The organism is Vibrio sp. S17_S38 (assembly GCF_014694375.1).
GTDB lineage: Bacteria > Pseudomonadota > Gammaproteobacteria > Enterobacterales > Vibrionaceae > Vibrio.
In genome coordinates this window covers 1-57,671 of record NZ_JAAUWW010000002.1, presented here as the reverse complement: position 1 = coordinate 57,671, position 57,671 = coordinate 1, and the positions used below count along the sequence as shown (strand labels likewise).

The 57,671-nt window shown below is 39.8% G+C and carries 50 protein-coding genes and 1 pseudogene; 24 read left to right on the top strand and 27 right to left on the bottom strand.

The genetic code is table 11. The annotated features are described in order from the left end of the window. Positions 1–115: 115 nt before the first annotated feature. Positions 116–661: a GNAT family N-acetyltransferase gene (locus HC725_RS01795; RefSeq protein WP_190330058.1), complete on the bottom strand. Its 546-nt coding sequence runs from the start codon at positions 659–661 to the stop codon at positions 116–118. A 343-nt stretch (positions 662–1,004) separates the two neighbouring features. Between HC725_RS01795 and HC725_RS01790 the strand changes: the two genes are divergently transcribed. Then, entirely contained in the window at positions 1,005–1,340 is a 336-nt protein-coding gene (locus HC725_RS01790; RefSeq protein ID WP_190330288.1) for a PBPRA1643 family SWIM/SEC-C metal-binding motif protein, read from the top strand. A gap of 6 nt (positions 1,341–1,346) precedes the next feature. On the opposite strand, the gene HC725_RS01785 is transcribed toward HC725_RS01790, so the two are convergent. Further along, positions 1,347–2,273 carry an AraC family transcriptional regulator gene (locus tag HC725_RS01785; protein WP_190330057.1) on the bottom strand — a complete coding sequence of 309 codons (927 nt, stop codon included), beginning with the start codon at positions 2,271–2,273 and terminating at the stop codon, positions 1,347–1,349. A gap of 56 nt (positions 2,274–2,329) precedes the next feature. Between HC725_RS01785 and HC725_RS01780 the strand changes: the two genes are divergently transcribed. Beyond that, on the top strand, positions 2,330–3,724 hold the full coding sequence (locus tag HC725_RS01780) for an MATE family efflux transporter (protein WP_190330056.1): 1,395 nt from the start codon (positions 2,330–2,332) through the stop codon (positions 3,722–3,724). Between the two features lie 102 nt (positions 3,725–3,826). Here the strand turns inward: HC725_RS01780 and HC725_RS01775 are convergent, their stop codons facing one another. The 8 genes from HC725_RS01775 to HC725_RS01740 all read right to left on the bottom strand — a co-directional run bounded on the left by HC725_RS01775 (position 3,827) and on the right by HC725_RS01740 (position 13,704). Continuing rightward, positions 3,827–6,133 carry a tetratricopeptide repeat protein gene (locus HC725_RS01775; RefSeq protein ID WP_342365911.1) on the bottom strand — a complete coding sequence of 769 codons (2,307 nt, stop codon included), beginning with the start codon at positions 6,131–6,133 and terminating at the stop codon, positions 3,827–3,829. A 90-nt stretch (positions 6,134–6,223) separates the two neighbouring features. Further along, positions 6,224–7,186, bottom strand: a complete 963-nt coding sequence (locus tag HC725_RS01770) for a LysR family transcriptional regulator (protein ID WP_190330055.1) — start codon at positions 7,184–7,186, stop codon at positions 6,224–6,226. Between the two features lie 82 nt (positions 7,187–7,268). Continuing rightward, positions 7,269–8,543 (bottom strand): BatD family protein, encoded by a 1,275-nt coding sequence (locus HC725_RS01765; protein ID WP_190330054.1) that lies wholly within the window; start codon positions 8,541–8,543, stop codon positions 7,269–7,271. Then, positions 8,540–10,228 (bottom strand): VWA domain-containing protein, encoded by a 1,689-nt coding sequence (locus tag HC725_RS01760; protein WP_190330053.1) that lies wholly within the window; start codon positions 10,226–10,228, stop codon positions 8,540–8,542. The genes HC725_RS01765 and HC725_RS01760 overlap by 4 nt, the downstream gene beginning before the upstream one ends. After that, positions 10,221–11,267, bottom strand: coding sequence for a vWA domain-containing protein (locus HC725_RS01755; protein WP_190330052.1), 1,047 nt, complete (start codon positions 11,265–11,267; stop codon positions 10,221–10,223). Before HC725_RS01755 ends, HC725_RS01760 begins: the two co-directional genes overlap by 8 nt. Further along, positions 11,264–11,767, bottom strand: coding sequence for a DUF4381 domain-containing protein (locus tag HC725_RS01750; protein ID WP_190330051.1), 504 nt, complete (start codon positions 11,765–11,767; stop codon positions 11,264–11,266). The genes HC725_RS01755 and HC725_RS01750 overlap by 4 nt, the downstream gene beginning before the upstream one ends. A gap of 1 nt (position 11,768) precedes the next feature. Then, positions 11,769–12,707, bottom strand: coding sequence for a DUF58 domain-containing protein (locus tag HC725_RS01745; RefSeq protein ID WP_190330050.1), 939 nt, complete (start codon positions 12,705–12,707; stop codon positions 11,769–11,771). 10 nt (positions 12,708–12,717) lie between these two features. Continuing rightward, positions 12,718–13,704 (bottom strand): AAA family ATPase, encoded by a 987-nt coding sequence (locus tag HC725_RS01740; protein ID WP_190330049.1) that lies wholly within the window; start codon positions 13,702–13,704, stop codon positions 12,718–12,720. A gap of 302 nt (positions 13,705–14,006) precedes the next feature. Here HC725_RS01740 and HC725_RS01735 point away from each other — a divergent pair, with 302 nt between their 5' ends. Together HC725_RS01735 and HC725_RS01730 are read left to right on the top strand one after the other, a co-directional pair. Beyond that, complete coding sequence (locus tag HC725_RS01735; protein ID WP_190330048.1) at positions 14,007–15,554, top strand: arylsulfatase; 1,548 nt, start codon at positions 14,007–14,009, stop codon at positions 15,552–15,554. Positions 15,555–15,668: 114 nt separating this feature from the next. Beyond that, a complete protein-coding gene (locus HC725_RS01730; protein ID WP_190330047.1) occupies positions 15,669–16,655 on the top strand; it encodes an HAD family hydrolase in 987 nt (328 codons plus the stop codon). Between the two features lie 309 nt (positions 16,656–16,964). On the opposite strand, the gene HC725_RS01725 is transcribed toward HC725_RS01730, so the two are convergent. The 4 genes from HC725_RS01725 to HC725_RS01710 form a co-directional block, all read right to left on the bottom strand. After that, positions 16,965–17,687: a YebC/PmpR family DNA-binding transcriptional regulator gene (locus tag HC725_RS01725; protein WP_190330046.1), complete on the bottom strand. Its 723-nt coding sequence runs from the start codon at positions 17,685–17,687 to the stop codon at positions 16,965–16,967. Positions 17,688–17,784: 97 nt separating this feature from the next. Beyond that, positions 17,785–17,994, bottom strand: a complete 210-nt coding sequence (locus tag HC725_RS01720) for a DUF3283 family protein (protein ID WP_190330045.1) — start codon at positions 17,992–17,994, stop codon at positions 17,785–17,787. Positions 17,995–18,146: 152 nt separating this feature from the next. Continuing rightward, positions 18,147–18,344, bottom strand: coding sequence for a PA3496 family putative envelope integrity protein (locus tag HC725_RS01715; RefSeq protein WP_190330044.1), 198 nt, complete (start codon positions 18,342–18,344; stop codon positions 18,147–18,149). 496 nt (positions 18,345–18,840) lie between these two features. Beyond that, positions 18,841–20,817: a replication initiator protein RctB domain-containing protein gene (locus HC725_RS01710; RefSeq protein WP_190330043.1), complete on the bottom strand. Its 1,977-nt coding sequence runs from the start codon at positions 20,815–20,817 to the stop codon at positions 18,841–18,843. Positions 20,818–22,131: 1,314 nt separating this feature from the next. On the opposite strand from HC725_RS01710, the gene HC725_RS01705 reads away from it, so the two are divergent. The 11 genes from HC725_RS01705 (at position 22,132) to HC725_RS01655 (ending at position 35,916) form a co-directional block, all read left to right on the top strand. After that, positions 22,132–23,355 carry an AAA family ATPase gene (locus HC725_RS01705; protein WP_190330042.1) on the top strand — a complete coding sequence of 408 codons (1,224 nt, stop codon included), beginning with the start codon at positions 22,132–22,134 and terminating at the stop codon, positions 23,353–23,355. Next, positions 23,355–24,329: a ParB/RepB/Spo0J family partition protein gene (locus tag HC725_RS01700; RefSeq protein ID WP_190330041.1), complete on the top strand. Its 975-nt coding sequence runs from the start codon at positions 23,355–23,357 to the stop codon at positions 24,327–24,329. Before HC725_RS01705 ends, HC725_RS01700 begins: the two co-directional genes overlap by 1 nt. A gap of 97 nt (positions 24,330–24,426) precedes the next feature. Continuing rightward, positions 24,427–26,505, top strand: coding sequence for a GNAT family N-acetyltransferase (locus HC725_RS01695; protein ID WP_190330040.1), 2,079 nt, complete (start codon positions 24,427–24,429; stop codon positions 26,503–26,505). Positions 26,506–26,790: 285 nt separating this feature from the next. Then, entirely contained in the window at positions 26,791–27,435 is a 645-nt protein-coding gene (gene pdxH, locus HC725_RS01690) for a pyridoxamine 5'-phosphate oxidase (protein WP_190330039.1), read from the top strand. Between the two features lie 193 nt (positions 27,436–27,628). Then, on the top strand, positions 27,629–28,492 hold the full coding sequence (locus HC725_RS01685; RefSeq protein WP_190330038.1) for an AraC family transcriptional regulator: 864 nt from the start codon (positions 27,629–27,631) through the stop codon (positions 28,490–28,492). Between the two features lie 140 nt (positions 28,493–28,632). After that, complete coding sequence (gene putA / locus HC725_RS01680) at positions 28,633–31,839, top strand: bifunctional proline dehydrogenase/L-glutamate gamma-semialdehyde dehydrogenase PutA (protein WP_190330037.1); 3,207 nt, start codon at positions 28,633–28,635, stop codon at positions 31,837–31,839. A gap of 7 nt (positions 31,840–31,846) precedes the next feature. Then, the gene (locus tag HC725_RS01675; protein WP_190330286.1) at positions 31,847–32,560 is read left to right on the top strand and encodes a 1-pyrroline-5-carboxylate dehydrogenase; all 714 of its coding nucleotides are present in this window, start codon (positions 31,847–31,849) and stop codon (positions 32,558–32,560) included. A 93-nt stretch (positions 32,561–32,653) separates the two neighbouring features. After that, a complete protein-coding gene (gene putP, locus HC725_RS01670; RefSeq protein WP_190330036.1) occupies positions 32,654–34,147 on the top strand; it encodes a sodium/proline symporter PutP in 1,494 nt (497 codons plus the stop codon). Between the two features lie 347 nt (positions 34,148–34,494). After that, complete coding sequence (gene cspE, locus HC725_RS01665; protein WP_190330035.1) at positions 34,495–34,704, top strand: transcription antiterminator/RNA stability regulator CspE; 210 nt, start codon at positions 34,495–34,497, stop codon at positions 34,702–34,704. 109 nt (positions 34,705–34,813) lie between these two features. Then, positions 34,814–35,488: a Qnr family pentapeptide repeat protein gene (locus HC725_RS01660; RefSeq protein ID WP_190330034.1), complete on the top strand. Its 675-nt coding sequence runs from the start codon at positions 34,814–34,816 to the stop codon at positions 35,486–35,488. Positions 35,489–35,571: 83 nt separating this feature from the next. Continuing rightward, the gene (locus HC725_RS01655; protein WP_190330033.1) at positions 35,572–35,916 is read left to right on the top strand and encodes a YajD family HNH nuclease; all 345 of its coding nucleotides are present in this window, start codon (positions 35,572–35,574) and stop codon (positions 35,914–35,916) included. Positions 35,917–36,018: 102 nt separating this feature from the next. Here the strand turns inward: HC725_RS01655 and hpf are convergent, their stop codons facing one another. From hpf to HC725_RS01630, 5 genes are all read right to left on the bottom strand, one after another. Continuing rightward, the gene (hpf, locus tag HC725_RS01650) at positions 36,019–36,378 is read right to left on the bottom strand and encodes a ribosome hibernation-promoting factor, HPF/YfiA family (RefSeq protein ID WP_190330032.1); all 360 of its coding nucleotides are present in this window, start codon (positions 36,376–36,378) and stop codon (positions 36,019–36,021) included. A 252-nt stretch (positions 36,379–36,630) separates the two neighbouring features. After that, on the bottom strand, positions 36,631–37,473 hold the full coding sequence (locus HC725_RS01645; RefSeq protein WP_190330031.1) for an ABC transporter permease subunit: 843 nt from the start codon (positions 37,471–37,473) through the stop codon (positions 36,631–36,633). A 25-nt stretch (positions 37,474–37,498) separates the two neighbouring features. Next, the gene (locus HC725_RS01640) at positions 37,499–38,404 is read right to left on the bottom strand and encodes an ABC transporter permease subunit (RefSeq protein WP_194687843.1); all 906 of its coding nucleotides are present in this window, start codon (positions 38,402–38,404) and stop codon (positions 37,499–37,501) included. Beyond that, a complete protein-coding gene (gene potA, locus HC725_RS01635; protein WP_190330030.1) occupies positions 38,401–39,549 on the bottom strand; it encodes a polyamine ABC transporter ATP-binding protein in 1,149 nt (382 codons plus the stop codon). The genes HC725_RS01640 and potA overlap by 4 nt, the downstream gene beginning before the upstream one ends. Positions 39,550–39,662: 113 nt before the next feature. After that, on the bottom strand, positions 39,663–40,787 hold the full coding sequence (locus tag HC725_RS01630) for a polyamine ABC transporter substrate-binding protein (RefSeq protein WP_190330029.1): 1,125 nt from the start codon (positions 40,785–40,787) through the stop codon (positions 39,663–39,665). Between the two features lie 548 nt (positions 40,788–41,335). On the opposite strand from HC725_RS01630, the pseudogene HC725_RS16690 reads away from it, so the two are divergent. The 5 genes and pseudogenes from HC725_RS16690 to HC725_RS01600 all read left to right on the top strand — a co-directional run bounded on the left by HC725_RS16690 (position 41,336) and on the right by HC725_RS01600 (position 45,966). Further along, a pseudogene (locus HC725_RS16690) lies at positions 41,336–42,966 on the top strand (diacylglycerol kinase family protein). Between the two features lie 167 nt (positions 42,967–43,133). Then, positions 43,134–44,009, top strand: coding sequence for a DMT family transporter (locus tag HC725_RS01615; RefSeq protein WP_190330026.1), 876 nt, complete (start codon positions 43,134–43,136; stop codon positions 44,007–44,009). Between the two features lie 189 nt (positions 44,010–44,198). Continuing rightward, positions 44,199–44,675: a DUF1097 domain-containing protein gene (locus HC725_RS01610; protein WP_190330025.1), complete on the top strand. Its 477-nt coding sequence runs from the start codon at positions 44,199–44,201 to the stop codon at positions 44,673–44,675. 171 nt (positions 44,676–44,846) lie between these two features. Beyond that, on the top strand, positions 44,847–45,203 hold the full coding sequence (locus HC725_RS01605; RefSeq protein ID WP_190330024.1) for a helix-turn-helix domain-containing protein: 357 nt from the start codon (positions 44,847–44,849) through the stop codon (positions 45,201–45,203). 115 nt (positions 45,204–45,318) lie between these two features. Further along, entirely contained in the window at positions 45,319–45,966 is a 648-nt protein-coding gene (locus tag HC725_RS01600) for a DUF3157 family protein (protein ID WP_190330023.1), read from the top strand. Positions 45,967–46,117: 151 nt separating this feature from the next. Here HC725_RS01600 and HC725_RS01595 read toward each other — a convergent pair whose 3' ends face one another. After that, a complete protein-coding gene (locus HC725_RS01595) occupies positions 46,118–48,112 on the bottom strand; it encodes a ligand-gated channel protein (RefSeq protein ID WP_190330022.1) in 1,995 nt (664 codons plus the stop codon). 100 nt (positions 48,113–48,212) lie between these two features. Here HC725_RS01595 and HC725_RS01590 point away from each other — a divergent pair, with 100 nt between their 5' ends. Continuing rightward, positions 48,213–49,199, top strand: a complete 987-nt coding sequence (locus tag HC725_RS01590) for a LysR family transcriptional regulator (protein ID WP_190330021.1) — start codon at positions 48,213–48,215, stop codon at positions 49,197–49,199. A 47-nt stretch (positions 49,200–49,246) separates the two neighbouring features. Here HC725_RS01590 and vctC read toward each other — a convergent pair whose 3' ends face one another. Genes vctC through HC725_RS01570 form a run of 4 tightly spaced genes read right to left on the bottom strand, consistent with a single transcriptional unit; the run spans position 49,247 to position 53,076 of the window. Beyond that, positions 49,247–50,005 (bottom strand): iron chelate ABC transporter ATP-binding protein VctC, encoded by a 759-nt coding sequence (gene vctC / locus HC725_RS01585; protein WP_190330020.1) that lies wholly within the window; start codon positions 50,003–50,005, stop codon positions 49,247–49,249. 13 nt (positions 50,006–50,018) lie between these two features. Further along, entirely contained in the window at positions 50,019–50,969 is a 951-nt protein-coding gene (locus HC725_RS01580) for an iron chelate uptake ABC transporter family permease subunit (protein WP_190330019.1), read from the bottom strand. Next, on the bottom strand, positions 50,959–52,056 hold the full coding sequence (locus HC725_RS01575) for an ABC transporter permease (protein ID WP_238928401.1): 1,098 nt from the start codon (positions 52,054–52,056) through the stop codon (positions 50,959–50,961). Before HC725_RS01575 ends, HC725_RS01580 begins: the two co-directional genes overlap by 11 nt. A gap of 51 nt (positions 52,057–52,107) precedes the next feature. Further along, positions 52,108–53,076 (bottom strand): siderophore ABC transporter substrate-binding protein, encoded by a 969-nt coding sequence (locus HC725_RS01570; protein WP_274601373.1) that lies wholly within the window; start codon positions 53,074–53,076, stop codon positions 52,108–52,110. A gap of 406 nt (positions 53,077–53,482) precedes the next feature. Here HC725_RS01570 and HC725_RS16790 point away from each other — a divergent pair, with 406 nt between their 5' ends. Next, on the top strand, positions 53,483–53,911 hold the full coding sequence (locus HC725_RS16790) for a prepilin-type N-terminal cleavage/methylation domain-containing protein (RefSeq protein WP_190330018.1): 429 nt from the start codon (positions 53,483–53,485) through the stop codon (positions 53,909–53,911). Between the two features lie 214 nt (positions 53,912–54,125). Here HC725_RS16790 and HC725_RS01560 read toward each other — a convergent pair whose 3' ends face one another. Further along, positions 54,126–55,118, bottom strand: coding sequence for an LLM class flavin-dependent oxidoreductase (locus HC725_RS01560; RefSeq protein ID WP_190330017.1), 993 nt, complete (start codon positions 55,116–55,118; stop codon positions 54,126–54,128). A 238-nt stretch (positions 55,119–55,356) separates the two neighbouring features. On the opposite strand from HC725_RS01560, the gene HC725_RS01555 reads away from it, so the two are divergent. Next, positions 55,357–55,800 (top strand): YtoQ family protein, encoded by a 444-nt coding sequence (locus HC725_RS01555; protein WP_190330016.1) that lies wholly within the window; start codon positions 55,357–55,359, stop codon positions 55,798–55,800. A gap of 54 nt (positions 55,801–55,854) precedes the next feature. Here HC725_RS01555 and HC725_RS01550 read toward each other — a convergent pair whose 3' ends face one another. Continuing rightward, positions 55,855–56,259, bottom strand: coding sequence for a VOC family protein (locus tag HC725_RS01550; RefSeq protein ID WP_190330015.1), 405 nt, complete (start codon positions 56,257–56,259; stop codon positions 55,855–55,857). Between the two features lie 135 nt (positions 56,260–56,394). Between HC725_RS01550 and HC725_RS01545 the strand changes: the two genes are divergently transcribed. Next, on the top strand, positions 56,395–56,688 hold the full coding sequence (locus tag HC725_RS01545) for a putative quinol monooxygenase (protein ID WP_190330014.1): 294 nt from the start codon (positions 56,395–56,397) through the stop codon (positions 56,686–56,688). Positions 56,689–56,793: 105 nt separating this feature from the next. On the opposite strand, the gene HC725_RS01540 is transcribed toward HC725_RS01545, so the two are convergent. Beyond that, positions 56,794–57,540: an EAL domain-containing protein gene (locus HC725_RS01540; protein WP_238928400.1), complete on the bottom strand. Its 747-nt coding sequence runs from the start codon at positions 57,538–57,540 to the stop codon at positions 56,794–56,796. Positions 57,541–57,671: the final 131 nt, after the last annotated feature.

The window sequence follows — 57,671 nt, the reverse complement described above, 5'->3', positions numbered from 1 at the left end:
ACGCCCGCTTAAGGGGCAGCCAACGCTACTGCCAAGCTTCCGCATAACACCGTAATCACAAAAACCAACGCATAGTAAAAATGCCGCGCGTTGGCTGTCCCTCTTGAAGCGTTTGTTATGTTTTGGGCCAATGGGTACGATTTAGACCATAAACAGCATGATCTACAACTCGGCCATTCAAATTTTCTGCGCAACTGATTATGCCCTCAAGCGAGAAACCTAAACGTTCACATACATTACGACTTGGAATATTTTCGCTCGCTGCTGATATCTGAACCTTTTCCATATCAAATTCAGTAAAAGCCAAGTCGGTCAGTTTTAAAACTGACTTACTCACGATACCTTTACCTTGGTATTCAGAGCTTAACCAGTAGCCAATCTCTACTTTTTTCAGTTGACGGTTAATACTGTTAAAACTGATATTTCCAACCAACTTATCTTGGTAAATCATCCCACAAACTAAGGATTTTCCATCAGCATAATCATGCAATGAACTTTTGATAAAGCTAAGAAAAAACTCTTCATTGCTTGCATGAGGAGGCCAAGCTAACCATTGACTCAAGTACTCCCTCTCTCGACTGACAATTCCAAGATAGGCCGAAGCAAACTTGGGAGTAACCAAAGCCAGTTTCAGATCGGTATCAACATCCAATGTAAACATGATTTCCTCTTAAAAACATAACGCTTAATAGACGGAATGCTTCTGTCTATCCCATATATCTATATTTACTAGCTTCCTTATATTTGGCAACCGTTTCGTTTTAAAAACAAGATCTTGCTACTCTCTTAATATCTTTACCAAGAAATAGACGGAAAATTTCTGTTCTACACTCTGGCATTAACTCTAAATAGGAAACCGAACGGTTAATACATAAAACCTAATAAGGCATTTCAGGCGTGATTTTTCACCATGTAAGCGAGTAATGTCGAAACTTGAGCAAGTAAATTTAAAAGTGCGTATACTCGCCGCCAAGCAAATTGCTCAACTCTATTTGGAAACGATCATGTCAAAACTATTCTTTAAAGGCCGTATCGATACGCGTCAAAACCATGTTAAATCGGGCTATAACGTAAACCGTGAGATCAAACTTGGTAGTGAAGAAGCGCCATTGTCTATTGTGGTAAATAGCCAAGATCGCCAAACTGAAATTGAAGCGATCCTGGCTCAACATCAATTGATTGCAAATATCACGCTTGATGCTGAACAAGAAGAAAATATGATTGAATTAGAGACCATTTTAAACAAACCAAAACCAACGACTTTTGAAAAAACACCAAACCGCAACGATGCTTGCCTTTGTGGTAGTGGCAAAAAATACAAAAAATGTTGTGGTCAATAATTTAGCTTAGTGACTCTCGTTAAGATCCTGAATGGTTGCCAAGTTTTTTCGAAAATTTCTTGGTGATCGACCATAGAATTTTCGGAATCTATGGGTAAAATTGAAAGGATCAGGGTAACCAAGTCGATGGGCGATCATGGCGATCGTCCAATCTCGGTGATGCAGAAGATCGGCGGCTTTCTCCATTCTTAAACGGATCAACTGCTGACTCGGTGAATGCTGGTACAGCAGCTTTGAAATTCGATTCAATTGCTCTTCACTCAAATAACTGCGCTTTGCGATCTCTTTCACTGTCCATGGTAAATGCAGTTGAGCTTCCACTTGATTAAACACGCTTTGCACTCGAAGTGATGCATTAGAAGGCTGGCTGTCAGTCGAACCTAATAAAATACGAGTCAATTCACTCAATAATAATTGCCTAAAAGTGGAACGACCATGCGCGTCTCTATCGACACCATCTTGATGAAGTAAATTCAGTAAAGACCACACAGATTCACACAAATGGGTTGGCTCAACTCGTTGCAGGCTATTCTCAATTTGCTGCCACTTGACTGTTGGTGGCAATAAAATCCAAGCCATTTTCCAACTTGGACTATCCGACAACTCAAAACGAAACGGGATATTTTCAGGTAAAACGGTAACGGTGTTTGGCGTAATGGCATAAATACCTTGCTCAGTGAGCAGTCGCCCTCCCCCTTCTTGAGTAAACAGGAGAGTATGAATTTCTGGGTGTTTACGCTCAACAATGTATCCATCAGATAACTCAGCTAATCCTGCCATGGTGATGCCTTCAGTTCCAAGCTCTGACAGCTCAGATTGGACAATAAACCGTTCCTTGCAACTATCAGCAAGATAAATCTTATCTTGCCAGTCACGCTGAGTAAGGTTTTGTTCAATGACGGATCCACACAGGTTTTCTCTGAATTCAAACATGTTGATTTACCCAAAGCTCTTCTATATTTGCAGCCTCATGATGAGGAAAACTGCCAATGTCCATTCAACCACAATCTTACGATCAAACCAACGTTTCACATGCACACTTACCGCCTCATCTTTTTTCAAGAATGGCGAAGTTAGCGCTGCCTGTTGCATTGCAAAGTGCGCTGGTTGCTATATTAGCACTAGCAGATGTATTGATGGTGAGCGACTTTGGTCAAAGCGCTACGGCTGCAGTAGGTATCGCCTCTCGCTGGCATTTTGTTGCCATCATGATCATGGCAGCATTGGCGACTGCTACCGGCAGTTTAGTTTCTCAATATTGGGGGAAAAATGATAAGACGACCGCTAAAACCGTCACCTTAATGTCTTTGAAGTTTGGCTCGATCATTATGGTTCCTGTCACTATTTTATTAGTCAGTTTTTCGTCTCAAATCATGCGAGTACAAACCAACGATATACAAGTGATTACCCAAGGTGCAGATTATCTTTTGTACAGCTTGCCATTGCTCATGCTCACCCATTGGGTCATCACAGCAGAAGCTAGCTTACGTTCAAGTGGTAATGCTGTTCTACCGCTAATCCTTGCAGCCATTACGATAGCGTTAAATATTGGGTTAAATTTATGGCTGATCCACGGCGGTTTTGGCGTTCCAGCTTTAGGCGTTGCGGGAGCGGCGTTATCCACTACCATTGCACGAGCCGTTCAAGTTTTACTGATCTTAGCCGTATTAAAATGGCAAAACCATTGGCTGATAAGCAGTGATTATGAAAAGAAAAATGATCGCTTATGGATGTCATACAAACGCTTAGCGATCCCAAATGCGGCTAATGCTGTGCTATGGGCTTTTGGAACCTTAACCTACCAAACCATTTTTGGGCATATGGGAACGACTGAACTGGCTGTATACAGTATGGTTGGCCCTTTTGAAGGTTTGTGTTATGCCATTTTTATGGGTATTTCAGTGGCTTGCTCGGTATTACTGGGTCAGTCTCTTGGGCGAGATGAATATTTGCAAGCACAAGCGATGGCGAGATTCTTTATTCGATTTATTTTTATCATGGGGATCATGGTTTGTGGGGTGTTGTTTTTTAATCGAGGGAGTGTGATTGGATTTTTAGATCTGGATTCTCCCGACTTATTTGAATTGGCAGAGCCTACTTTTGTGATCATGAGTTTTGCCATTATTATTCGCATGCTCAATATGCTGATCATCAATGGTATTTTACGCGCAGGTGGTGAAAATCATTTTTGTTTGCGTATGGATTTTATCGCCATGTGGCTGATTGGGATCCCACTCACGGCTTACGGTGCATTTATTGCCGATCTAAGCTTCTATTGGGTATATTTGCTTATGCTAGGAGAGGAAGTCGTTAAACTCAGTTTATGCTTCACCCGTTATTTAAAACGTAAATGGCTGAATAACCTAACTATTCAAACCATCTAACCATGAGTACTAGTTACTTAACGTTAGATGGTACAAAGGATATAAAAGTCCGAATGCCGTAGTAATTTGCATTCGGACTTCCTCCATTATCCGAATCTGAGTCTATTGATTTGCTAATGCCTTAAGTTGCTGAATAAAGGCATCAACTTGAGGATTATTCGGCGCTAACACTTTCAATTTTTGTGCATATTGTAATGCAGAAAAATACTCACCAATCTCAGCATATCCTTGAGCTAAAGCATACGTTAGATCCGGCCTAGATGGTGATAGCTGATACGCGCGAGTTAAGGCTTCGATTGCTTTTTTCGGTTGGCCTTGGTCTTTTAATAATATCGAATAAGTATAGTGATATTGAACATTATCCGGCGCTTTTAAGGTTGCTTGTTCTAACTCTGTTAACGCTTTAGATTTACTTTGGCTACGAACATAACTCATGGCTAAAGAATAATATAAAGAGGCGTTATCTGGCGCTATCTCCAAACCTTTTAATAAAACTTTTTGCGCTTCTATTTCATTGTTCTGACGACGATACACATCGGCTAAATTCACATAGGCGGGTACAAAGTTCGGTTCGACTTCTATCGCTTGATTAAAATTATTTTTCGCTTTATCCAAACGATTTAAGTTAATCGCCAAATTGCCTAGCGCGACATAAGAAAAACCACGATCGCTTTGGTAAGCCTGAACTTTACGGTACTCATCAAGCACTTCATTCAACTTATCTCGTTCTTCAGCCGACAATGTTGCAGACTGAGCAAGATCAGGCACGATAGGCGCCAGAACACGCGCCGCTTCCGTCCTAATAGATAAAGCAGAGTCAGATAATAATGGGCTTAATAAACGCCAGCGCTGTGCAATTGGAAGCCCTTCTGCAGCGTCAATCGCTCCTTGTTTTTTCAATACTTCATCACTTTTTACAGCTCGAGCAATCGCAACCATTGCATTCGCATCAGGCAAGGTCGCCATTCGAGTCAATGCGGAAGCTCTCACTATATCTGTGTAATTCGCATCTTGAGAGATTTTAGACAGCTCAGTACTCACCGTCAGCGCACCGGTGTCGGCTTGATAGAAAATATTGCCATAATGGGAACGGCCTTGATACTGACTATTCGGGTACCATGTTTTAAGAGATTGTTCAGCCCAACAATTATCTTTATCGGTATGACATTGGGTACACGCATTCGGAGAGCCTGTCGAAATACTTAAATCGGGTCTTGGCACTTTAAAGCTATGATCGCGCCTTGGATCCACTTGCATATAGGTTGTGGCAGGCATGTGACAATCAACACACTGATTGCCTTGCTTAAACTTAGCGTGCTTATGATGAGAATCCGTATCATATTCCGTCTTAGTGTGGCATTGAGTACAAGTATCATTGCCTTGCAGTTTTAGCTTACCAGAATGCGGATTATGACAATTGGTACAAGTCACGCCTTTCTCATGCATTTTACTTTGCATAAAAGAGCCCCAAACATACACCTCATCCGCAATTTGACCATCAGGATAATATAGATCGGAAGACAATAACGAAGGAGTAAACGCATTCACAATATCTTGGGGAGAGCTACGGTCTTGTAATTGAGCTCTGCGAGCATGGCAACTGGCACACGTCTCCACTTGCTGGCTATTCACCAGAGGTTGAACAGAAACCATTTTCCCATTTTCATTTTTATGGAACATAGGGGTGCGCATTTTGATATTGACGTCATACCCTTTGTTCGCAATATTCTTATCACCATTTGCCCATTTTATATGTTTCGCATCATCACCATGACAAGCATTGCAACTGACATTAATCGCTGAAAATTCAGGTTTATAGGTTTTGGTCGCGGTATCATAATTCTTTTTATAATCAGTTACATGACAATCTGCACACATCTGATTCCAATTTTGTCCCTTTTGAGTCCAATGGAACGTATCATTGGGCGTTTCATCAGGGTGAAGCACAAACCAACGTTGCCCACCTTTTTGCTGAGATCGAGAATCCCAAGCAAAAGGAATAAACTGCCATTTCCCCTTATCCGCATCGAATAAATACTGTTGTAACGGTTTATAACCAAAGGTATAGATAATATTTAAATGATGCTGTTCGCCTTGTTCATCAAAAAAATCCACCCATAGCTTGCCATCATCATCTTGAGAAAACGTCGCTGGCTTACCTAAATATTGAATACTGCGGCCATCAAATTGTCCTAAACTGTTTTTTTGTGTCGCTTTTTCCATGGCATGAAAGTGATCAGACCTTTTCCAATCTTCGACTTGCTGCTGGTGACAACTGCCACAAGACTCTGAGGCTTGATTAGGATTAATATCGTTAGTGGCATTAGCGAGGCTAAGTGCATTCGCCACGTTAAAAAGGCTGATCCAGCCCAAACCAATCATGAAACACAAACTCGTTATAAATTTCACACAAACCTCATTGATGAGTTTCTTCAAATAACGACGATAACCTTATCTTGATATCATCGCCTTGCTGTTCAAACTAAGTCGTTACGAGCATTAAAGTAAAGTACAGATAGTATGATTCTCTACTTTTCCAGCCCGATATTTTATGTTCTTCTTTTTGTATTCCAGTGCCTTATGAAGTTGCTCTCGTAACCATTTATGCCCTGCATCTTGTGTTCGGCTTGGGTGCCAGATAACGCTAACCCCCATTTCTGCACTTTCAAAAGGAAGTGGCAATAATTTCACCGGATATAAAGCTTGAAACGATTCAACTGTCGAGAGAGGTAATATACCGATAAAGTCGGTGGTTGATATCAGCGATAACATTTCCGCAGCACCTGGTATACGGTGGCGTATTTTTCTCATTTCAATACACTTCATGTGCTGATCACTCAATATGCTTCCCCTCACCTGCCACTGAGAAAAAGCCACATGTTCTTCAGCAAAAAAGGCCTCGTACGTTAATGTGTCACCCATTAATCTTGGATGTTCTTTTCGACAGATCACATAGCCCTTTTCAGTAAAGAGCACTTCATGTTTAAGGTTGGAATGAAACGATGGCGTAATATCAATAATAAGATCATACCGCTGTAGTCGAAGATCCGTTTCATAATCTTTAGTAAAGAGTGGATGGATTTCAAAATCTATATTGGGGGCGCTCTTTTGTACTAATTGAATTAAGCGATTAAACCACTCAAGTTCAACGGCTGAAACACACGCAATTGAGAAGGTTTTCTTTGAAACTTTAGGGTCAAATTCACTAGAAGCCAGTAAAGTGGCGTTGAAATTATTTAACGCTGCAAGCAAAGCAGGATAAACATCCAGCGCAAATGAGGTTGGTTCCACCCCTTTGCTTGAACGATGAAATAATGGGTCATCATAAACATCACGTAAACGCTTCAAGGCTTTACTTACCGCAGGTTGGCTAATTCCAAGACGTTTAGCGGCTTTCGACAAGCTTAACTCTTCATAGATAACAATAAATATTGGAATAAGGTTTAAATCTGCTGACTTCATACTATACCAACTAAAACAAGTGAGATTTCATCGTATAACGAACACAATAAGTTAACAGAATAACAACCAAACGTTTAACAAATCAGTGGGTTTTATTCATCGTTTTCTCTAACGCACTTTTCAATTTAAGTGGTTGAAGCCAATGATTTAAAGGCGCTTTATTGGCCCTAATCTTCTTCCAGTAACCTTTCATCTTTTTACTATCACGACTATGTTGAACTATTCCTTCCGTTAAATCTTGTAAGTCATCGACTTGAAAAAAAGCATTTTTATTACGTGCTTTTTTTAGTTTGATATACAACAACAAGCGAGCGGTTTTAAGCTCTTTTTTCATCACAGATTGATAAAATTGAATAACCAGTGGTAAAGGGTGATGACGATAATAGCGAACGGCCAAATACAACAATATTGTGATCGCTATGACCGTCATGATTAATGATGCCAACCAAACCCAATAGGTTTGAATAAAAGAATGCAAAGTATGTGTAATTTGAAAAGACTGACCTTCAATGTGAATGGTTTCAACGGTGTGATTTGTTGTGTTCCACCATGTCACATTAAACGCAGGGAAACTCACTTCCCCCCCTTGTTGCATCACATAAACCACTTTGTCTTCACGGGTCGATTGATAATCTCCGCGAACACTTTTATCCACTAATTTAGCGGGATCAGAATAAGCCTGATAATGAGGAGTGCTTTGTCCTTCTAACCATTGTGGTAATAAAATGGAAAGTGAATCATCCGCGGTGATTGTGAGAATGCGGGTAATAGTATCTCCCACTTTTAATTGATCATGACTGCTTTGCCAGTTTTGTGTAACGCTGACCTTACTTGCGGCAAACCACTGCTTCTTATCGGTCAATTGAGCATCTGGTAAGGCGGCTTTAAAACTGAACTCATGTGTCGTGACCGTACCTTGTGTTTTTTTACCGCTTTCTCCGGCAATCGTTGCTGTCACGGGGATTTGAGGAATCGTAAAAGTCCCTGAAGATTGAGGATACAATGTAATTTCCCAACGTTGATGAGACCATGTAACCCCTCCTTTACGGTCGGTATAATTCGTCGCAAGCTGGTTTCTTTGCTTAACGATCAAATTAGGGATATCAATTTTACCAATCGTCGTAGGCCCCAAGAACCAGCGTGGTGTACTAACATCAATCGTCAGTACAATTTGCTCATTCACTGCGTAAACTTTTTCTGAGTCTCTTGCTTGTGTTGTATGTTCAGGGCCAATCCAGGTTTTCACAGAAACAGAATATGGGCTTGAAGAAGGCGACACTTCATCAGCTTGCGCAATAGGAACAATACCTAGCCAAACTAACCACCAAAAAGTCAGCATTAAGCTTAATCGCTTCATTCTGGCACCTCTTCGTTTTCTGACGACACACTAGGTTGTTGCAGTTGCAGCATAAACTTACGAGCTAAGAAACTTTTAGGATCGGCATCGACTTTTTTGAGCCATTTATCTGCTAATTCATCGCTCCCCAAAATTTGTTCTGCGTTCAACGTTTCTTTTTCCATGACTTGGGCAGAAACTTGCTCTTCCGCCCCTTCGCCAGTTTGAGGTTGATCGCCAAGCTCTTTACTGGCTTCCGGCCCTTCTGCTGATCCCGCTTGGCTTTGGCTCATGCGATTCACATCTTCAACAATATTGTCGATCACTTGTAAGTTATTCTGAATATCTTTTAGCAAGCGAGGAGCAATATCTTCTTTTGCTGCAAGCTGTCGAAGTAAATTACGAGCTGCCACATATTCTCTTTGATGAGCGAGAGCACTTGCCGCGTAATATAAGCTCACATCGGAGTTAGCTTCAATAAACTCAGTCTGTGCCAGTTTAAATTCACTCGCATAATAATAAGCAATGCCTTTACGCATAGGATCGTTAAAATGTTTCGCCGCTTCAAGGTACTTCAAATCATTAAAAAGCCATTGACCTTGCTGGTCTGGGGTGAGCCATAGGTCCACCCACCATTGTGAAACCCGTTGCCAAGTTGTGATCTTTTGGGTCGCTGCCGGCTTTTGCGCTTGTAAGTAAACGGAAGCTTGAGCAGGTAATGGTAAAAATGACAACGATAATGCACCAATTAGGCACCATTGCACCAACCAGCCTTTTCTAAACCACAATAACGTCAGGATAGTTAACACAATAATAAGAAAGTGACTCATGTCTTTCCAAGGCATGGCTGATTCACCATTTATTTGCATATTGCGTTTAATTGCATTATTTAGCGTTTTTAGATCACTGTCGTCCACTGAAGCCATGACTAATCGACCATTCGTTTCACTTGCTAAGGCTTTAAGCGAATTCATATCAATAGGGTTATTGACCACAAGATCAGGGTTACCGGCGGCTAAAATTAATAACTGATAAGGTTTATCTTGAAAAAATTGTGTATAAGCATCAATAGCTTGAGGAGTTACACCATCGGTAACGAGCAAGACAGTTCCACCTAATTTGCCTTTTAATAGTTGGTCAATAATCGGTAGCGCCTTATCTGCGAACTTTCCCGCTTCCGGCATAATATTGGGACTAATAGCGGTTAAAAATGGTGTGAATACCGCGCTATCTTGAGTCAGTGGCATTGCGGTGTGAGCTGAACCCGCATAGACCACTAAACCGGTTTTTCCACCAGCACGTAAGGCTAATAGATCACGTATTTTTTGTTTAGCGCGTTCAAGTCGGCTTGGAGGTAGATCGGTTTCTAACATTGACTCAGAGTTATCTAGAACCACTACCATTTCAGCTTTGTCTTCTCCAAATGGCGAAGCCTCTCTTTGCCAAGTAGGACCAGCACAAATCAATAACCCAATAGTGATGCATAACGCTAAGACCTTTAACGGTAATTGTTTTTTCCAGCCATGCTCACCAATAGTTAACACTTTGTGTAAATGCTCAGGTAGCACATCAGCCCATTGTGGATGATCTTCAACGCGCCACCGTAAAAACCATAAAGCGCCTAAAGGGATAAAGCCCACTAGCCACCAAGGACGAATAAAATGAAATTGAGTCAACATTTGTTGCCACATGAGAGAATCAAACATGCTTGCTCTCCTGTGTGTTTATATCATTGGTAGGCTGAGAGGAACTTACTGAACGCCTCCTCCTAACTGTCGCGATAAGAAATAGACTTGAATATAAAACAATCACCACCATCACAAAGTAATGCTGCAAAGAAACTTTAGGGCGATAAGTCGTGCTTTCATACAGCTGAGGCTCTAAATCATTAATACTGGCATAAGCTTGCTTTAATCCATCACTGTCTTTTGCTTGATAAGCCTTTCCACCTGTCGTGCTAGCAATATGATTGATGATATCCATATCCATGGCTTGTTCACCAACGGTGCTTGGATCTCCCATGGCAATCACATGAATACGAACGCCTTTGGCGGCAGCAACTTTCGCTGCATCAATAGGTTCAACAAAACTGCCAGTATCATTACCGTCGGTGAGCACTATTGTCACTTTTTGGCGTTCTGAGCCTGGTGTGGTTTGCTCAAAAGTTTTAATTGCTAAACCAATCGCATCACCAAGGTGAGTACTCTCTCCCGCCATCGACACATCGGTTTGCTCTAACAGGGTTAACCAAGCATTATGATCCGCCGTAAAAGGAGTTTGAATAAAAGCGGCATCACCAAACAAAATCAGCCCTAGACGATCGCCCTTACGCTCTGCCACAAAATCTTGCAATACGGCTTTTGCTGCATCCAAACGATTAACTTTGTTACCTTGTTGGTCGGTAAAGTCTTGTTCAGACATCGAGCCGGATAAATCCACAGCTACCATGACATCTCGCCCCATACTTTCACGAGTTTGAGGCTCCCCCAATATCTTGGGCTGAGCTAAAGCAACCACTAAGCATCCCCAGGAGAGAACCAGCGCAATACGTTGCCACCAACTAGCCTTAAGCTGTGTGGCACCTTCAGAGGGCTCCTCCCCTATTGCTTCTATCAGTAAGTTGAAGAAGGGTACTTTGGTTGCAGTTTGTTTCGTTCGATAAGCTGGCAGTAAGAAATAAACCAATATCGGCAAAGGCAAAATCCAAAACCAATGAGGGCTAGCAAATTCAAGCGATGACATCATGATACTCTAGCTCCTTGTGGTTGATGTTCTCTTATCCAAAATAAGCAATGCTGATGAATTCGCTGTTTATCTTCCATATTCAGCGCTTCTTTACGGCTGTTAAGTGACAGCATCCACCGTCTAAGCAGTTCGGCTTCAATCTTAGAGCTATCACTAGGAATATACGCATTCAAAGCTGTCTGAAATTCTTCACCATACAAAGCTTGATCTGCAGGGTTAAGATAACCCATCACACGCTTGATGATCACAAAAGCTTGATACTCAAATTGAGAATTATTGATATCTAGTGTGTTAATGACCTCGATAGCCTCACGTCGATAGCGATCTCCCCACCAACGTTGTCCTCGCCGGTAAAGCCAGAGGATAAGTAATACTAAGCCTACTCCGGCTAGTATTTTCCATCCCATGGTTTGTGGCCACCAACTCACAGGTTCAGGCAAGCCAACTTCCTGTAACCCTTTCAGAATGTAACTCGAAGGCGGGGTGGGGTTCGTACTCATATCAACCTCCAACCGAACGTTTGTATTGCTTGATATGGTCACCACGAGTATCTAAATCAATGAAAGGTAAATTGTTGATCGCCATAATTTTGGCTAATTGATCTCGTTTTATATGACTCGTGGCGCGGAGAGTTTCATTGGCAGTGTCAAGCTTTGATGCTGTATCCAAACTAAGCTGATAGTGACCATCCCCAATCACCCAACGGCTATTTATTACCTGATCAGGTAGCCACTGCTCCATAGGATCTGAGATCATTAGACTCAAAATGTCATTATGTTGCTGTAGGTGTTGAAGCCTTTTAATATCCAGCTCAGTCGTATCACTCCAATCACTAATCATCACAATGGTTGCCCCTTTTAGTTTTAACTGGGCAATACTTTTAACCCAATCACTAAAGTGCACATGGTTGGCATTCTTAGATTCAATATTTAATGCTTGGTTATGCCGAGCCATTTCATTGAGATCTCGTAATAAACCATTTTGAGAACGCTGGGCTTTATGATGAATAATGCGTTGTGGAGTGATAAAGCTAAAGCCGACTCGATCATTATCCTTGAGGACTCTCCAGGCGGTTAACGCGGCAATTTCGACTGCGACTACAGATTTCATCGTATCTTGCGAGGAAAAAAACATCCCACTACGCTGATCAACGGCAATTAATACATGCCGATCTTTCTCTTCGGTGTAGGTTCTCACATGAGGTTTTCCGGTACGGATCGTTACCTTCCAATCTAAATTACGAATATCATCACCTAGTTGGTAATGGCGAAGCTCTTCAAAATTAAGTCCTCTTCCTCGAAAGCGAGAATTATGTCGCCCCGCCAAAGCCGTTCCTGCATTCATTTGCGGTAAAAAACTAAAAGCGTGAGATTGTGATTGAAGACGAACTAAACGAGAAAACCCGCAATACACTCTAGGGTCAAGGTTTTGAGTTGCCATAATGCCTCTCCTAACCGATTGCTACACAACTCAATAACTCATCAATCACTCGCTGGTGGGTCACTCCATCGGCAAGTGCATCATAGGAAAGAATAAAGCGATGGCCCATCACCATCGGCACCATGGCTCTTATATCGTCAGGTGTTACATGATCTCGGCCATTGAGCCAAGCATGAGCACGGGAGCATTTATCCAGAGCAATCGAAGCACGAGGGCTTGAACCAACTTGAATCCACTGATGTAACGATGAATCAGGGTAATCACTTGGTGTACGAGTCGCCATCACTAGGTTAACGATGTAATCTTCAGCCATATCAGAAACTTCAATCGCTGCGATTTCTTTGCGCGCATCAAAAACCGTTTGAATATCAAATTGAAAAGTAGATTCATCGGTGGCCCGAGATTGTAAGCTACCTTGTTCTTCACTACGCACTAAACGGATAATATCTTTCTCTGCATTGCGCTGCGGATAATCGACATTCACTTTCAATAAAAAGCGATCCATTTGCGCTTCGGGTAAAGGATAAGTCCCTTCCTGTTCTATCGGGTTTTGAGTCGCCAATACCATAAATAATTCTGGTAATTGATGTGTTTTATCTCCAACGGTAATCGTTCCTTCTGCCATGGCTTCAAGTAGTGCAGCTTGAACTTTTGCTGGCGCACGGTTGATTTCATCAGCTAACACTAGGTTATTGAAAATAGGTCCAGCTTGAAAATGTAACTGGTGGTGACCGTCAACTTCTTGATATAGCTCTGCTCCTGTCACATCAGAAGGTAATAAGTCAGGAGTAAATTGGATGCGACCAAATTGAGTGTGCAAAGCATTAGCTAACGCCTTTACTGAACGAGTTTTCGCCGTACCCGGTAAACCCTCCAATAAAATGTGTCCGCCAGTTAATAAACCTATAACTAAAGCATTAACCACATGAGATTGCCCAATCACGGACTGTTCAACATGTTCGACTAAATATTTAATAGAATCACGATTGATTGTCATGTTCACCTCATATAATCACACAAAAAAGATCCTTTATTGCAGTATATACGTATAAAAAATAACTTCCGGTTATAATACTTATAATTAACAATTAAACCAATACCAACGGGGGATTGCTCCAAGAAAACAACTTCATTAACAATCACTTCACATATATCCCCTGACTTTTCAAGAAAATGGTTTAAACTTGTAAAACGTTAGATATTTCATCATCAGATTGGCGATAAAATATCAGCAAGTGACGCAAACGAAGGGAGTGGTACATACCGACCTTTTCATGGACTATCGCGCTGGAGGATTTCATGCGTAATTTTTTTAAAACGGCAATAGTGATAAGTGGGGCATTAGCTTCATTTAGTAGCTTTGCCGCATCGGATAAACCAAATGTTTTAGTCATCATGGGTGATGATATCGGTCAAACCAATATTTCCGCCTATTCAATGGGTCTTGTTGGCTACCACACCCCTAATATTGATAAAATTGCTAACGATGGTGTTATTTTCACTGATTATTATGCAGAACAAAGCTGTACCGCAGGTCGATCTACCTTCATTACAGGACAATCAACGCTGCGTACTGGTTTGGCCAAAGTAGGCTTACCTGGAGCTGATGTTGGTTTACAAGCTCGTGATGTCACTATTGCTCAACTCTTAAAACCACTTGGTTATGCAACTGGCCAATTTGGTAAAAACCATTTAGGTGACCGCGATGAGTTCCTACCTACCCAACATGGTTTTGATGAGTTTTTTGGTAACCTTTACCATTTAAATGCCGAAGAAGAACCGGAACAACGTAACTACCCGACTGACCCTGAATTTAGAAAGAAATTTGGTCCACGTGGTGTTATTCACTCTTATTCTGACGGAAAAATTGAAGATACAGGTCCACTGACTCGTAAACGTATGGAAACCATTGATGAAGAAACCTCATCTGCGGCAATGGATTTCATGGAAAAACAAGTTAAAGCGGATAAGCCATTCTTTGTTTGGTGGAACGCAACTCGTATGCACTTCCGTACCCATGTGAAAGAAGAGCATCGTGATAAGCCTGGTCTTAACTCACGCACTGAATATGCTGATGGTATGATTGAGCATGATAATCAAGTCGGCGCTATTCTTAAAAAACTTGATGATCTAGGTGTAGCGGATAATACCATTGTGTTATATACCACCGATAATGGCCCACATAAAAACACATGGCCAGATGCAGGTAATAGTCCATTCCGTAGTGAAAAAGTCACCAACTGGGAAGGTGCTTACCGTGTTCCTGCTATGATCCGTTGGCCTGGCCACATCAAACCAGGCAGCATTGCCAATGGTATTGTCAGTGGTCTTGATTGGTTACCAACGTTAACAGCGGCCGCTGGTGAAACAAAAGTGAAAGAAGAGCTGCTTAAAGGTAAAAAAGTTGGGGATAAAACTTTCAAAGTTCACCTAGATGGTTATAACCAATTACCTTACCTAACAGGCAAAGTAAAAGAGTCACCACGTAAAGAATTCTTCTACTTCAATGATGATGGTCAATTAGTTGGTCTTCGTTATGAAAGTTGGAAAATCGTCTTTATGGAGCAACGTACGAAAGGGACGTTAGCTTTATGGGCAGACCCATTCACACCACTGCGTACTCCTAAGCTATTTAACTTACGTTCAGATCCATATGAAGAAGCAGATATCACATCTAATACCTATTGGGATTGGGTAATGGACCATGTTTATCTCTATGTACCAGCACAAGCTTACGTAGGAAAGTTCTTGGAAACATTCAAAGAGTTCCCACCAAGCCAAACACCAGCAACATTTAACTTAGATGACGTGATGAAGAAACTTTCTGAAGCACCCACCACTAAGTAATTAATTGAGCTTATTCGAAGTAAAGTCATATAGGGCCTGCCACTAATTGCAGGCCTTATTTTTATCAAATTAGACAAAAAATAGCGTATTACTCGTATTGATTAAGGGCACATTATGAAATTTTTACGGATATTAAGTGTGGTGCTAGTCACTGTAATCAGTCATCAAGTACTCGCCAGTACGGAGGTAGATCCCCTACCATCATGGAATGATACCGCGGCTAAAAAAAGTATTATTCAATATGTTCAACAAACTACCACTCCCGACTCAAAACAATTTATTCCCGTATCCGATCGTATTGCGACCTTTGATAATGATGGGACTTTATGGGCAGAGAAGCCGGTGTATTTCCAACTTTATTTCGCCTTAGAACAAATAAAAGAGAAAGCGAACCAACACCCAGAATGGAAGACAGAAGAACCTTTTGCATCAGTATTAAAAGGGGATTTAGAAGGAATCAAAAAGTCAGGCATGGAAGGCTTAATGAAAATTGTAATGGCGAGCCACGCAGGCATGAGCAGTGATGACTTTGATGCCGCAGTACAAGCATGGATAAAAACCGCTCGTCACCCTAATACCAAACGTCCGTTTACTGAAATGGTCTATCAACCGATGATAGAACTATTACACTACTTACAAGACAATGATTTTAAAACCTATATTGTTTCAGGGGGAGGAGTGGACTTTATGCGCGCTTGGGCATCTGAAGTCTACGGTATCCCTAAAGAACAGATTTTAGGGTCTTCGCTCAAACAAGAATATAAAGTCATCGATGGTAAACCAACTATCATGCGTTTAGCTGAAATTAATGTGAATAATGATAAAGCACAAAAGCCATTATCAATTCAAACCTACATTGGAAAAAAACCGGTTTTCGCAGCGGGTAATTCTGATGGTGATTTAGAAATGTTGCAGTGGACAAAAAGTTCATCGTATTCAAGCTTTGCACTACTCATTCACCATACCGATGAAAAGCGTGAATGGGCTTATGATAAAAACTCTTCCGTTGGTCATTTAGAAAAAGCGCTTCCACTGGCTAAAAAAGACAACTGGAACGTGGTTGATATGAAGCAAGATTGGAAACAAATTTTTGCGGATTAAAGTCTAATCGAGCGTAGATGAACTTAAGGGGCTGTCCTAGATAGATAATGATCTAGGATAGTTTTATGTGACAATTTAATAGTCTACCAGAAGACCATTTTTTATATGTATTTAAAATAATACGAGTAACGATTTAATTACCGCAGCTCAAATAGAAAACTAAGAATTTAAAATCAACAAGTTAAAAGCAGTGTTAGTTAGTTAGTTAGTTACTTAAGATAAACACTTGTAAAATATAACAGTATCGAAAGAAAAACACCGAGTTTATGGGCTCGGTGTTCAAGATATTCATACTAACAAATCACAATATTATTCTTCAATTTCTGCGTTGTGGTAAACCTGTTGAACATCATCACAATCGTCGAGTAAGTCTAAGAATTTTTGGAATTTAACTAAATCGTCACCCGTGACTGGAGTGTGCGTTTGAGGAACAAAAGTAATTTCCTCAACGTCCACAACAAGATCTGGATACTCAGCACTTAATGCTGTTTTTACTTTAAAGAACTCAGTATGTGGTGCAAATACAGTGATCATGCCATCTTCAAGTTCAATATCAGTGACATCAACATCTTGCATCATAAGTGCTTCAAGAATCGAATCTTCATCTTCGCCAGCAAATTGGAACACCGCTTGGTGGTCGAACATATGCGCAACGGTACCAGGGCTACCAATTTTCGCACCCGTTTTAACGAAGCATTGGCGAACATCTTGGAAAGTACGGTTACCGTTATCGGTTAAGCAATCGACAATCACACTTGCGCCGCCCGGAGAAAAGCCTTCATAACGTGCAGGTTGGAAGTCTTCACCACCTCCGCCATTAGCTTTGTCTAGCGCTTTATCAATAACATGCACAGGCACATTATCTCGTTTGGCTTTAGTAATAAGATGTTTAAGTGATAAATTCATATCTGGATCAGAGCCGCCATTTTTAGCAGCAACGTAAATTTCTTTACCGTACTTTGAATAAACTTTAATTTTTGCGCCTGCTGTTTTTGCCATTGAGGCCTTGCGCACTTCAAAACTTCTTCCCATGGGAATATTCTCTCTGATTTTAATTTTATGCTGAATGTGACCACAAGTTTCTATGCAAACTTATGATTTCGGACCACGACCGCCATACTAATGAAAGCTATGCTACTCCCATAATCCGTTTGTATTTTTGTATTGCTTGCTCAAAAAAAGTTCGCTCATTAGGGTCGCGGATTTTTTCGGCTTCATTGAACAACAATTCCGGTCCAGCTTTCGCTTGCTTTAATTGCCATACAAAATATGAAGCTTGTTTATCCAATTCGATCTTGTTTTTTTCTGCTGGTGGCAGCAAAGATAGATTAATCGACATAAGATGGCCTGTATTTTGGAGTCGTAATACCCCGAAATATACCATAGGCGTAAACGAAAAATAAAAGATATTGCGGGATTTTACAGTGTAAATTAATAAAACAGGGTGAATGGCTCACCCTGCCCATAACTTATCTTAAGATTTAGTATTGATTAATGGATCAAACCTAATTCTCTTGCTTCTTCCAACGTTAATCCGCTTTCACGAATTTCTCGTAATGTTTCGATTCTGCGTCTTGCCTCAGCACTCTTCATTTGTTTTGAATCCGCTTGAGCAATTGAGTCATCTTTTTTGTCCCAAGATGTCGTGATATCGGTCATGTCATCATGATTGATTGAGTTAATTGACATAAATACCTCCAGAAAAGCATGTAGAAACAAGATGAATATTAAGCAAGAAATGATCACCTTGTTAAGTGAATAATATAGAGATTGTGACTTCAATCAGACTTAACTTACAACACAGCCAATTAAGCAAAACAATGCAGTTTCCCTTTGCATATAAATTGAGTGCTGTAGCAAAAAATGTCCATAAAAAAGCACCTCTTAATCGGACAACCATATCGCCCTTTCATCACCAACTATTTTGTCTTCCATAATAATAAATAGCAGATCGCGCGCATTTTAGATAAATTTTTATTTCTAGCAAGTATCTATTTATAATTTTGCTATTCGTTATCGGCGAAAAGCATTCATCAAAGTAATAAAAATGTTCACGCCAAATATTCTAACATCCAACTAACTAAGGAAGCATGATCAAGGTTAACCTTGATCATGCTTCCAAAAAAACCCAAAGATAATATCGTTGGGTTTGATGAATTTTATAATAAAATCATTAAATTAGCGCTTAACTGTCTGCTGCCATTTCATTTAATGCACGAATAACCGTTTCGTCTAAATGACCTCCATAGACTTGCTTGCAAACTTTTCGCCTAACCGCCAAACCAGCAATCACACGCTCTATTGATAAATGCTTATCTTTTGATTCTTGATTAAATAATTCAACCGTTTTACTCAATGTTTCATACGGTACGATGGTTTCACCGACTCGTAGCCAATCGAGCTTGTCAATGAGCTCATCGCATTCTTCTTTGATAGAAGCATATGGATGCCCTGTCATAGCCGAAAGAGCCGTTAAACTGCGTTCTAGCGCTTCTGGTGAAGTATATTTAGATAGAGTAATGATCAACTCATCAGCATTAATTTCAACTAGGTGTTTTTTCTGTTTCACGCGGCGACCTAATCGCCCACGTGGTGACGGAGCTTTACGTTGGATAGGCTCAAACTCACCATCAATGATTTCAGCCAATTCTTGCAGTTTCTGCTTTGATACTAATTCATGGCGCAGTGGGTTTGGCAATGTAGGTGCCATATTTCTCTTACCAGCATTGGTGGTCCTTGCACGAGAGAAACGGAGAACTTCTTCAGCATCGCAACGAATATCCATCTGATAATCAATGATCTTCTCTTTTTCCATAATATTGGTGATCGTTAAGTGATACCCCCACAAATTAACGACAAAAAGATCTTTTGTAGATTTACCTTCCGAAAGTTTCTTCAACTCCCGAATAAGATCCATTGAAAATCGACGCCATTCGATGTTCCTAGAGAGTTTCTGATTAATTTCACTGAGTAGCATAGATTCAGTCAAACGACGTACTAGACGGCTTCTAAAGAAGGTATACAGCTGGAAAACCAAGGTATGTTGCTTCAAAATCTCTGGAGGGAATAAGAAAAAGTAATCTTTAGTCAATAATTCTTCAAAAAAGGAAGGTTCCCAGACCAGAATGTACAGATTAGGTTTGATCCTGATTTCACCGGCTGAGTTTTCAGTTGGTGCTTCATCGGACGCCGTGATCGTTCGAGCAATAAATCGGAAACGATCACTTTTAAATCCTTCTGGCATGTTTTCGCTTAGCCAGCGACCCGTTAACTCATGCAATTGAAAATCGGTAAATTCAATACGGTCGATACTGTCGCGAATGGAATCTCGAGCTGGGCCACTGTCTTTTTTACCGCGTAAAGATAGGATATCGGTAATATACAACGGTGTCTTGTTTGGCATTTGTTTCGCATCAACATGAAAATCATCTTGATGGTGTTCATGGTATTGAACGGTGAGTGTAAACAAGGCAAACAGAGTCATCAGATCATCAACGGTCATAATATTTTTTGATGATCTTGTTTCAATGATTGCGCGTGTTCCAGAAATAGTAACCATTGATTTTTGGTAACTTTTTCTTGTTCTTGGCGGGGCTAATGCTTGATCTATGATCCCTGCCCAATTAGTCGGAGAGACAATGAATTGATCCGCTTCATTTCTCATTGCTGGTGGTGTATATAAACCATGCTCGTTGAGTAGCTGTCGATTAACTTGGGTTTGTGCTAATGCTTTTGAGCGCTTTTGGATTTCAGTTTGTCTAGTAAATTCAGTTTTTAAGCTGCTTGATCCCAACAATGATATTAATTGATTTGGGTTAACAAACGTATGCAGCATCGATTTTCCTGCTAATCCTTCTTCAAATCGGACAGGAATTTGTTGGAATAAACCGATAGAAACGGCTGCCCGTAATCGTTGTTGAATTGCGGCTCGAGTTAATTGGCCATCAGTTGCTTCAATTAATTCAGTGGTAGAGACCAGACCATCTTTGCTTGATAAACCACGGAGTGAAATGAGATTAAGAAGTTCAATAATACTTCGCGTGACACCTTTGAAATGTTGATATTGTTCAATCCAATTAATAATTTGATCTGAGATCTTAAATAAATGACCGTCTTTGTGTGTTCGAGGTAATTCAATTAAGATCTTTTCTTGGCTTGACATAACAATTCCATTTCGCATTTATCGTAATGAGTACATAGTTCCAAGAGAATAAAGAAAAAAGATCAAAAAAGAAAGAAAAAAATGCTCTTGATTTATATAACTGATCTTTTGTTTATATGATCTATATTGTTTATATGATCTAATGATCTGGCTGGCGATTTCATTGTAATTAATTGTATTTAAATAGATTATTTTTTTAGATTTGGAAAGCATGATCATTGATTAATTAGAAGCATGATCAATGTAAGATCGGAAGTATGATCAATTTCATTTAGAAGCATGATCATTAATTAATAGAAGCATGATCAATGTAAGATCGAAACTATGATCAATAAAAATAGACATGTTATCCACAGGATTTTTCATTTTTTGTGGCCATATGTTGAGCTGATTATCGATAAGATAAACTAAGGCATCTCTTTTTTATTCATTTTTATGTTAATGATGCTTTTTAGGAACGATGATCAAGAGTTCGGCGGTGTTTCCTGATTATTTAATAATAATATATTGTTAATTCAAATTACATCCATCGTAATCTAGATAAGGCTTTACATGCTTCCACTTTAGATTAAGCCTTGATCATTGATCCTAATCCCCCCGCCTTCGTATTATTTCTATTTTCATGGGCTATCCTTGATCATGGTTCTGTTTGGTGCTCGCTTTGCTATCTAGAAGCATGATCAAGAAGGAATCTATATTTTCCCCTTATTCACTTAGTATTCCTTGATCATCTTTCCGCTATTATTCAGATCTTATAAGTTTATAGGGCTGATATTCTTAATTAATTATCTTCAATTTCTGTATTTTTTATGGAATTTCCCTTTTTAATCATGCTAGAAGTTATAGCTTTTATTCATTTTTATATTTTTCTACGTGATTTCTGAGCCAGTAATATAGGTTATAGGAATAAATTGTCCGAGACTTCTTTATCTATACTCTTTTTAAATGTGCTTTCTATATTAAACATTAGAATTTTTCGTTATCGCTTATTTGAAACTACATTGGCTGTAGTTTAGCCAATTAAGATAATCGTTCCGTATATAATTGATGGTCTAAGTTATTATATTCCTATCTGGATGGGATATTTACATTGTAAATTTGTGACGCTGTAACACTTTTTTGGTTTTGATATTATCAAGGGATTTATCATGTAAAAAATAGTATTAAAATAGCGCTTTACAGAGTATTTACAGTTTTATGAATGAAGTTACCTATTTTAATGAAAAATAATTAATAAATAACCGTTCAGCTTATTGCTGAATTTTGGTTTTTTGTTGTACACTCTTTATCTCGGTCGAATGATTGGAATTACTGATGAAAAGAGAACAGACAATTAAAAATCTGGAACGTCTAGCTGAACTGACGAAGCAAGTTCAAGCGGATCGTATCGAGATTGTTTTAGAAGAGCGTAAAGAAGAACATTTTCCTCCAATGTCGAAGGCATTAATGGAAACTCGTTCTGGTCTAACTCGTCGTAAACTCGATGAAGCTATCGCAAAAATGGAAGCAAATGGCCACCAGTTTACTAAAAATAATGCTAATCATTATTCCATTACATTAAGCGAAGCTCATCAATTAATGGATGCAGCCGGCGCACCAATGTTTTATCAACAAAAGAAGAATACATCGAATAAACCTTGGATTGTAAATGTGCAGAACCAAAAAGGTGGCACAGGGAAATCGATGTCAGCCGTTCATGTAGCTGCTTGTTTGGCGTTAAACCTTGATAAACGTTACCGTATTTGTTTAATCGATTTAGATCCACAGGGCTCTTTGCGTTTATTTTTGAATCCACAAATTAGTGTGGAAGACCGTGATGAAATCTATTCTGCTGTTGATGTGATGCTCGATAATGTGCCTGAAGGTGTCGATGTTGATGCGGAATTTTTACGCAGAAATGTGCTGTTACCTACTCAATATCCTAACTTAAAGACGATTTCTGCCTTTCCAGAAGATGCGATGTTTAATGCGGAAGCTTGGCAGCACCTTTCACAAAACCAGTCTCTTGATATTGTTAAGTTATTGAAAGAAAAGTTAATTGATAAAATTGCTGATGACTTCGATATTATCATGATGGATACCGGACCTCATGTTGATCCATTGGTATGGAATGCAATGTATGCCTCTAATGCTCTTTTGATCCCTTGTGCTGCAAAACGTTTAGATTGGGCATCGACGGTTAACTTTTTCCAACATTTACCTACTGTATATGAAATGTTTCCTGATGATTGGCAAGGCTTGGAATTCGTTCGGTTAATGCCTACGATGTTTGAAGATGATAATAAAAAACAAGTTTCTGTATTAACGGAGATGAATTATTTATTGGCAGAACAAGTCATGATGGCGACGATCCCAAGAAGTCGTGCTTTTGAAACCTGCGCCGATACTTACAGTACCGTGTTTGATTTAACCGCGAGTGATTTTGAAGGTGGCAAAAAAACGCTAGCCGTCGCGCAAGATGCGATTCATAAAAGTGCATTAGAACTTGAGCGAGTGATGCATAGTCACTGGGCATCATTAAACCAGGGGAATGAATAATGGCGATTAAAACGTCTGAACTAAACGCAAAATTATTTGGCAAAGCGAATAAGCGTCGAGCAACTTCACCTGTTGAAGCGCAAGCTGCTGTCAAAGAAAAAGCCCAAGTGATTGAATTAGCGATTGCAGGGAAAGAGCTTGTTGCTTTTGAACTGATGTCGATCCCTGCGGCTGACATTGAAAATAAAACGGTCGTGTTTGCTCAAAACTCTCGTGAACAATCGTTCTTAAATGAGCATGCTTTATCCGATATTTTAGTGACATTAAAGGAACGTGGTCAGCAATATCCAGCGGTTGGTCGACGTAATAAAGATGGTAAAATTGAAGTTCTTGATGGCAGTCGTCGTCGTATGTCATGTATTTTGGCACAAAAAGACTTCTTAATTTATGTGGCAGATGATATCGAAGCTGAGCATGCTAAGTTTTTATCGGATGTTGCGAATACTCATAAGCCGTTATCTTTGTATGAGCGTGGGCGTGAAATGCAGCTTAAGTTGGATTCTGGCCAAGCAACGGATCAAAAATCTCTAGCGCAAATATTCCAATGCAGCGAAGCTTTAGTGAGTGGCGCATTGAAAGCGGCGGCTTTACCAATTGAGATATTGACGACCTATCCAAATGTTAGTGATGTCGGTCGTCCAACTATCGTGAAGTTGCACAAGTTATATCACTCATTACCTAAAAAATCACAAACATTATTGTTGGAAAAATGTCGTTCACAACAAGGTGATATTTGGAAGCAATCAGGCTCGCAAGGTGTTGCCCGCTTAACTAAAGATGTTTCTACTCAGTTAGAAGATTGGATTGAAGAGCTCCACCCGACAGAGACGAAAAAAAGCGTAGATAAAGTGGATTTGGTCAAAGGTCGCATCAGCTATTTGCGTAAAGGGTCTAGCTTATCTTTGTCACTTAAAAAAATAGATGATGAAACCATGCAAGCCATTTTGGATTTTGTCCAAAGTAAGATTGATTAATTAATGTGATGTATCTATAAGCCGCGCATTTCATCGATGTGCGGCTTTTTTACGCCTATGGTATGCTTACCTTATTCGATTTTAACCGTGTGATAGTATGAACGCCCTCTCTTCTTTACTGCAATTCCAGACTCAATTAACTCAGAATGGACATCGCTCTGCCGTTTGTTTCAATCTTGATGATGCAGATTCAGAATATCTTATTCAACAGTATATTCACCATGCGGGTTTATCTGGTTCCCAAATCGCTTGCTTTGGAAAGAAAGAAGATATTATTGGTGATTTTAAGCATAGATGTTTTGATTATAAGCAAGGCGCACAAATTTTAGGGCAGGAAGCTGAGCTATTGATTTTTGACCTAAGAGCCGGTTTTGATGCCAATAGTTTCACTGCTGCATGTGGTGCATTAAAAGCAGGAGGTTTGCTATTCATTATTAATAGTGATCAGCTTGTATCATCGCATAGTAAAATGTGGTTACAACAGCATCTAACTCAATGGCCACGAGTTGAAGAGCTAGATTCACCTTTACTTTTTTCTTCCGATGACAATCAGATTGTGAAATCAAATTTACCGACGGTTTTTATTGAAGGTAAAACTCAAGATCAGCTTGCTGCAATTGAAGGAATTAGGAAGGTATTATCGGGGCATCGAAAGCGACCTTTAGTATTAACGGCTCATCGTGGACGAGGTAAATCGGCTTGTTTAGGAATGGCTGCCGCTCAACTTATGTCTGAACATCCACGTACGATAATAATTACCGCGGCTTCAATCAAATCATTATCAAGCGTATTTGACCATGCTATTACTGAATTAATATACGCTAAATTCGAGCAAAATATAAAGCAACAAAATCGAATGTCTCTGGAATTAGATAACGGCTCTCGCTTGTTGTTTATCGCGCCAGATAAACTGCTGTTAAATAAGCCTGAATGTGATTTATTGTTGGTTGATGAAGCTGCCGCTTTACCTTTATCAATGTTGAAACGAATGACCCAGCATTATCATCGTATGGTGTTTAGCTCAACGGTACATGGCTATGAAGGTTGTGGGCGTGGATTTACGCTTAAATTTATGCAGTGGTTAGATGAAAACCGCGATGGTTGGAAGCATCAAGAATTACTTCAACCAATACGTTGGCAGCAAAATGATCCATTAGAATTATGGCTATTTGATACTTTCCTGCTAGCGAGTGATATCACACCTGCCCCAACATCGCACATTGATATTCAATTACAGCTTATCGATAAAGAGCAATTGCTAAATCAACCCGCCCTCTTACATTCTGTGTTTGAATTATTGGTGAATGCGCATTATCAAACGACGCCTAATGATTTGTTCCAATTACTCGATGACCAAGCAATGAGTTTATACATTATTCAATCTCAAGATTCATTATTGGGCTGTATTGTGATTAATCTAGAAGGTGGTTTATCGCCTGAGTTGGTGACAGAAATCCAACAAGGAAAGCGACGACCTAAAGGGTATTTAGTCGCCTCTTATCTATCTAATCATTTATCCATTGAGCAAGCGGCGATTCAAACTAGCGCACGAATCATGAGAATTGCGGTGCATCCAGAATGTCAACGCCAAGGTATTGGGCAGCAAGCGTTGAACTTACTGCAATTAGAACTTATCGATAAAGTTGATTTTCTTTCCACCAGCTTTGGAGCGACATCGGATTTAATCCGATTTTGGTCTGAGCAATTTAGTTTAGTTAAGTTAGGCAGTCACCGAGATCAAGCGAGTGGTTGTTATTCTGCAGTGATGATTGCCCCTCTATCTTTTGATGCCCAGACTTGGCTTGAAAGTACACATGACCGCTTTGGACAAGAATTTAAATTTTTGCTGTCTAACGTTTTTCAATATTTAGAAGTTGATGTGGTGATGGGAATCTTGACTGAGCAAATTTCTAAGCCATCGGTTATAGATAAGTCACCTTTAGTTGAAAACTATCTTCAAGGTGGCAATAGTTTTGAATCTGTCCATTTTGAGTTAGACGATTTTGTTTGGCAGCGATTATGTGGAAGCTATTCATTTTCAGATATGGTTGGACTCGACTGCCTCGTGTCCCGTGTATTGCAGCAACAATCATGGAAAGAAGTAGGGGAGTTATGCCATTTGTCAGGCCGAAAAATGATTGAGCAGCAGATCAAACAAATAATAGCATTGTTATAAACCTTCAATTTACAGTGTAAATCCATCTGTCGTTAATATTTGGGGTATTGATTTACACTGTAAATTACCATTTCTAATCTTTATATATGACACATCTAATTATGTTCATCTCAGTTAATCTGCCATTAGATAATAGGTATATTTCATGACTCCTATGATATGTATTTTTAGCTCTCTATTTTTAAGGAAGAACAGGACATTTTTTGTCATACGCTTTTTAATTTTAGACTTGTCTTGCTATTGAGTTAAGCGCAAAATTAAGCAACATAAACTTAAGGACTTGTTATGAAACTTTCTGATATGCGACGTGAATATGCTTTGAGTGCATTAAAGCGTAAAGACTTAGCGATAAATCCAGTTGACCAATTTAATCTATGGTTACAACAAGCGATTGAGTTTGATTTAAAAGATCCAACGGCCATGACAGTTGCGACTGTCGATGAACATGGACAGCCCTTTCAACGGATTGTGTTACTTAAAAATGTCGATGACCAAGGCTTCGTTTTTTATACCAATCTTGGTAGCCGTAAAGCTCAACACCTACAACACAACAATAAAATTAGCTTACATTTCCCATGGTATGCGATGGAGCGCCAAGTTCATATTACTGGTACGGTAGAAAAACTTTCGGCTATGGAAAATATGAAGTACTTCACTTCTCGCCCGAAAGAAAGCCAACTTGCAGCGTGGGCTAGTAAGCAAAGTAATCGAATTTCAGCTCGCGGCGTGCTTGAAGGGAAGTACCTTGAACTAAAAGAAAAGTTTGCAGATGGTAAGATCCCAGTACCTAGTTTTTGGGGAGGCTACCGAATTAAAGTAGACAGTATGGAATTTTGGCAAGGTGGTGAACGTCGCTTGCATGACCGTTTTATTTATATGAAGTCAGAACAAGATCAAAAAGAATGGGATATTTCTCGTTTAGCACCTTAAATTATCGATTGGGTGAATTAAAGATCACCTAGATTTACACTGTAAATTAAAATCTGATATAAATTTGCTAATTATTAATTTGATTTATAAAGAGTTATTGGAATTACCATCTCCGTAGTTTGATATGTCTTGATCATCGTTCTGGAACTATGATCAAGTAAGATCTTAATGAATGCTCAGGAAGTAACTTTTTATGGCTGAATTTGATATCAATACGCCACCTAAAACCGCACAGTTGATCACGCTTCCTAGCTATATGGAAAGGCATCAACATGATTACACTCAGATCGTTATAGGATTAAAAGGTCGTGCGGAATTTGAAGTCGATGGGGAAGTTCGGCTGATTGGACCTGGGCAAGGTTGTATTGTTCGTGCTGCTTGTGAACATCGTTTTGGCGGTATTGGTTTATCGGATATTTTAGTGCTGAATTTCGTCTTCGATGAAGATCACTTTTTCGACGATAAACGACTAAATAAAGAAGAGCTTGATGACGTAATACATCGGGATAAAAATCAATCTCAAGTTCGTGCTCTGGTAAATGCCTTATTAGAAAAAGAGGTGTATTTTCAACTCGATTTACCTATTCAGCAATTGGTTAAATTATTAGTACAGGAAATAGAATCAAATCCCGATGATCAATGGTTATGCCAAGCCTGCCAAGACACTATCATTGCCTTATTACACCGTCACACTAAACCGTTTGAAACACTCAAAAAAGGCAACCGCTTGAATATGGATCTGATTGATCGTTATATTCATCAGCATTTAACCAATAAGATATCAGTATCCGATTTAGCGGCATGTGCATTTTTAGGTGAAAGTCATTTTCATCTATCTTTCAAATCACAGGTTGGCTGCACACCACATCAATATGTTCTACAAAAAAGAATTGAGCTGTCAAAAACTTTAATAAGAGAAGGACAATATAATCTTGGTCATATTTCTCAATTAGTTGGCTTCTCCGACCAAAGTGTTTTCACTCATAACTTTCGCCGTATGGTAGGGGTTTCTCCGTCGCTATATAGAAAAATGTCGTATAATTCTGAAAAATATTAGTTACTTAAAATATGTGATCATGTTGGTTTTTTGTGAACAAACTGAGTTTTAATCAAATAAAACGGAGTTTTTATCAATTTATGTTGTTTAAATGGCACTACACTCACCTCATTAATAGGTTCATAGAGTGAGAACTGTGCATGTTTACTGCAACGGATGTATTATCAAAAGAATTTAATCAGCAACCATTATCCGATCTTTGGGCTTTAATTTCGCCTTTATACATGGTGGATGAATCTACTTGGCTCAATCAGCTGCTTCCTCTTGCCACACCCAGTGAGCAAGAAAAACAAACCATTCAAGATAAAACGACACAACTTATCCAAGCCATCCGTGCGGATAAAAAATCGGTGCAAATGATCGATGCTTTATTGTTGGAATACAGCCTAGACACGCATGAAGGTATTTTATTGATGTGTTTAGCTGAAGCCTTGATGCGCATACCTGATGCAGCGACTGCCGATGCTTTAATCCGTGATAAATTAAGCGTGGCAGATTGGAAATCTCATTTGAAAAATTCTGATTCGGTCTTTGTTAATGCCTCAACTTGGGGGCTGATGTTTACTGGCAAAGTGATTGGTCTGCACGAATCTCAAACTCAAAGTCCATCACAAGGCTTGAGCCGTTTGGTGAATAAATTCTCTGAACCAGTTATTCGTAAAGCTATGCATCAAGCGATGAAGATCATGGGGCATCAGTTTGTGCTTGGCCGTACTATTATTGAAGCACAAAAAAATGGTAAGAGCATGCGAGAGAAAGGATATACCTATTCTTACGATATGCTTGGTGAAGCGGCGCTTACTACTGATGATGCTAAGAAATATTTTAACGATTACTTAATGGCAATCAGCGCAGTAGGCAATGATAAGTTTAATCACGATGTTAGCCCCGCACCTTCGGTGTCTATTAAGTTATCTGCTTTACACCCTCGCTATGAAGTCGCGAATAAACATCGCGTGATGACGCAATTGTATGCCACGGTTGAGCAATTAATCGTTCATGCCAGGCAACTGGACGTAGCATTAACCATTGATGCAGAAGAAGCGGATCGCTTAGAAATATCTCTAGAGTTGTTTGAAAAACTTTATCGTAGTGAAGTGGCGCAAGGGTGGGGTAAGTTTGGTTTAGTTATTCAAGCGTATTCTAAGCGAGCTCTGCCTGTATTAGCTTGGCTTAACGCTTTAGCCAAAGAGCAAGGGGATATGATCCCACTTCGCTTAGTAAAAGGTGCTTATTGGGACAGTGAAATCAAATGGTCACAGCAAGCCGGTTATAATAATTACCCTGTTTATACGCGTAAAGAATCGACAGATGTGGCTTACTTAGCGTGTGCTCGTTTTTTATTAAGCGATCATGTTCGCGGCAATATCTTCCCTCAATTTGCCAGCCATAATGCCCATACCGTAACCGCTATTGCGACAATGGCGACTCACAAAGAATTTGAATTTCAACGTTTGCATGGCATGGGTGACTCGCTTTATCACCATGTCATGGCAGCTTATCGTCAATCTGTGCGTATCTATGCGCCAGTCGGAAGTCATAAAGACTTACTGCCGTATTTAGTCCGTCGATTACTGGAAAATGGCGCTAATAGCTCGTTTGTGCATCGTTTAGTGGATGCGCGTTGTCCGATTGAAGATTTAAACCAACATCCGGTTGATAGCTTACTCGCTCATGAGCATTTTTATAATCCAGCGATCCCGCTGCCTCGCGCTATCTTTGCTGATAGAAAGAATTCATTAGGCGTGAATGTCGATATTCTAAGTGAAGCGGAACCATTTGAAGTCAAAGTGAATCAATGGTTAGAAAAAACATGGCAATCAGGCCCAATCATTAATGGTAAGCAGCTGTATTCCAATGATAATCATCGACAAGATCAAGTAAAAGACGAAAGCATGATCAAGGATGATAATTTGTTAGATACACAGATCCAAATAGTGACTGCACCTTATGATAGAAGGATCCAAGTTGGATCTGTGCAGTTTTCAAACCTTGATCATGTTTCCGCTGCAATTGAGGGGGCGCAATCATGCTTCCGTGAGTGGAACAGGCTTGGCTATCATGCTCGAGCGGAGAAATTAGACCGTTTAGCCGATCTTTTGGAAGATCACTTGGCTGAGTTTGTGGCTTTATGTCACAAGGAAGCGGGTAAAACCATTCATGACAGTATTGATGAAGTTCGTGAAGCGGTCGATTTCTGTCGATTTTATGCCAAACAAGACAGTATCTTTACGTTGCAATCTACGGTTGATTTTGATGGTAACGAACGAGATATGACTCGTGAGGGAAGGGGGGTATTTGTTTGTATTAGCCCGTGGAACTTCCCATTAGCCATTTTCTTAGGTCAAATATCAGCCGCTTTAGTCAGTGGCAATACTGTAATCGCCAAACCTGCCGAGCAAACCAGCTTAATTGCTGCACGTGCAGTGGAGTTGATGATAGAAGCGGGTTTTCCTACTGGTTCAATTCAATTACTACCGGGTAATGGCGCACTGGTTGGGCAAGCTCTGACTTCTCATCCCGCTATTGCAGGCGTTGCTTTTACTGGTTCAACCCCAACCGCGCAACGTATTAATGCGACTTTGGCTGAGCGTGAAGCAAGTCCTGTCCCTTTCATTGCTGAAACGGGTGGTCAAAATGCTATGATTGTGGACAGTACAGCGTTGCCTGAGCAAGTGGTGCGTGATGTGTTACGCTCCGCATTTGCATCAGCAGGGCAGCGTTGTTCCGCATTGCGCGTATTATATGTGCAGCACGACATTGCTGATCGTATCGTGAGTTTAATCAAAGGTGGCATGCAGGAGTTGTCGGTCGGCTTGCCTTACCTGCACAGTACCGATGTTGGTCCTGTGATTGATACGGCTGCAAAAGATAAATTAATGACTCACATTGAGTTAATGCGTAAATCTCATAACGTGATTGCCGAATTAGCTTTAAATGATGAGTGCCAACAAGGTGATTTTATCTCGCCAACAGCCATTGAGATTAGTGATATCAACGTTTTGACTGAAGAAAAATTTGGTCCGATTTTGCATGTGATTCGTTTTAAAGCTGATGAGTTACCTAAAGTTGTACAAGATATAAATCAAACAGGTTTTGGCCTGACTATGGGCGTGCATAGCCGTAATGAAACTACGTATCGTTGGATAGAAAAACACGCACGAGTAGGTAACTGTTATATCAATCGCGATCAAGTTGGCGCCGTCGTTGGGGTTCAACCGTTTGGTGGGCAGGGGTTATCGGGTACAGGACCAAAAGCAGGTGGACCACATTATTTATATCGGTTTACTCAATTCGCCTTAACTCAACCTTTAAGTGATTCAGAAACCAATTCAACTCAGGCTTAGGAGTGTCATTATGCAAACAATAACGCGTTTTTCAGAAGTGACGGTTTTTGATGCTAGAACAGCATGGGAACAATGGAACTTAACTGAGTACTCATTTAAAAGTGAGTGCTTACTTTCGGTATCTAAATCACTTAATCAAATCGATGCTACGCTTAGTAGTGTTATGGTTCATCATATTCAACAAGCCCAAACTTTTATTGGTGAGCCTAAGTTGATGCCCGGACCTACGGGTGAAACGAATGAATTGTACTGCGCTGGGCGTGGTGTCTGCGCTTTGATTGTGACGTCATTATCCGAGCCAAAAGAGGATGTTCAAAAAGCGGCGATCCGTTTATTAACAACGGCACTTATTGCAGGAAATAGCGTCGTGATTTGTTGTGATGACGAAGCTTTTAATCACACACTTCAGCAAGCATTTGGGGATTCGTTACCTGCTCATTTGGTTCAAATTGTGGCTTATGATTCTTACGCTAAATTGATAGAAAGTAATATCAGCATTGCTGCTGTGGTGGTCGATCTACAGACTCAAATTGAGATGAATCGTTTATTAGCACAAAGAACGGGAGCGATTGTTCCTTTGATTGTAGAAGATCCGCAAAACATCGCGTTATCGTTTGATCCTGCTTTGGTACTGCGCTTTATTACCGAGCGAACACGAACAATTAACATTACTGCTGTTGGTGGCAATGCGACCTTGTTAGAATTAGGCAGTGAACATTAACCATAAATTCATCTGTGCTGGTAAGAATAGTTCGAACTAGCACTGTTTAACCCTTCAGGATAGAAGGGCTTTTTTATATAAAGGGGAAAACCTATGATCGACAATAGCTGGGCTATTAGCGGTACATTTATTGCGTATTTAATCCTGATGCTTGCCATTGGTTATTACGCTTATAAACGAACATCAAACTCAACCGATTACTTTCTTGGAGGGCGGACTTTAGGTCCTTGGCCTGCAGCATTATCTGCTGGTGCTTCTGATATGAGTGGCTGGTTATTGCTTGGTGTTCCAGGTTATGCGTATGCATCAGGGCTTGAAGCTACGTGGATTTGTGGTGGGTTGCTCATTGGGACATGGCTTAACTGGCTTGTGAGTGCTAAACGTCTTAGAACTTACAGTATTACGACGGATGCGATTACCATTCCTGACTTTTTATCACGCCGATTTTTAGATAAATCGAAACTGATTCAAACCATTTCTGCTTTTTTCATTTTGTTATTTTTCTTGTTCTATACCAGTTCTGGTTTAGTGGCAGGCGGGAAGTTGTTTGAAACCGTATTTGGTTTGGATTATCACATTGCCGTAGTAATTGGCGCTGTATGCGTTATTTCATACACGTTATTTGGTGGTTTCTTAGCAGTAGCATGGACTGACCTTGTTCAAGGTTTATTGATGTCGGCGGCGCTGCTAATTGTACCAATTGCAGCCATGAATGGTGGCTTTTCTCAATTAGATATGGATGTTACGTCGATCAATCCTGAGCTGCTTGATATGTGGACCAATGCGAAAGGTGAACCTATGACGGCGATCGCGATTATATCGCTAGTGGCATGGGGATTAGGCTACTTTGGTCAACCACATATTTTGGCGCGTTTTAAAGCCACTCGTAGTAATAAAGATTTAACGGCAGCGCGTCGAATTGCGGTTATTTGGACTGCACTTTCAATGGTAGGTGCTATTTTAGTTGGCCTGACTGGCTTAGTTTACGTAACCGGAAATCCGTCGTTTGTATTAGCTGATGGAGAAAAAATATTCATGATCCTTGTGAATGCTATTTTCCACCCAGTTATGGCGGGTATTTTATTGGCGGCTATTCTTGCTGCTATTATGAGTACGGCGGATTCTCAGCTACTAGTTTCCTCTTCTGCGCTTGCCGAAGATTTCTATAAGCAAGTCTTTAAGCAAGAGGCGACTTCAGATGAAGTGGTTAAAGTTGGTCGCTTTGCAGTGGTCGGATTATCGGTATTAGCGTTAATGCTTGCCATGAATCCAGACAGTTCAGTATTGAGCTTAGTATCTTATGCTTGGGCTGGATTTGGCGCGGCCTTTGGTCCTACGATTGTGCTTAGCTTGTATTGGTCTAAAATGAACCGTAATGGCGCTTTAGTGGGTATTCTTGTTGGTGGTATTACCATCGTAGTGTGGAAACAATTAACAGGTGGTATTTTTGATGTTTATGAAATCGTACCGGGTGTTATCTTCTCTACTATTTCGGTTATTGCCGTGAGTCTATTAACCGGCGGCCCAAGTGATGAAGTATCTCAACAGCATAAGAAATTTAAACAACAATTGATCGATCTTGATTAAAGATAATTGATCGATAGCTATAAAATATGGGCCTCTAAAGCATTCGTTTTAGAGGCTCAAATCATTGAGTTTTTAAAGATTAGTAAAAATCTAACCGACTTCAAATTTTTCTAAATAGCCCTATACATCTCAAATAAACCCGAGTATCTTTAAACTTAGTCTTTAGTAGATTATTTATTTGAAAGATACTTTAAAAGTCTTCGCAACACCTGCTATACCAGTCGTGTCATGAAGTGTTTCCTTTCTAAGTTTCTTATGTCCTGTGCGGATTATTCAATAGATATTTTACCAATGGCTATAACCACGCTACATGCGTAATTGATTAGTAAAATATATAGGATTTACCCATGTCTAAGACAACTGGTATCGTTAAGTGGTTTAACGAAGAGAAAGGTTTCGGATTCATCACTCAAGAAAATGGTGGGGCAGACGTATTTGTTCACTTCCGTTCTATTACTGGTGAAGGTTTCCGTACTTTAGCTGAAGGGCAAAAAGTGGCGTTTGAAGTTGAGCAAGGTCAGAAAGGCCCTCAAGCTGCAAACGTTGAAGTACTCTAATCTAGTACTGAAAAGAATTTAAAAAAGCCGCACTCGCTGCGGCTTTTTTGTTTTCCTTAACCTCTATTTTTACTGTTATCACCTATTCCTTAGGGCTCAAAGGTTTCGTATGTCTACATTGCTTAAAACTCACCAAACTCTGTATCGAGATCATGATTTTTCTAAGCAAGATCTACAAGATTTGGTATTTGATAAGTGCCAATTTTATGGCTGCAATTTCTCTCGTTCAGATTTGACTGAAACAAAATTTATTGATTGTGTTTTTATAGAAAGTGGCAATATTTTGGGATGTGATTTTAGCCATGCGAAACTGAAGGAAGCTAGCTTTAAAAATTGTAATTTGAGTATGGCTATTTTTGACGGTGCAGATGCCTTTGGTATTGAAATGCGCCATTGTCATCTGAAAGGGGGGAGCTTTTTTCGTACAAACTTTGCAAACCATATAACTCATAATACTTATTTTTGTTCAGCGTACATTACTAACTGCGATCTTTCTTATGCCAATTTAGAACGTCAAAAATTAGAGAAATGTGATTTATTTGAAAACCGTTGGGGTGGGGCTAACCTTTCTGGTTCGTCTTTTAAAGGTTCCGATTTATCTCGTGGTGAGTTTACTGCTGAACAATGGGAACAGGCGCAGTGGAATGATGCAAACTTGTCACATGTTGATTTGAACGGTTTGGATATTCGACGCATTACCTTAACTGGCGTGATTATTTGTCAATGGCAACAAGAGCAATTGCTGAGTAATTTAGGATTAGTAGTGGTATCGGATAACGCATAAGTGTATTGAAAGCAGAGATAGAATTTCATTTAAAGTAAGCGTTATACTTCGGTAACAAGAATATATTTAATTAGGAACGTAATATGGCATCAGATTTTTATGGAAGTAGTGCGGCTTATGCTCGCCAAGAAAGTGGCTATCGCGAAAAAGCACTCAAAATTTATCCGTGGGTGTGTGGCAATTGTGCCCGTGAGTTTGTGTACTCAAACCTTCGTGAATTAACCGTTCATCATAAAGATCACGATCATACCAATAATCCAGAAGATGGCAGTAATTGGGAGCTACTGTGTTTGTATTGTCATGACCATGAACATTCAAAATACAGCGATCATGACCGTTATGGTGCGGAAATTACACCAGGACGAGATGACCATGTTAGCGCGACTCATAATCCATTCGCGAACTTGAAAGATTTATTGAAAAAATAAAGATCCAGTGACTTAGCGCAAGCTTGATGTTAGTAGATTAACCTAAAAATTACCCAATAAAAAACGAGCTACTTGAGCTCGTTTGTTGTATTTGAAATAGTATTAATCGACTAATTTCATTTCTTGGATAATATCAGAAGCAATTTCTGGTTTGGTGCTGGTTGGCGTTGCATGCAGTTCTGCTTTTAATTGACCTTTACGGTTTTTCAGTCCGGTTTCTAATTTTTTAACGGCTGCTGCAATGGCTGGGTACATCACTTTATCTTCAGCTTTTGCTGAAATTCGTACACCTTCATAGTTTGAGAACGTTTCGACATGATGCTCATTATGCTGCTTGGTAATAATAATGTCGCAGCTGATTAAATCAGGAAAGTGAGAAGCTATTTTTTCGAATTTATTTTCGATTTCCGCACGAGAATCATCACTGATGGATACATGGTGAGTTTGAATATTTACTTTCATATGCAATACCTTCTGTTGAACGCCTTAAATAATTTATGGCGATGTTCTAGATCAATCTCTATTTCCAACCTAACAAAATTTTTTCTGTTAAGCAAAGCCATATAATGAGTTTAGTGATAAATAAACTGCTTTGCTTTTTCTTTGAGCAACAATTGGTTTTTAGTTGCTCAAAGAAAGAGTATATAACAAGAGAAAACAGCTATTGTGAGCTGATAGCCGTCTCTTTATTATATATTTTTAAATCTTTGTAACTTAATGTGCCGATAATACTTTTTTACTTTGATAGATTTCTTTCTTACGGCGTTTTTCAGCTCTTGCCATAATGAACCAAGTGGTAAACGTAAATAAAGACACACACAGTAAAATAATGCTCGCGATAGCATTTATCTCAGGCTTTACTCCTAACCGTACGGACGAAAATATTTCCATTGGTAGTGTGGTCGCTCCTGGTCCGGATACAAAACTGGCGAGGACTAAATCATCTAACGATAGTGCAAAGGCCATCATGCCACCAGCAACCAAAGATGGCGTGATCATTGGAATGGTAATTTGAAAAAATACTTTCCAAGGCTTAGCGCCTAAATCCATAGCCGCTTCTTCCATCGAAATATCAAGTTCACGCAAGCGAGAAGATACCAAAATGGCCACATACGAACTAGTAAACGTAGTGTGAGCAATCCAAATGGTCATCATTCCTCGTTCAATTGGCCAACCGATAAGATTATTCATGGCCACAAAGAGCAATAGCAAAGATAAACCGGTGATCACTTCTGGCATCACTAACGGAGCGGTTACTAATCCACCAAATAAAGTCTTACCATAAAAGCGTGGAATGCGAGTCAGTACAAATGCCGCCATCGTGCCTAATGCCACTGCTGAGATTGCGGTATAAAAGGCAATCTCAAGTGAGCGAAATACCGCGCTCATTAATTGAGTATTTTCCCAAAGTGAGCCGTACCATTTTATTGACCATCCACCCCAAACTGTTACCAATTTGGATGAATTAAATGAGTAAATAACCATGATCACTAAAGGCAAATAGATGAAGACTAAGCCTAAAATCAACATGATATTGGCAAAACCAAAACGTTTCATTGCGGTTCCTTTAAATACGAAATGCTTAACCCTCAAGCTCTTTTGCTTGAGTACGATTAAAGAAAATAATTGGGATCATTAATACGACTAGCATGACCACGGCTAGTGCTGCGGCAACTGGCCAGTCTCGGTTGTTAAAGAATTCTTGCCATAACACTTTACCTATCATTAATGTATCCGGACCACCAAGCAGCTCAGGGATCACAAACTCACCCACCACAGGAATAAATACCAGCATACAACCTGCAATAATCCCTCCTTTAGATAACGGAACGGTTATTTGCCAAAAGGTTGAAATATTACGGCAACCTAAGTCAGATGCCGCTTCTAATAAGCTTTGATCGTGCTTGGCTAAGTTGGCATAAAGCGGCAGCACCATAAAGGGTAAATACGAATATACAATCCCTATATACACTGCTAAATCGGTATTGAGGATATGTAAAGGTTCACTAATCAAACCTATATGTTGTAAAAAACCATTTAATAAACCGTTATTGCTTAAAATTCCCATCCAAGCGTAAACCCGGATTAAAATTGCTGTCCATGTTGGCATCATGATTAACAATAATAAAATGGTCTGGGTTTCTTTTTTTGCTTTTGAAATTGAATACGCCATTGGGTAGCCGATCAGCAAACAAGCAATGGTGCTGATCAGTGCCATTTTCAAAGAACTTAAATAAGCAGCAAGATATAATCCATCATCGCTCAGTAGCAAATAATTCCCCATATTTAGCAAAATGGTGAGCTGTTCATCAGCCCAACTCACCAACTCTGTATAGGGTGGAATAGCAACATCTGCTTCAGAAAAACTGATTTTCAGTACGATAATAAATGGCAATAAAAAGAAGATAAACAGCCAAAAGAAGGGCATTCCAATGACAAGTTTACGGCCAATTTTTTTATCAAGCTGCTTTAGATTTAGAATTGTCATTGCAGTACCACACCGCTGTCATCTTCCCAATATAAATAGACCTTATCTTCCCATGTTGGGCGTTTACCGTGGCGTTCAGCGTTGGCGATAAAGGCTTGCACAATTTTCCCCGACGGTAACTGAATGTGGTACACCGATGAACCACCAAGATAGGCAATGTCGTATACTGTTCCAGTTGTCCAGTTAAAGTCTGGATGCTCTAGATCGTCAGGTAAGCGAGTACTCATTAACAACTTTTCAGGGCGTAATGCATAAGCGACTTTCTTGTTTTCAGCTTGCGAGCTGATCCCGTGTCCCACATAAATCGGTTGTGATAAATCGACACAAGCAATCGTGGCGTGATCTTGTGCATCTTCTACTAACATGCCATCAAATAAATTGACGTTGCCGATGAACTCACACACTAAACGGTTCACAGGGGTTTCATAAATATCCATCGGGCTACCAATCTGCTCAATACAGCCTAAATGCATGATTGCTACACGCTGTGCCATCGTCATTGCTTCTTCTTGATCATGTGTGACCATGACACACGTTACTCCCACACGCTCGATGATTTCGACCAGCTCTAATTGCATTTGAGAGCGCAGTTTTTTATCGAGTGCGCCCATTGGTTCATCTAACAACAACAGCTTTGGACGCTTGGCTAAAGAGCGAGCCAAAGCCACACGCTGACGTTGACCACCTGATAGTTGGTGTGGTTTACGTTTAGCGTATTGAGTCATATGAACCAGTTTTAGCATCTCATCAACACGTGCTTTAATTTCATCTTTTGGTAGTGAATCTTGCTTCAAGCCAAAGGCAATATTTTGCTCTACGTTCATGTGTGGAAACAAAGCGTATGATTGGAACATCATATTAATCGGACGATCATAGGGCGCCATGTCGGTGATATCGACACCATCTAGAATAATTCGACCTTCGGTTGGTTTCTCAAAGCCCGCTAGCATGCGTAATAAGGTCGATTTACCCGAGCCTGATCCGCCTAGCAGAGCAAATATTTCACCCTTATTAATACTAATAGAGACATTATCGACAGCTAATGTATCGTCAAATTGTTTACTAACACGATCAATCTTAACTAGGATTTCTTTTGGTTTTGACTGACGTTCAAGGGCTTTTTTATAGGCGCTGGAGATAACCATGCGTAACTCTCACTATAACTTCAATTATTTGGGAATATGTTTAATAAAAAAGGCGCCCACTGTCGGACGCCTTATTCGCTGTTACCCAAATTGTTGGGTAAATGCTTTAGGCTTTATCGACCTGTCTTTATCTTAGTCCAAGTACGTGTCATTACACGTTGGGTCTTGGATGGCAAATCGCTAATGGTATAAATATTTTTGAGTGTCGCGTCATTTGGATAAACACCCAAATTATTACGCAGTTCATCTTTTACAAACGGTGTCGCCGCTTGGTTTCCATTGGCTGCACTGACTTCATTGGTAATATTAGCAATTACTTCAGGCTTCATTAGATAATTCAAAAACATATGCGCTGCTTTTACGTTTGCCGCGTCGGCCGGAATAGCCATCATGTCAAAGTAACTGCCTGCACCTTCTTTAGGGATCACATATTCAATATGATTACCGTTATTGGCTTCATTAGCACGAGCTTGAGCTATAAATAGGTCATTAGAATAACCAACCGCAACACAGATATCACCATTGGCTAAATCTGAAATATATTTAGATGAATGGAAATAACTTACGTTCGGGCGAATCGATAAAAACAGTGCTTCAGCTTGTTTAATGTCATCTGGCTTTTGCGTACTGGTATCTAAATTCAAGTAATTTAATGCCGCTGGTAACATTTCTGTTGGTGAGTCTAAGAATGAAACACCACATGACTTTAATTTTTCCATGTTTTCTGGTTTAAAGACTAAATCCCAAGAATCAACAGGCGCTGCGTCACCCAGAACTTTTTTTACTTTATCTACATTGTAAGCAAAACCAATTGTGCCCCATAGATATGGTATAGCATATAAATTACCTGGGTCACTTGGTGCCAATGCATTTAATAGCTCAGGGTTTAAGTTTTTCCAGTTAGGCAATTGAGAACGATCTAACTTTTGGAAAACACCTGCGCGAATTTGTTTAGCTAAAAAGTTGTTTGATGGCACAACAACATCATACCCAGAACGACCAGCCAGAAGTTTCGCTTCTAAGACTTCGTTGCTATCGAATACGTCATACACCACTTTAATACCACTTTCTTTTTCGAAGTTGGCAATGGTGTCTTCAGCGATATAACTACTCCAGTTATAAACATGAAGGACTTGGTCATCTTGAGCGAAAGCTTTTGTTGACGTTAATAATACAGTAGAGGTGAATAATGTTGTCACCGCCATGGATGCGGTTAAAAGTGTTTTTTTCAAAGACATGGTTTTACCCTAAAAAGCGATCAAAAAGATCGGGTTGCAAAGCACACCAACCTCTAACTTAACGCCAGCATTCCTTCTGGTGGGGGATAACTGATTTGGGTCAGGTTGAACATAAATTAAACTAAGATTTATTTATGCAGTATAAACAAATCCTAAAAAATTGAAGATTCAATATGACGTTTTCTGAGTGGGGTGCATGAAGGGAATATTCACCCATACTCTTAGATTTGCAACCTACGCCCATTAACCTTGCGTTAACGATTAGCGGCACTTAAATGATTTGTGACTAAAGCACTAATAAAGAGCTAAAGTCAGTAACTTGAGTGCGGTGGTTGGTACTTTCTTGCGAAGAACAACGCGATAATAAATTGAAAATTCAAATAGTAAATCAGAATAAATTTATGGTTTCGATAAAACTTTTTTATTGTTTTTGATGGACAAGAGGTGAATGAGAATAATGCACTTATTGGATGTTCATGGATAAATGTGTTGTAGTGTTAATAGGTTGTTTGCCTTGAATAAATGATCAGTCTTAAAAAGGAAAATGAATGTTTGTCACTAAATACTATATTGTAGGAAGTCTCTTTTTTTATCTTCTGGCGCTGCTTTGTCCTAATTTTTGGCTATCGATTCCATTGGCTTGGATTGCATTATCATTATCGGTTGTCAGTATTGCCTATTTATGTAATTTTCCTCACCTATTTCGCAAAAAACCGAATGGTGTGATCCCAAATGGTATTCAACTTATTTTGGCGCCTTTCCTTATAGGGGCCCATTATTATAATTATTGGGCGCGTCACCACGATTCTGTGGCACCGATCCAACGGATTGATCCTCAGTTGTATCTTGCACGACGTTTGTTTACCAAAGATTTAGAAGAATTAAAGGCACAAGGTATCGGCAGTATTTTAGATATGACGGCTGAGTTTCATGGTTTAGAAAGCAGTAAAGCGAAGCGAGAGTTTCAGTATTTCAACTTGCCAGTGCTTGATCATAAAGTACCTTCAAAACGGCAGTTATTAAAAGCATTAGATTGGATTGATGTGCAATTGGCGGACTCTAAAAAAGTGGTGGTGCATTGTGCGCTTGGTCGTGGGCGCTCTGTCTTCGTATTAGCCGCTTATTTATTACGTCGTTACCCACAGATGAATATTGTTGATGTGATGAAAAAAATTCAATCTATCCGTAGCACCGCTAACCTTAATAAGGAGCAAATGGGTATGTTACAAGAACTCTATAAAGAAAAAGCATTAGTTTCCGAGCAAACAGTGTGGGTGATCGTTAATCCTGTTTCTGGTGGTGGGAAGTGGGGGAGATTTAAAGACGAAATATTAGAGAAGATAAAAGAGAAATATAAAGTAGAAGTAAGAGAGACGACGCCCGATATTTCGGCAACTGATCTGACTAAAGAAGCTATCCAAGCGAATGCTCACATGATCATCGCGGGCGGTGGCGATGGACGGTGACAGAAGTGGCGAGTCAAATTATTCATACTGATATTGTATTGGGTATTCTCCCTCTTGGTACTGCTAATGCTTTGTGTCATGTGCTTTATGGTATTGAAAATAAAATCATCCCGATTGAAACGGCTTGTGGCGCAATTTTAAATGGTGAAATTACTCAAATTGATACGGCTCTTTGTAATCAAGATTTAATGTTGCTGGTGGCCGGAATTGGTTTTGAGCAACAAATGATTGAATACGCGGAACGTGAAGAGAAAAATAATGATGGTCAAATCGCATACTTAAAAGGATTGTGGGGCGCGATAGCCAATAATCACACCATTACGATTACGCTAAAATTAGATGATGGTGAGGCAAAAGAGCTAGAAGTTAGCAGTTTAGTTATTGCTAATGCCGCTCCATTTACCACCTTACTGGCTCAAGGCGGTGGGGAGCCCGATCTACAAGATGGCATTATGGATATCACCTATATGCCAAGCCATGAAAGCGTCACAGGTCGCTTATTATCATTATCCGAGCTTGCATTATCAGGCTTGTTGCCAACTTCTGAGCCTATGGGGTTTGTGCATAAACAAGCGAAACAGATCCTCGTTTCAAGTAATGAGAAGTTTAAGTACGTGATTGATGGCGAGTTATATGAAACCGATAAACTGACGATTCGGGTTCAACCAAGATCGCTGAATGTCATGGTGCCAACGTGGTTTAATAATCAATAGTAGAAGAATAAAATGGGTCATTTATAAGGCATGGAAATACGGATATGTGCTTTTTAGTGAGTGATTAATGGATTTGTATAACGATAGGATTTCGGTAGTAATTAAAATGTTACCGATTTATGATTCAAACCATTTTTGTATTCCCTTTTCATGAGATAAGTCTAACGATGTCTAATCACTCTCCTGCTCTCGGCGCTTCTTGGATGCTGATTGCAGGTTTATCTTTTGCAATAGTAAATAGTATTGCGCAATACATCAGTATTACTTTTTCATTGCCATCCACAACCGTTGCTTTGATCCAATATGCGATTGCACTGGTGGCGATTCTTCCGTATTTAAAAACTTTAGGTATCCGAAAGTCTTTGTACACTAGGCATTTTGGTTGGCATGCTTTTCGGGTATTTTTATCTGTAATAGGTATTCAGCTTTGGTTCTGGGCATTGGCTTACCCTGTGCCGATTTGGCAAGGTATCGCGCTGTTGATGACGTCACCTTTATTTGCAACCGTAGGCTCAGGCTTGATATTAAAAGAAAGAGTTGGCTGGGCGCGTTGGATTGCGACTTTAGCGGGTTTTTTGGGCGCGATGATCATTCTAGAGCCTTGGTCGGATGGTTTTAGCTGGGCGACATTACTGCCTGTTGGCGCGGCTTTCTTCTGGGCTTGTTATTCATTAATGGTCAAGAAAATGTCGGTGAACGATTCTCCATCGACTATGGTGGTGTATCTTTTGGTGTTGCTTACGCCATTTAACCTCTTTCTTGCATTACCAGAATGGTCAACGCCAACGGGCTGGGATGTATGGCTGTTGTTGATTGGTGCAGGGGTAATGACAGCGTTAGCGCAGTGGGCAATTGTTAAAGCTTATGCCGTTGCTGATGCTTCTTTTGTTCAGCCTTTTGATTTAGCAAAATTGCCATTTAATGTATTTTTAGGTTGGCTAGTTTTTGGTTGGATCCCTACCGGTAATTTATGGATTGGCGCAGCGATCATGATGGCATCGATCGTATTTATTACTCAGTGGGAGCGGCGTAAGCTTAATTAATATTTTCACATTCAGAGCAAGTGGTTTGAGTTAATCGCTTGCGTTATCATTTCCATGTAATACCTAACTTTCTTTCATTATTTCTGTGATTAATATCTTTTATTTTCTACCTTCGTCTCTTTAATATGCAGCTTCTATGCAACCTAGGTCGATATCTTTGTTTCGGCATCTATCGATATGAGGCTCTTTATGTCGACATTACTCGCTATTTCATTAACTACCGGTTTGCTTTCTGGCGTGTGGGGCTGGGTGGCCATGTCTTTAGGTTTGCTTGCTTGGGCTGGGTTCTTGGGGTGCACTAGCTATTTTGCATCCCCGTTACAAGGTATCAAAGGACTTGGTGTGAGTTTAGCAACAAATGTTGCTGGTGTAGTGTGGGCATTGATTATTATTCATGGTTCACAATGGTTCGGTAGCGAGATTATCGGTTATATATTGACGGGACTCGTGTCCTTTTTTATGTGCATTCAAGCAAAACAATATTGGCTGAATTTTATTCCAGGAACCTTTATTGGTGCATGTGCCACGTTTGCCGCTGGTGGTGATTGGCATCTAGTTGTACCGTCTTTAATCATTGGTGGAGTATTTGGTTATTTGATGAAAGCAAGCGGGTTATGGTTACAAGCAAGGAGTCAAACAAAGTTAGTGGCGACGCAGGTGCGTTAATATATCTTTTTTAATAAAGACTTTTAGTTTTGTTTTGTATGCGCTGCATTTTTGTTCACTTACATTGGTTTGTAAATGCTTTGAAGAAAATCTGACGTTTGAATGACATGGTATTCACCCTAATTTGTCATTTTGTCTGTAGTTGAAATCTTACAGCGAAATGGAGCTAAAATGGAGTTTACTGAAAATGATAGAGAGGCGTTATATCAAGTCTGGATGTCACATAAAGCGAAGCGTCACCTCACTCAAATGGATATGTCTAAGAAAGTTGGGATCAGCGTTGTTGAATTTTCCAACTTACTACGAGCGAAAGCACCGTTAACATTAAGTTTTATCGCTAAATTTTGCCAAGTTCTTGAGCTTGAACCTCACAACGTAGTTCCTTCCTTGAAGTTTCAAGCCGGCCAAGCCCCGCAACTAGTGTATTTACAAAACCGTATCATCATTGATGGTGATATTCAGCGCGTTCAAGTAGAGGGCAATCAAGTTATTATTGATTATTGCACTCAAGTGAATGCGGTTGGTTAATACTTGATATCAAATATTATCACCCTTAAAATTCGAGTTAAATTAATCGTTTTTCGCCATTGATATATCTTAAACAATATTGATGTCGTTTCAATTTACTGGACCTATTTTTCTTATGCTAAAGCCTATACGAGTTATTGCACCGTTTATAGTCGGCTTATTATTGATGCCAGTATCTACCATGGCAGCCACGACGAAAGTGGGTACGTTTACTTTGGATAATGGTACTCAAGTTGTGTTAAATGATGATTTCACTTGGGAGTATGTTCTGACTCAAAATGTGCCAGCTAAGACTAATTCGGTATCAGAAGTTTCAAAACAAGCCGCGTTAACTCAGCCTGCCGCAATGACTAGTACTGTTGCAGCTATAAAGAGTTCTAGTTCCACGGAAACTGAAACATTAACGACCAAAGCGATGAGCTCGACAGAATTACTCGGTAAAACAGCAAAGAATGGTATTGCGGTTTCTTTGGCACAAGCCAAGTGGGATGGCGATAAACTGGGATTAATATTTACCCTAGAAAGCTCAAATAGTGACAGCATGGTAACCGTATTGATTGATGCCACTTTTTATAATGATCAAGGTGTTAAGTTAAACGAACAAGAGTTACCTATCTGGCAAGCAATCAAGAGAATGCCAGAAACTTATCTACGTAAAGGTGAACAGCGCCAATCAAAAGTTATTTGGGTGGAAGGTATTGATAAGCAGCAATGGAAAAAACAGTTACTCATTTTTAAAATCACTGAATTAGACACTTGGTAATATCGAGTAAAGCTGACGTTAATTCAAGTCAATACGTTATTGTTAGGTGACATTAAAAATCCTGCTTTTTATGGCAGGATTTTTAATTTTCTAATCAATCCTAAATAGCAACATTGCATTTTCATTAGATTAATGAGGTGAGGTGCGTTTTTTAAAATCCTACGTTCATGCCAACCCAATAACGGCGCCCATCTTCAACGTATCCATAATCATCGTAACTAACGTTTTTATCTAGAATGTTGTAAATAGCTGCATTAACCGAAACGTTAGTGGTTAAATGATAACTCACTCCCATATCAACAAAAGTATAATCAGGAGCGATTAGGCTACTTGATGATGGACCTGTGGTTGGGTTCATTTCTTCACCGTGGTAAGTCACTTTGGTCCAAGCTTCCATATCTTGTGTTGCTTGCCATGATAAGTCACTACTAAATAGGTGCTTAGGCAGTTGCACTAAAGGTTGACCTTTGTAAGCACCACTTTTTTGCTCAGAGTCATTGAAGGTGTAACTGGCATTGAAGAACCAATCATCTCCTAAAGGTAAACCAAGAGTAGCTTCCACTCCTCGAGTCGTCGCTTCATCAACGTTTACTTTTTTCGTTGCGTCGCTACCTGAACTATTGACTGGTCCGCAGGTTGGGCAAGCTACGCGAGTGATCTTATCTTTAAAGTCATTGTTAAATAAAGTTAAGCTTGAACTTAAACCAAAATCAGATTGGTAGTTTAAGCTGATCTCGGTATTGACGGAGGTTTCCGGTTTCAAATCAGGGTTACCGTAGATATCTCCACCGCGGCTGCCTTGAGCCCAATCAGCCGAAGTTTCGCGTAATGATGGCGCGTGATAACCCGTTGAGACGCCACCTTTTAATACTAAGTTTGAGGTTAAGCTCCACACACCGTATGCGCGTGGGCTAACATGAGTGCCATAGTTTTCATCATCATCTAAACGTGCACCTACGGTTAAGCTAAAGCTGTCTACAATGTCCCACTGATCTTCTAAGAAGAAGGCGTAACGATTATTACTGAGAGTGTTGAGATCGGAGGCACTATTGGTTGTATCATCGACCAGACGTGCGTATTGATATTCGAAACCAGATGTTAAAGTATGTGAAGCAATAGGGGTGACTAAGCTGGTTTTAAATACGGTATTTTGGCTATCAATTTTACGTGAGGTATTATCAGAATTTTCATATTGAACATAAGTGTTTGATTGCCCCAGAACTCCCCAATTCCCATCATAAGTTAAGGCATAATTTTTACGGCTATATTCATCTAGGCTATCAACTCCAGGGTTTCCTCGGCTATCAACATCTGGGACCGACATTCCGACTTTTCCTGATCGAGATTGCTCCGAAATTCCCGCTTCAAGCGAAACCTGATGATCATCATTGATACTATAAATCAGCTTAGAGTTAACGCTGTTTAGTTCTTTATTTTCGTAACCATTGGGAATTTTATCCTCATCTCGAACCACGGTTTGACCATTAAGTTGTAAAGCCAAATTATCACTTAATGGGCCTGTTACAAAGAAATTAGCAGTACGTTCATCACCAGAGTCACGGTTTTCTTGAATAGTGGTACCAAGTTGAACATTCCCTGTCCATTGTTTGGCATCTTTACGTGTAATGACGTTAATGACGCCGCCAATCGCATCCGAACCATAGAGCGTAGACATTGGGCCACGGATAACTTCAATACGCTCAATCGCTTCAATTGGTGGTAGCCAACCTTGTTCGATACCCGGTCCATCACTATTAGGTCGAGTTTCGCGTGAAGATTGGCGTTTTCCATCCACTAAAATCAAAGTATAAGCTGAACCCATGCCACGAATACTGATATCCGTGGTATCACCGCCACCCGTGATGGTTACACCCGGAACACTACGCAAAGCATCGGTTACATCTCGATAATATCGGTTTTCGAGTTGCTCTCTTGTCACTACGCTAATACTAGCTGGCGCGGTGATTTCTGATTGTGCATGACCTGAGGCGGTAACCACCATGGTTTCTAAACTTGCAGCTTGTGAATCGATTTTTCCGGTAGTGCTTTGATCGGTTGCAGTTTTCTCTTCGGCAAAACTAACACCAGAGAACGCGATGAGTAATGAACCCGTCAAAAATGAAAGACGGTAAGTCGAAGTAGACATTTCCCTTTCCTTAAATGATAATAATTCTTAAAATCATTTGCGATTATTCATATATTTGAATGATTGACTAGCTAAATAAGCGGAACAGAGCGTTCCAAAAATGGGATTTGAATTGAAAATGAATGACTTACACAGCATCAAGGCATTTAATGCATTGTGTCAGCACCATAGCGTGACCGCTGCCGCATTATCATTAAATCAGCCAAAATCTACAGTCAGTCGACGTTTAGCTCAGTTAGAAGATGATTTAGGCCAGACATTATTTATTAAAAAAGGCAACAAATTAGTCATTACTCGAGCAGGAGAAGTGTTTGCAAACTATTGCTTACAATTTTTGTATTTAGCAGAAGAAAGTAAAAATGCGCTACAGGCTCTTAACCAAACGGTTGCTGGAGATATCAAACTGATGTGTTCTCCTAGTCTTATTCGGAGTTGGCTCGGTTCACAACTAAATGATTTTTTGAACGACAATCAAGAAGTAAGCATTCACTTACAATCTGAACAACGGGAAGATCATTACTCTCAGCCACCCGATTTAATTCTCAGTGTTGGGGAATTGGCGTTGACTGGATCGTGGCACAAGTTAGTGTTGGGTGAATGGCAATATGGTATTTACGCTGCGCCAAGTTACTTAAAACGGTTTACTGTTCTTGAGCATCCATGGCAATTGACTCAACATGCGTGGGTGCCATCTGAATCCACATGGGATAATAAAATCACATTGAATAAAGGTTCGGAAAGTTATGATGTGATCCCCAGAACCTGCCGCTTAATCAGTGATAGTTTACCGCTGCAAATTGATTCAATAGCTCAAGGTTTAGGCGTAGGTCTTTTGCCTAAATGGACCGCAAAAAAATACGGCAATGCTCATCCGGGGCAAATTCAAGCATGTTTACCACAATGGCAAGGGAAACCTATGTTGATTGTATGTTATTGCGCGGTGGGGGTTTTGCCATTACGAGTTCAGCGTTTACTTGAAATACTGCAACAGAACGTTCCAATGGAATGGAAGCCAAGTTCGGATTTTAATAAAGTGACACCGTTGCCGAGCTACCAACAAATATTGAATGGCTTAACAACAAGATAGAGTGAGATCGCTTTAGATTGATGAAGTGAACTCACTCGCTTTTGATGTTAAGCGTAATACAGGCATACGCGCTTGTTATCTACTTCAATCACATTAAATGGCGTTTCGTATATTTCTCCCAGCACTTTGGCATCAATTACTTGCTCAACTTGACCTTTAGCGACAATCTTGCCTTTTTTGAGCGCAATAATGGTATCAGCGTAGCAAGAAGCAAAATTAATATCATGGATCACAATCACCACCGCTTTATTGAGCTCGTGCGCCAATCGCTTAATGGTGGCCATGATCTGTAATGAATGCTTAATATCGAGATTATTCAACGGTTCATCTAAAAAGACATAACCTGTATCTTGCGCGATCACCATGGCGATAAAAGCCAATTGACGCTGACCACCGCTGAGTTCATCCAAATATTTATGTTCAATTGTCGCGAGATCCAAATAAGAAATTGCTTGATCGATGACGTGATTATCGTCAGCGGTTAAGTTTCCTTGGCAATAAGGAAAACGCCCAAAAGACACCAATTCACGCACGGTAAAACGCAGTGTAAATCCATTAGCTTGGCGTAGAACCGATAAACGTTTTGCCAGTGCTTTGGTATCCCAATCGACTAATTCTTGTCCATCAATCCATACTTCGCCTTCATCTCGATTGAGTAATCGTCCCGCCATCGATAATAAGGTACTTTTCCCCGCGCCATTAGGGCCAATAATTGCCGTGACTTGGCCTTTTTGGAATTGGGCACTGGCTTGCTCAACCACTAACTGTTGACCAAATTTTTTGGTTAAATTTTTCAGTTCAATCATTGTGAATACACCATTAAGTTACTTTATTACGCAGGAGTAAGGTTAAGAAATAAAGACCGCCGACGAAATTGATGATAACGCTTAAGGTCGTTTCAAATCCGAAAGCTTTTTCTACCAACCATTGCCCACTAAGTAGCGTACATACCGACATCAGCGAGCAGCCAATCAATAAATATCGGTGCTGATATGAGCAAAACCACTCACGGGTTAAGTTGGTGATCAAAAGGCCAAAGAACATGATTGGGCCAATGAGTGCTGTTGAAATTGCAATTAACACAGAAGACAACAGCAGCACTGTTCGGGTGGTGCGCTTAATATCAACGCCTAAGCTGGTGGCATTATCTTGATCAAGCAAATACACATCTAAAGTGCGGTGCAATCGAAATAGATAAATAGTAACGACAACTAATATTGGAATGGTCCAATAGACTAAATCGGTATGAATATTATTAAAACTGGCAAACATATTGGCTTGTACCGTGGCGAACTCATCGGGATCCATCAGCATTATGAAAAAGGAAGATAGGCTTTGAAACAGTTGCCCGAAGATCACGCCCAGCAGTAACAATGAAATGATATTGTTGGATGAATAACGAAAATACATCACAAATAATAACAGTGAAAATGCCAACATGAATAGTACGGAAACAGAGAAATTCACAAAAGCATTCATAATGAAAATGCTAAAACTACCAAACAGAGCAACCACTAACACTTGCACCAGTAAGTACAAAGAATCAAAGCCCATAATACTCGGAGTTAAAATACGATTATTGGTGATGGTTTGAAAGCAAAATGACGACATCCCAATCGCAAAGCCACCAATGATTATCGCGGCCACTTTTGGGATCCGGCGAGATAAGAAATATTCATAATTATCGGTGGTTAAACCATAACCAATAAATAAGCCTGCAAACAGTAATGAGAGAGCGACCATCATCAGGATCTTGGTTTTATCCGTCACGCTTCATTCCTTTTAAAATCAGAAAAATAAACACACCACCGCCTAATAAACTGATCACCATTGAAATAGGCACTTCGTATGGGAAGATGATTAATCTACCCGCTAAATCACAGAGCAGTACTAAAATGCCACCTAGCATGGCGGTACGAGGGATATTTTTGCGTAAGTTGTCACCATAGAAGCGATTGACAAGATTAGGGACGATTAAGCCAAGAAAGGGTAGTTGTCCGACAATCATCACCACCGAGGCGGACATGATCGACACCAATGCGACTCCAAGCGTTAAAACGTGCTGATAATTCAAGCCTAAATTCACCGCAAAGTCTTTGCCCATACCGACTGCGGAGATACGAGCGGCGTAGAGAAAACTGATGACCATCACCGGTAGTGCAATATAAAGCAGCTCATAATTACCGGCTAAAATGTTGGCGAAATTGGCGACACTCCAACCTGAAAGGTTTTGCACTGCATCGTATTTGTAGGCAATAAACATCGCCATAGAAGACACAATATTACCAAAAATAATGCCAATTAATGGTACAAAAACCACATTCTTAAATTGAACACGTTGAATTAATTGCACAAAACACCAAGTTCCGAGCATTGCGATGGCGAAGATTAACCACAGCTGATCGCCATTGCCAAAAATCACCAAGCTCAACACAAATCCGAGCATGGCACACTCTATAGTGCCGGAGGTTGAAGGCGCGGCAAATCGGTTCTGACTAATCTGCTGCATAATTAAGCCCGCAATACTCAAGCCACCACCAGCCAATAAAATAGCGAGTAAGCGAGGAATCCTGCTGGTCATAAAAAGTTGCCAAGTGGTGACATCGCCCTGCATTAAGGTTGCAAGTGATACATTGCCTACACCAACAAAGAGTGATGCTAAGCTCAGTAGGATTAACGTGATCAGCAGGCTATGTTTTCGTAAGCAATGTATTAACCAACCACTTTTTTGTAAGTGATGTTTTGTGAGTAATCGAGTCAAATCAACCTCTAAACCCATATTGAATGAAATTGAGGCTTTCATCATGTTGGGTATGATTTTATGTTGTTCAGTTTGAACGATGAAAAGCCACAGCATGGTTGCTGTAGCTTCTATCGGTTGGCCATTTTTATGATGATTCAGCGAGCATTAGTTAGTTTTGGTTAACGCTTCAATATCTTGGATCATAGTGCCAGTTGCGGTAATACCTGAGCCAGCTACATACCAAGCCGGAATATCGAGATACACCATACGCTGGTTTTTATAAGCGTCAGTAGATTTGACTAAATCGTTTTCGAAGTCTTGGCGCGTGGTGCTTTTTTCTTTGTTAACCAGTTTATCGCGATCAAGGATCAATAGAGTTGAAGGATTTTCTTGTGCGACTAACTCGTAAGAAACCAGGTTACCATGCCCACCAGTGCGACCAGATTTTTTGGCTTTTTCAGAAGGTTTAGTTTCTTTTTTAGGCGCGATTGCCATGGTTGGCTTAAATCCAAAATCTTGATAAAGCACAGCAAAGCGAGATCCTTCCCCAAAAGAGGTGATATTGCCACCAGAGCTCATTAGCATTAGTGCATCAACATCATGGCTTTGGTTGTAAGCTTTAATCGTATTGAAACGCTGATTATAGGCGGTGATTTTTTCGTTCACGAGTTGGTCTTTATCAAAAATAGCACCGAGGTCATGCCAAATTTTTTGCGTGCCTTGCCAATAGTCAGCGCCATTTTGAACTGCAAAAACATAAGTCGGCGCAATTTTAGAAAGTTCATCAAAATGTTTAGAACTGCGTGGACCAACAATGATTAAATCTGGTTTTTGGCTATAAATGGCTTCAAAATCAGGTTCGAAAATCGTCCCAACTGATGGGTAATCTTTACTGCCGTATTGGGTTAAGTAATCAGGAAACGCCGCTATTTTGGATACCGCGACAGGCTTTATTCCTAAGGCATCAACCGCATCAATTGCACCTACACCAATGACAACCACACGTTGTGGATCGGTTTCAAGCGTGGTTTTCCCCATTAAATGTTCAAGAGTAATTGTTTTAGCAAAAGCCGAAGTACTGGCGACTGTGATTGCGAGCACGGAAAGTAATTTCATAAGCATTGGGCGGTTCATTGTTTCTCCATATAGTAATGAGAATAATTATTGTTGCGATTACTATATTGTTTTTGGTGAACAAATCAATCTTTCAAATGTAAAGATATGAAAATATTGATAGAAATCATGAAAATAGAGAAAAAGACTGACGAGATAGAAATTGCGAGGCTAGATAAATTAGCCTAGCGGAGATTTTTGATGGGAGGAGGGCTTTTAAGTTTAGATAATATTTCTAACGCATGGCAGCGTTTGTCTTGATCGTCATTTATACATTTAGTTCTATCGGATTACGTAAAAAAGCCACGTTTATCTGCTAAATATTACAAAGAGATTTAACATGTGACTCATAACTTAGTGAATGTGTAATAACTTAGTTATAATGGTTGAGTTGCCAGTTTTTGGATAAATTCCGCTAAGGTTGTTTATGAAAATAAGTGGTTTTACTATTATTGAATTGGTCGTTGTTATTGTCATTCTCGGAGTATTAGCAGTGACTGTTGCTCCTAAATTTTTGAATATCACAACTGATGCGCATGTGGCTAAAAACAATGCTACTGGAGCCGCGTTTAAAAGTGCTATTCAATTGGTGCACTCTAAAGCGATGATATTAAGTAGTGGAAGAGCTGCTAATGATTTACAGATATTTGGTAATGATTCTTCTGGTCAATTAGATATCAATGCTAATGGATTTCCTGTTCAACAATATTTTCGTGATGAAGAAAATCCACAATTAAATAACGTGCCTGACTGTAAAGCGGTTTGGAACGCTATACTTGATGATGCTCCAATGGTTTCTAATTATGCTGACAGCAGTAAATCAGTTTACCAAGCAACTTATATTAAAAATGCTTAATGTTTATATAAATACAACTTACTTCCAACGATCTCGATCTATTATGACTCTCGCAATGGGCAGGTCATTATAGATAATAATCCTGATGATTAATGTGGTTAGATATTCTCACTTAAGTTAACCCTTACCGTTTTAGCAAAAGCTGAAGTACTGGTGGCTGCAATTGCGAGGCTAGATAAATTAGCCTCGCGGAGATTTTTGATGGGAAGGAGAGCTATTTAAGTTTAGATAAAATTTCTAACGCATGGCAGCGTTTGTCTTGAGCGTAGACATCATTGGTAAAAATAAATTCATCGACACCCAGTTGTTTGACTAACATTTCCAAGCGATGTTGGATGGTTGTCGGGCTTCCCATAATCGAGAGACTCAAAAAGTTATCGACATACGCTTCTTCTTGTTCACTCCAAAGTCCTTCCATACTGTCTATCGGTGGTTGTAGCCATAATGCTTCACCGCGAATCAATGCCAAAATTCTTTGCTTAGACGTGGTACTTAAAAACTTAGCTTCTTCATCTGTATCTGCCGCAACTAAAGGCAGTGCCAGCATCACATACGGTTTATCTAACACTTCAGATGGTTGGAATTGGTCACGATAAATGGTCAATGCTTCGTGTAAAAATCGAGGTGCGAAATGACCAGCAAACACATAAGGCAATCCTCGCTGCGCGGCAAGCTGTGCGCTGAATAAACTCGATCCTAATAACCAAATCGGCACGTTGGTGTTTTCACCCGGAATTGCCCGTACAGCACGTTTTTTATTGTATGGACCGAGATAATTTTGCAGTTGCGCGACTTCGTCTGGAAAACGATCGGCGCGGCGTTCATCTCGATTTAAAGCTCGGCTAGTGGTGGGATCGCTGCCAGGTGCTCGCCCTAAACCAAGATCGATTCGATTAGGATATAAGCTTTCTAAAGTACCAAATTGTTCCGCTACCACTAAAGGTGGGTGGTTAGGCAGCATGATCCCACCTGCGCCAACTCGAATATGTTGAGTGTTGGCCGCAATATAGCCAATTAATACAGAGGTGGCTGAACTGGCAATACCTTCCATATTGTGGTGCTCAGCAAACCAAAATCGATTAAAGCCTAATTTTTCAGCCGTTTGTGCATATTCCAAACTGTTTTTTAGAGTTTCGCCTACGCTTGAATTTGGGCGCATTGGAGCAAGTTCTAATAGCGAAAAAGGGATGGATGATAGTGAGGACATAAAAGATTCCCGTATTAGGATGAATCTTAATAACATACAGTTAACGGGCCCGAAGCGATAGTGAATTGGCATGACTTTAATGAATGTTGTGGATGCGTTTAAATCACGTTGTATCCATTCCTTCTAGTATGTATTTACTGAATTACAATTTAGCATTGAAAATGCAATTAACCTATTTATTGTGTACAATTTATTGATGATGAGTTAATGAGAATAATAATACTGAGGAGTGTAAATAATGGCATGGAATGTCTATTTGTCTGGTGAGATTCATACTGATTGGCGTACACAGATCATTCAAGGTTGTGAGAGTAAAGGTCTTGATGTTACCTTTAGTTCGGCTGTGACCGACCATGAGAGCAGTGATGCGGCAGGTGATACTTTAGGTGTAGAGGAGCAATCATTTTGGCGAGATCATAAGTCCGCTAAAATTAATGCTATTCGAATTCAAAACCAAATTAAGCAATGTGATTTAGCGATTATTCGTTTTGGTGAAAAATATAAACAATGGAATGCTGCCTTTGATGCCGGCTATTGTGCAGCGCTTGATAAGCCTTATATTACTTTCCATGCTGAAGATATCATTCACCCATTAAAAGAAGTGGATGCTAGCGCACACGCATGGGCCACGAATACTAGCCAAGTAGTTGAAGTATTAGAATATTTATTAACTAATAAGTGACTTTTTTTGCACATAAATCATCGGAAATAGAGGGTTTATGTGCAAATTTAAAAGCTAGCGGAAGGTTTGCCCTGATATATCAGGATGATAAAGCGGTTGTACAACATTCCCTGCTGGATCAGTACAATGGAAGCTGCGTGCTCCATCACCATGGTCATGCGGTGTATCGAGTAAAGGGACACCTTGGGACTGTAAAAATTTAAACCAATTTTGCAGATCTTCCTTTGAATCGACAATGAATCCGAAATGATCAAGTGATTGTTTCTGATTTTCTTGAGCATGATGTGCTCGTCCAAGCGATAAATTATCGTTACCACAACTCAGGTAAATTAAGTTGTCGTTAGCTTTCCTTGAAATATCCATCCCCATTATTTTATGGTAAAAATGCACGCATTCCTCAAAAGGGTGTACGGTTAACGCAAGATGTCTCAATCCATTGAATGGCTTCGGTCTATTCATAATCTCACCTATTAAAATGTACTGTGTTTTTTATTGTGTACAATTATAGGTGTATTTCAATGAAATTCCACTTTGTTTAGATTATTAAACTCAGGCAAGATAGCTAGTATTCACAGTCGAAAAGAAGGAAAGAATATGTTTTGTATTTTTGTAAAGAATGAAGTTAAAGCTGGATGCCGTGAACAATATTTGTCAATTATGAAAGAGAACGCGAAGGCCTCAGTCGAAAATGAAGAAGGTTGTATAGTTTTTGATGTGTTAAATGACCAAACGAACGATCATCATTTTTATTTATATGAAATTTACAGCAACGAAACCGCATTTGCGGAACATAAAGTAGCACCGCATTATATTGAAAGTCGTAAATATTTGGGTGATATAGTCGAAGCGGTTTCTGTTGTTCGTTGTGATGTGTTGGAAAGAAATTAACTAATCTACCAGTATCACTTGAAGCTGCAGTTTTTTGTGGGCCACCTTAGCTTAGAAATTTATAAGCTTATAAAATGTTGCTCACCTGCAGCCTCAGTATAAACCTCATTTATTCTTCTTGTTATGAAGAAAGGACTTTAATGGTTCCGGCTTGTGATATAGATAGCCTTGCAAGTGCTTCACACCACGTTCAATTAAATAATTCGCTTGAGTTTGTGTTTCTATCCCTTCAGCTGTCACTGGAATTTTTAATCTATTTGCTAAATCGAGCATATTATCAATAATGTCGCCACTTAATGCTCGATGAGGAAACCCATCAATAAAACTTTTATCAATTTTGATGCCATCTATTTGGAAATCACGGATATTTTCAAGGCTTGAATAACCGGTTCCAAAATCATCAATTGAAATTCCTACTCCGATCTTATGGAGTTCCTCAATGGTATCAATAGTATCTTGATCATGGTTTATAATTTGTCTTTCGGTGACCTCTAATACAAGGCTAATATGCTTAAGATCAGGATCTTCTGAAAACTGCCGGCAATGTTCTACTAGTTGATGGGAGTGAGCTTTAGATAGCTGGGTCGGGCAAATATTAATACTTAAGTGAAACCCATCAGTAAAAAATTGGGCGCTCTGTTTACATAGCTTATAAACATCATCGATCAAATTTAATGTCATAGGGATAATCATTCCTGTTTGTTCAGCCGTTGGAATAAAAGCATCTGGCCGAATCAGTTTCGTATGATACTTCCATCTCATTAAAATTTCACATCCGGAAACTGCCCCATTCTGGTTTACGACAGCCTGAGAGTATGGAATGAATTCTCGTCGGATAATGGCTTTTTTCATAGCACTTTTTAAAACACGTTTTTCTTGATGTCACCACCAGTGCAAAAATGATCCACTAACACCAATTGAAAATTGATCCACTTGGTATCATTCAGTTTTAACAAAACTGGATGGTGATTATGTTAACCAAG

Excerpts from the sequence above, each read along its gene's own strand:
- HC725_RS01795 (WP_190330058.1), bottom strand. The coding sequence starts at position 661 with ATGTTTACATTGGATGTTGATACCGATCTGAAACTGGCTTTGGTTACT.
- HC725_RS01790 (WP_190330288.1), top strand. The coding sequence starts at position 1,005 with ATGTCAAAACTATTCTTTAAAGGCCGTATCGATACGCGTCAAAACCAT.
- HC725_RS01785 (WP_190330057.1), bottom strand. The coding sequence starts at position 2,273 with ATGTTTGAATTCAGAGAAAACCTGTGTGGATCCGTCATTGAACAAAAC.
- HC725_RS01780 (WP_190330056.1), top strand. The coding sequence starts at position 2,330 with ATGTCCATTCAACCACAATCTTACGATCAAACCAACGTTTCACATGCA.
- HC725_RS01770 (WP_190330055.1), bottom strand. The coding sequence starts at position 7,186 with ATGAAGTCAGCAGATTTAAACCTTATTCCAATATTTATTGTTATCTAT.
- HC725_RS01765 (WP_190330054.1), bottom strand. The coding sequence starts at position 8,543 with ATGAAGCGATTAAGCTTAATGCTGACTTTTTGGTGGTTAGTTTGGCTA.
- HC725_RS01760 (WP_190330053.1), bottom strand. The coding sequence starts at position 10,228 with ATGTTTGATTCTCTCATGTGGCAACAAATGTTGACTCAATTTCATTTT.
- HC725_RS01755 (WP_190330052.1), bottom strand. The coding sequence starts at position 11,267 with ATGATGTCATCGCTTGAATTTGCTAGCCCTCATTGGTTTTGGATTTTG.
- HC725_RS01750 (WP_190330051.1), bottom strand. The coding sequence starts at position 11,767 with ATGAGTACGAACCCCACCCCGCCTTCGAGTTACATTCTGAAAGGGTTA.
- HC725_RS01745 (WP_190330050.1), bottom strand. The coding sequence starts at position 12,707 with ATGGCAACTCAAAACCTTGACCCTAGAGTGTATTGCGGGTTTTCTCGT.
- HC725_RS01740 (WP_190330049.1), bottom strand. The coding sequence starts at position 13,704 with ATGACAATCAATCGTGATTCTATTAAATATTTAGTCGAACATGTTGAA.
- HC725_RS01735 (WP_190330048.1), top strand. The coding sequence starts at position 14,007 with ATGCGTAATTTTTTTAAAACGGCAATAGTGATAAGTGGGGCATTAGCT.
- HC725_RS01730 (WP_190330047.1), top strand. The coding sequence starts at position 15,669 with ATGAAATTTTTACGGATATTAAGTGTGGTGCTAGTCACTGTAATCAGT.
- HC725_RS01725 (WP_190330046.1), bottom strand. The coding sequence starts at position 17,687 with ATGGGAAGAAGTTTTGAAGTGCGCAAGGCCTCAATGGCAAAAACAGCA.
- HC725_RS01720 (WP_190330045.1), bottom strand. The coding sequence starts at position 17,994 with ATGTCGATTAATCTATCTTTGCTGCCACCAGCAGAAAAAAACAAGATC.
- HC725_RS01715 (WP_190330044.1), bottom strand. The coding sequence starts at position 18,344 with ATGTCAATTAACTCAATCAATCATGATGACATGACCGATATCACGACA.
- HC725_RS01710 (WP_190330043.1), bottom strand. The coding sequence starts at position 20,817 with ATGTCAAGCCAAGAAAAGATCTTAATTGAATTACCTCGAACACACAAA.
- HC725_RS01705 (WP_190330042.1), top strand. The coding sequence starts at position 22,132 with ATGAAAAGAGAACAGACAATTAAAAATCTGGAACGTCTAGCTGAACTG.
- HC725_RS01700 (WP_190330041.1), top strand. The coding sequence starts at position 23,355 with ATGGCGATTAAAACGTCTGAACTAAACGCAAAATTATTTGGCAAAGCG.
- HC725_RS01695 (WP_190330040.1), top strand. The coding sequence starts at position 24,427 with ATGAACGCCCTCTCTTCTTTACTGCAATTCCAGACTCAATTAACTCAG.
- pdxH (WP_190330039.1), top strand. The coding sequence starts at position 26,791 with ATGAAACTTTCTGATATGCGACGTGAATATGCTTTGAGTGCATTAAAG.
- HC725_RS01685 (WP_190330038.1), top strand. The coding sequence starts at position 27,629 with ATGGCTGAATTTGATATCAATACGCCACCTAAAACCGCACAGTTGATC.
- putA (WP_190330037.1), top strand. The coding sequence starts at position 28,633 with ATGTTTACTGCAACGGATGTATTATCAAAAGAATTTAATCAGCAACCA.
- putP (WP_190330036.1), top strand. The coding sequence starts at position 32,654 with ATGATCGACAATAGCTGGGCTATTAGCGGTACATTTATTGCGTATTTA.
- cspE (WP_190330035.1), top strand. The coding sequence starts at position 34,495 with ATGTCTAAGACAACTGGTATCGTTAAGTGGTTTAACGAAGAGAAAGGT.
- HC725_RS01660 (WP_190330034.1), top strand. The coding sequence starts at position 34,814 with ATGTCTACATTGCTTAAAACTCACCAAACTCTGTATCGAGATCATGAT.
- HC725_RS01655 (WP_190330033.1), top strand. The coding sequence starts at position 35,572 with ATGGCATCAGATTTTTATGGAAGTAGTGCGGCTTATGCTCGCCAAGAA.
- hpf (WP_190330032.1), bottom strand. The coding sequence starts at position 36,378 with ATGAAAGTAAATATTCAAACTCACCATGTATCCATCAGTGATGATTCT.
- HC725_RS01645 (WP_190330031.1), bottom strand. The coding sequence starts at position 37,473 with ATGAAACGTTTTGGTTTTGCCAATATCATGTTGATTTTAGGCTTAGTC.
- HC725_RS01640 (WP_194687843.1), bottom strand. The coding sequence starts at position 38,404 with ATGACAATTCTAAATCTAAAGCAGCTTGATAAAAAAATTGGCCGTAAA.
- potA (WP_190330030.1), bottom strand. The coding sequence starts at position 39,549 with ATGGTTATCTCCAGCGCCTATAAAAAAGCCCTTGAACGTCAGTCAAAA.
- HC725_RS01630 (WP_190330029.1), bottom strand. The coding sequence starts at position 40,787 with ATGTCTTTGAAAAAAACACTTTTAACCGCATCCATGGCGGTGACAACA.
- HC725_RS01615 (WP_190330026.1), top strand. The coding sequence starts at position 43,134 with ATGTCTAATCACTCTCCTGCTCTCGGCGCTTCTTGGATGCTGATTGCA.
- HC725_RS01610 (WP_190330025.1), top strand. The coding sequence starts at position 44,199 with ATGTCGACATTACTCGCTATTTCATTAACTACCGGTTTGCTTTCTGGC.
- HC725_RS01605 (WP_190330024.1), top strand. The coding sequence starts at position 44,847 with ATGGAGTTTACTGAAAATGATAGAGAGGCGTTATATCAAGTCTGGATG.
- HC725_RS01600 (WP_190330023.1), top strand. The coding sequence starts at position 45,319 with ATGCTAAAGCCTATACGAGTTATTGCACCGTTTATAGTCGGCTTATTA.
- HC725_RS01595 (WP_190330022.1), bottom strand. The coding sequence starts at position 48,112 with ATGTCTACTTCGACTTACCGTCTTTCATTTTTGACGGGTTCATTACTC.
- HC725_RS01590 (WP_190330021.1), top strand. The coding sequence starts at position 48,213 with ATGGGATTTGAATTGAAAATGAATGACTTACACAGCATCAAGGCATTT.
- vctC (WP_190330020.1), bottom strand. The coding sequence starts at position 50,005 with ATGATTGAACTGAAAAATTTAACCAAAAAATTTGGTCAACAGTTAGTG.
- HC725_RS01575 (WP_238928401.1), bottom strand. The coding sequence starts at position 52,056 with ATGCTGTGGCTTTTCATCGTTCAAACTGAACAACATAAAATCATACCC.
- HC725_RS01570 (WP_274601373.1), bottom strand. The coding sequence starts at position 53,076 with ATGAACCGCCCAATGCTTATGAAATTACTTTCCGTGCTCGCAATCACA.
- HC725_RS16790 (WP_190330018.1), top strand. The coding sequence starts at position 53,483 with ATGAAAATAAGTGGTTTTACTATTATTGAATTGGTCGTTGTTATTGTC.
- HC725_RS01560 (WP_190330017.1), bottom strand. The coding sequence starts at position 55,118 with ATGTCCTCACTATCATCCATCCCTTTTTCGCTATTAGAACTTGCTCCA.
- HC725_RS01555 (WP_190330016.1), top strand. The coding sequence starts at position 55,357 with ATGGCATGGAATGTCTATTTGTCTGGTGAGATTCATACTGATTGGCGT.
- HC725_RS01550 (WP_190330015.1), bottom strand. The coding sequence starts at position 56,259 with ATGAATAGACCGAAGCCATTCAATGGATTGAGACATCTTGCGTTAACC.
- HC725_RS01545 (WP_190330014.1), top strand. The coding sequence starts at position 56,395 with ATGTTTTGTATTTTTGTAAAGAATGAAGTTAAAGCTGGATGCCGTGAA.
- HC725_RS01540 (WP_238928400.1), bottom strand. The coding sequence starts at position 57,540 with ATGAAAAAAGCCATTATCCGACGAGAATTCATTCCATACTCTCAGGCT.